54 protein-coding genes (1 of these 54 only partly in view) are annotated in these 57305 nt (G+C 59.9%); 27 read left to right on the top strand and 27 right to left on the bottom strand.

Annotation, left to right across the window (positions count from 1 at the left end):
* Positions 1-618, bottom strand: the 5' portion of a protein-coding gene (gene cysK, locus BK658_RS10360) for a cysteine synthase A (RefSeq protein WP_123582228.1). The gene continues 357 nt to the left of window position 1, outside the view; 618 of the gene's 975 nt are visible here — the first part of the coding sequence; its start codon is at positions 616-618; its stop codon lies beyond the left edge, outside the window.
* A gap of 254 nt (positions 619-872) precedes the next feature.
* On the opposite strand from cysK, the gene BK658_RS10355 reads away from it, so the two are divergent.
* On the top strand, positions 873-1718 hold the full coding sequence (locus tag BK658_RS10355) for an AAA family ATPase (RefSeq protein ID WP_103316235.1): 846 nt from the start codon (positions 873-875) through the stop codon (positions 1716-1718).
* 31 nt (positions 1719-1749) lie between these two features.
* A complete protein-coding gene (locus BK658_RS10350; RefSeq protein WP_054596171.1) occupies positions 1750-2928 on the top strand; it encodes a vWA domain-containing protein in 1179 nt (392 codons plus the stop codon).
* Positions 2929-3052: 124 nt separating this feature from the next.
* On the opposite strand, the gene BK658_RS10345 is transcribed toward BK658_RS10350, so the two are convergent.
* The 4 genes from BK658_RS10345 to BK658_RS10330 all read right to left on the bottom strand — a co-directional run bounded on the left by BK658_RS10345 (position 3053) and on the right by BK658_RS10330 (position 6782).
* Complete coding sequence (locus tag BK658_RS10345; protein ID WP_123582227.1) at positions 3053-3970, bottom strand: 5-oxoprolinase subunit C family protein; 918 nt, start codon at positions 3968-3970, stop codon at positions 3053-3055.
* Positions 3967-4671, bottom strand: a complete 705-nt coding sequence (pxpB, locus tag BK658_RS10340) for a 5-oxoprolinase subunit PxpB (RefSeq protein ID WP_123582226.1) — start codon at positions 4669-4671, stop codon at positions 3967-3969. The genes BK658_RS10345 and pxpB overlap by 4 nt, the downstream gene beginning before the upstream one ends.
* Positions 4668-5420 (bottom strand): 5-oxoprolinase subunit PxpA, encoded by a 753-nt coding sequence (locus BK658_RS10335; protein ID WP_123582225.1) that lies wholly within the window; start codon positions 5418-5420, stop codon positions 4668-4670. The genes pxpB and BK658_RS10335 overlap by 4 nt, the downstream gene beginning before the upstream one ends.
* 69 nt (positions 5421-5489) lie before the next feature.
* Positions 5490-6782, bottom strand: coding sequence for an MFS transporter (locus BK658_RS10330; RefSeq protein ID WP_123582224.1), 1293 nt, complete (start codon positions 6780-6782; stop codon positions 5490-5492).
* On the opposite strand from BK658_RS10330, the gene BK658_RS29955 reads away from it, so the two are divergent.
* From BK658_RS29955 to BK658_RS10310, 5 genes are all read left to right on the top strand, one after another.
* Positions 6781-6927: a hypothetical protein gene (locus tag BK658_RS29955; protein WP_185019810.1), complete on the top strand. Its 147-nt coding sequence runs from the start codon at positions 6781-6783 to the stop codon at positions 6925-6927. The two genes, BK658_RS10330 and BK658_RS29955, sit on opposite strands and share 2 nt — an antisense overlap.
* Complete coding sequence (locus BK658_RS10325) at positions 6924-7841, top strand: LysR family transcriptional regulator (RefSeq protein WP_123582223.1); 918 nt, start codon at positions 6924-6926, stop codon at positions 7839-7841. Before BK658_RS29955 ends, BK658_RS10325 begins: the two co-directional genes overlap by 4 nt.
* A gap of 125 nt (positions 7842-7966) precedes the next feature.
* Positions 7967-9889 (top strand): IucA/IucC family protein, encoded by a 1923-nt coding sequence (locus BK658_RS10320; protein WP_123582222.1) that lies wholly within the window; start codon positions 7967-7969, stop codon positions 9887-9889.
* Positions 9879-11090, top strand: coding sequence for an MFS transporter (locus BK658_RS10315; protein ID WP_123582221.1), 1212 nt, complete (start codon positions 9879-9881; stop codon positions 11088-11090). Before BK658_RS10320 ends, BK658_RS10315 begins: the two co-directional genes overlap by 11 nt.
* Before the next feature lie 14 nt (positions 11091-11104).
* Positions 11105-13216, top strand: a complete 2112-nt coding sequence (locus BK658_RS10310) for a TonB-dependent receptor (protein ID WP_123582220.1) — start codon at positions 11105-11107, stop codon at positions 13214-13216.
* A gap of 44 nt (positions 13217-13260) precedes the next feature.
* Here BK658_RS10310 and BK658_RS10305 read toward each other — a convergent pair whose 3' ends face one another.
* Genes BK658_RS10305 through BK658_RS10295 form a run of 3 tightly spaced genes read right to left on the bottom strand, consistent with a single transcriptional unit; the run spans position 13261 to position 15123 of the window.
* A complete protein-coding gene (locus tag BK658_RS10305; RefSeq protein ID WP_019692484.1) occupies positions 13261-13803 on the bottom strand; it encodes a DUF2937 family protein in 543 nt (180 codons plus the stop codon).
* Between the two features lie 13 nt (positions 13804-13816).
* Positions 13817-14593, bottom strand: coding sequence for a class II glutamine amidotransferase (locus BK658_RS10300; protein WP_123582219.1), 777 nt, complete (start codon positions 14591-14593; stop codon positions 13817-13819).
* Positions 14594-14625: 32 nt separating this feature from the next.
* Complete coding sequence (locus BK658_RS10295; RefSeq protein ID WP_123582251.1) at positions 14626-15123, bottom strand: MFS transporter; 498 nt, start codon at positions 15121-15123, stop codon at positions 14626-14628.
* Between the two features lie 100 nt (positions 15124-15223).
* Here BK658_RS10295 and BK658_RS10290 point away from each other — a divergent pair, with 100 nt between their 5' ends.
* Together BK658_RS10290 and BK658_RS10285 are read left to right on the top strand one after the other, a co-directional pair.
* Positions 15224-17278, top strand: a complete 2055-nt coding sequence (locus tag BK658_RS10290) for a S9 family peptidase (protein ID WP_123582218.1) — start codon at positions 15224-15226, stop codon at positions 17276-17278.
* A gap of 197 nt (positions 17279-17475) precedes the next feature.
* A complete protein-coding gene (locus BK658_RS10285) occupies positions 17476-17949 on the top strand; it encodes a cyclic nucleotide-binding domain-containing protein (RefSeq protein ID WP_123582217.1) in 474 nt (157 codons plus the stop codon).
* Here BK658_RS10285 and BK658_RS10280 read toward each other — a convergent pair.
* Positions 17946-18236, bottom strand: coding sequence for a hypothetical protein (locus BK658_RS10280; protein WP_123582250.1), 291 nt, complete (start codon positions 18234-18236; stop codon positions 17946-17948). The two genes, BK658_RS10285 and BK658_RS10280, sit on opposite strands and share 4 nt — an antisense overlap.
* Before the next feature lie 118 nt (positions 18237-18354).
* On the opposite strand from BK658_RS10280, the gene BK658_RS10275 reads away from it, so the two are divergent.
* The 4 genes from BK658_RS10275 (at position 18355) to BK658_RS10255 (ending at position 21924) form a co-directional block, all read left to right on the top strand.
* Positions 18355-19041 carry a spermidine synthase gene (locus BK658_RS10275; protein WP_123582216.1) on the top strand — a complete coding sequence of 229 codons (687 nt, stop codon included), beginning with the start codon at positions 18355-18357 and terminating at the stop codon, positions 19039-19041.
* 316 nt (positions 19042-19357) lie between these two features.
* Complete coding sequence (locus BK658_RS10265; protein WP_054596159.1) at positions 19358-19732, top strand: YajD family HNH nuclease; 375 nt, start codon at positions 19358-19360, stop codon at positions 19730-19732.
* Positions 19733-19883: 151 nt separating this feature from the next.
* The gene (locus tag BK658_RS10260; RefSeq protein WP_123582215.1) at positions 19884-20567 is read left to right on the top strand and encodes a response regulator transcription factor; all 684 of its coding nucleotides are present in this window, start codon (positions 19884-19886) and stop codon (positions 20565-20567) included.
* Positions 20545-21924 carry a sensor histidine kinase gene (locus BK658_RS10255; RefSeq protein WP_123582214.1) on the top strand — a complete coding sequence of 460 codons (1380 nt, stop codon included), beginning with the start codon at positions 20545-20547 and terminating at the stop codon, positions 21922-21924. Before BK658_RS10260 ends, BK658_RS10255 begins: the two co-directional genes overlap by 23 nt.
* A gap of 73 nt (positions 21925-21997) precedes the next feature.
* On the opposite strand, the gene BK658_RS10250 is transcribed toward BK658_RS10255, so the two are convergent.
* Together BK658_RS10250 and BK658_RS10245 are read right to left on the bottom strand one after the other, a co-directional pair.
* Positions 21998-22408, bottom strand: coding sequence for a PA0061/PA0062 family lipoprotein (locus BK658_RS10250; RefSeq protein WP_123582213.1), 411 nt, complete (start codon positions 22406-22408; stop codon positions 21998-22000).
* A 77-nt stretch (positions 22409-22485) separates the two neighbouring features.
* The gene (locus BK658_RS10245) at positions 22486-22890 is read right to left on the bottom strand and encodes a PA0061/PA0062 family lipoprotein (protein WP_123582212.1); all 405 of its coding nucleotides are present in this window, start codon (positions 22888-22890) and stop codon (positions 22486-22488) included.
* Between the two features lie 225 nt (positions 22891-23115).
* On the opposite strand from BK658_RS10245, the gene BK658_RS10240 reads away from it, so the two are divergent.
* The 5 genes from BK658_RS10240 (at position 23116) to BK658_RS10220 (ending at position 29928) form a co-directional block, all read left to right on the top strand.
* Positions 23116-26349: an efflux RND transporter permease subunit gene (locus tag BK658_RS10240; protein ID WP_123582211.1), complete on the top strand. Its 3234-nt coding sequence runs from the start codon at positions 23116-23118 to the stop codon at positions 26347-26349.
* On the top strand, positions 26339-27505 hold the full coding sequence (locus tag BK658_RS10235; protein WP_123582210.1) for an efflux RND transporter periplasmic adaptor subunit: 1167 nt from the start codon (positions 26339-26341) through the stop codon (positions 27503-27505). The genes BK658_RS10240 and BK658_RS10235 overlap by 11 nt, the downstream gene beginning before the upstream one ends.
* Positions 27489-28913, top strand: coding sequence for an efflux transporter outer membrane subunit (locus BK658_RS10230; protein ID WP_123582209.1), 1425 nt, complete (start codon positions 27489-27491; stop codon positions 28911-28913). Before BK658_RS10235 ends, BK658_RS10230 begins: the two co-directional genes overlap by 17 nt.
* Before the next feature lie 146 nt (positions 28914-29059).
* Complete coding sequence (locus BK658_RS10225; protein ID WP_019692493.1) at positions 29060-29530, top strand: RNA methyltransferase; 471 nt, start codon at positions 29060-29062, stop codon at positions 29528-29530.
* Positions 29531-29607: 77 nt separating this feature from the next.
* Entirely contained in the window at positions 29608-29928 is a 321-nt protein-coding gene (locus tag BK658_RS10220) for a YgaP family membrane protein (protein ID WP_123582208.1), read from the top strand.
* 129 nt (positions 29929-30057) lie between these two features.
* Here the strand turns inward: BK658_RS10220 and BK658_RS10215 are convergent, their stop codons facing one another.
* A complete protein-coding gene (locus tag BK658_RS10215; RefSeq protein ID WP_123582207.1) occupies positions 30058-31287 on the bottom strand; it encodes a hypothetical protein in 1230 nt (409 codons plus the stop codon).
* Positions 31288-31325: 38 nt separating this feature from the next.
* A complete protein-coding gene (locus BK658_RS10210; RefSeq protein WP_054596149.1) occupies positions 31326-31775 on the bottom strand; it encodes a YcgN family cysteine cluster protein in 450 nt (149 codons plus the stop codon).
* A gap of 283 nt (positions 31776-32058) precedes the next feature.
* On the opposite strand from BK658_RS10210, the gene BK658_RS10205 reads away from it, so the two are divergent.
* The gene (locus BK658_RS10205) at positions 32059-32652 is read left to right on the top strand and encodes a nitroreductase family protein (protein ID WP_019692497.1); all 594 of its coding nucleotides are present in this window, start codon (positions 32059-32061) and stop codon (positions 32650-32652) included.
* A 135-nt stretch (positions 32653-32787) separates the two neighbouring features.
* Here the strand turns inward: BK658_RS10205 and BK658_RS10200 are convergent, their stop codons facing one another.
* The 4 genes from BK658_RS10200 to BK658_RS10185 form a co-directional block, all read right to left on the bottom strand.
* The gene (locus tag BK658_RS10200; protein ID WP_123582206.1) at positions 32788-33720 is read right to left on the bottom strand and encodes a D-2-hydroxyacid dehydrogenase; all 933 of its coding nucleotides are present in this window, start codon (positions 33718-33720) and stop codon (positions 32788-32790) included.
* 127 nt (positions 33721-33847) lie between these two features.
* Positions 33848-34141, bottom strand: a complete 294-nt coding sequence (locus BK658_RS10195) for a YcgL domain-containing protein (protein ID WP_019692499.1) — start codon at positions 34139-34141, stop codon at positions 33848-33850.
* Positions 34138-35271, bottom strand: coding sequence for a ribonuclease D (gene rnd / locus BK658_RS10190; protein ID WP_123582205.1), 1134 nt, complete (start codon positions 35269-35271; stop codon positions 34138-34140). The genes BK658_RS10195 and rnd overlap by 4 nt, the downstream gene beginning before the upstream one ends.
* Before the next feature lie 112 nt (positions 35272-35383).
* A complete protein-coding gene (locus BK658_RS10185; RefSeq protein WP_123582249.1) occupies positions 35384-36046 on the bottom strand; it encodes a class I SAM-dependent methyltransferase in 663 nt (220 codons plus the stop codon).
* A 205-nt stretch (positions 36047-36251) separates the two neighbouring features.
* Between BK658_RS10185 and BK658_RS10180 the strand changes: the two genes are divergently transcribed.
* Positions 36252-37037, top strand: a complete 786-nt coding sequence (locus tag BK658_RS10180) for a transporter substrate-binding domain-containing protein (protein WP_123582204.1) — start codon at positions 36252-36254, stop codon at positions 37035-37037.
* Here the strand turns inward: BK658_RS10180 and cynR are convergent.
* Complete coding sequence (gene cynR / locus BK658_RS10175) at positions 37031-37903, bottom strand: transcriptional regulator CynR (RefSeq protein ID WP_123582203.1); 873 nt, start codon at positions 37901-37903, stop codon at positions 37031-37033. The genes BK658_RS10180 and cynR overlap by 7 nt on opposite strands.
* Before the next feature lie 209 nt (positions 37904-38112).
* Between cynR and BK658_RS10170 the strand changes: the two genes are divergently transcribed.
* From BK658_RS10170 to BK658_RS10160, 3 genes are all read left to right on the top strand, one after another.
* Positions 38113-39297 carry a cyanate transporter gene (locus BK658_RS10170; protein WP_123582202.1) on the top strand — a complete coding sequence of 395 codons (1185 nt, stop codon included), beginning with the start codon at positions 38113-38115 and terminating at the stop codon, positions 39295-39297.
* 14 nt (positions 39298-39311) lie between these two features.
* Positions 39312-40223 carry a DMT family transporter gene (locus BK658_RS10165; protein WP_123582201.1) on the top strand — a complete coding sequence of 304 codons (912 nt, stop codon included), beginning with the start codon at positions 39312-39314 and terminating at the stop codon, positions 40221-40223.
* Positions 40224-40426: 203 nt separating this feature from the next.
* Positions 40427-41362 carry a LysR family transcriptional regulator gene (locus tag BK658_RS10160; protein WP_123582200.1) on the top strand — a complete coding sequence of 312 codons (936 nt, stop codon included), beginning with the start codon at positions 40427-40429 and terminating at the stop codon, positions 41360-41362.
* 18 nt (positions 41363-41380) lie between these two features.
* Here the strand turns inward: BK658_RS10160 and BK658_RS10155 are convergent, their stop codons facing one another.
* The 8 genes from BK658_RS10155 to BK658_RS10120 form a co-directional block, all read right to left on the bottom strand.
* Positions 41381-41743: a 5-carboxymethyl-2-hydroxymuconate Delta-isomerase gene (locus BK658_RS10155; protein ID WP_123582199.1), complete on the bottom strand. Its 363-nt coding sequence runs from the start codon at positions 41741-41743 to the stop codon at positions 41381-41383.
* A gap of 75 nt (positions 41744-41818) precedes the next feature.
* Positions 41819-43009 carry a low temperature requirement protein A gene (locus BK658_RS10150; RefSeq protein ID WP_123582198.1) on the bottom strand — a complete coding sequence of 397 codons (1191 nt, stop codon included), beginning with the start codon at positions 43007-43009 and terminating at the stop codon, positions 41819-41821.
* A gap of 78 nt (positions 43010-43087) precedes the next feature.
* Positions 43088-44032, bottom strand: coding sequence for a LysR substrate-binding domain-containing protein (locus BK658_RS10145; protein ID WP_123582197.1), 945 nt, complete (start codon positions 44030-44032; stop codon positions 43088-43090).
* A 120-nt stretch (positions 44033-44152) separates the two neighbouring features.
* Entirely contained in the window at positions 44153-46258 is a 2106-nt protein-coding gene (locus BK658_RS10140; RefSeq protein WP_123582196.1) for a DUF6311 domain-containing protein, read from the bottom strand.
* Positions 46255-46641, bottom strand: a complete 387-nt coding sequence (locus tag BK658_RS10135) for a GtrA family protein (protein WP_123582195.1) — start codon at positions 46639-46641, stop codon at positions 46255-46257. The genes BK658_RS10140 and BK658_RS10135 overlap by 4 nt, the downstream gene beginning before the upstream one ends.
* Positions 46638-47348 (bottom strand): class I SAM-dependent methyltransferase, encoded by a 711-nt coding sequence (locus tag BK658_RS10130; RefSeq protein ID WP_123582194.1) that lies wholly within the window; start codon positions 47346-47348, stop codon positions 46638-46640. Before BK658_RS10130 ends, BK658_RS10135 begins: the two co-directional genes overlap by 4 nt.
* 2 nt (positions 47349-47350) lie before the next feature.
* A complete protein-coding gene (locus tag BK658_RS10125) occupies positions 47351-48319 on the bottom strand; it encodes a glycosyltransferase family 2 protein (protein WP_123582193.1) in 969 nt (322 codons plus the stop codon).
* Positions 48320-48565: 246 nt separating this feature from the next.
* On the bottom strand, positions 48566-48757 hold the full coding sequence (locus BK658_RS10120) for a YegP family protein (protein ID WP_123582192.1): 192 nt from the start codon (positions 48755-48757) through the stop codon (positions 48566-48568).
* Positions 48758-49178: 421 nt separating this feature from the next.
* Here BK658_RS10120 and BK658_RS10110 point away from each other — a divergent pair, with 421 nt between their 5' ends.
* From BK658_RS10110 to BK658_RS10095, 4 genes are all read left to right on the top strand, one after another.
* A complete protein-coding gene (locus BK658_RS10110) occupies positions 49179-49838 on the top strand; it encodes a DsbA family oxidoreductase (RefSeq protein WP_123582190.1) in 660 nt (219 codons plus the stop codon).
* A 1-nt stretch (position 49839) separates the two neighbouring features.
* Complete coding sequence (locus tag BK658_RS10105; protein ID WP_123582189.1) at positions 49840-50955, top strand: efflux RND transporter periplasmic adaptor subunit; 1116 nt, start codon at positions 49840-49842, stop codon at positions 50953-50955.
* Between the two features lie 46 nt (positions 50956-51001).
* On the top strand, positions 51002-54088 hold the full coding sequence (locus tag BK658_RS10100) for a MexW/MexI family multidrug efflux RND transporter permease subunit (RefSeq protein WP_123582188.1): 3087 nt from the start codon (positions 51002-51004) through the stop codon (positions 54086-54088).
* An 89-nt stretch (positions 54089-54177) separates the two neighbouring features.
* A complete protein-coding gene (locus BK658_RS10095) occupies positions 54178-55566 on the top strand; it encodes a TolC family outer membrane protein (protein ID WP_123582187.1) in 1389 nt (462 codons plus the stop codon).
* A gap of 54 nt (positions 55567-55620) precedes the next feature.
* Here the strand turns inward: BK658_RS10095 and BK658_RS10090 are convergent, their stop codons facing one another.
* Positions 55621-56544, bottom strand: a complete 924-nt coding sequence (locus BK658_RS10090) for a LysR family transcriptional regulator (RefSeq protein WP_123582186.1) — start codon at positions 56542-56544, stop codon at positions 55621-55623.
* Positions 56545-57305: the final 761 nt, after the last annotated feature.

Genomic DNA, 57305 nt, shown 5'->3' with positions numbered 1-57305 from the left:
AGGTTCTACCGCCACCGACAGAATCGGCTTGCCCTGGGTGTTCTTGATATACCGCGAAACACCGGTGAGGGTCCCGCCGGTGCCGACACCCGAGACCAGCACGTCGATCGCGCCGTCGGTGTCGTTCCAGATTTCCGGACCGGTGGTTTTTTCGTGGATCGCCGGGTTGGCCGGGTTCTCGAACTGCTGCGGCATGAAGTAGCGGGCCGGATCACTGGCCAGAATCTCGGCAGCCTTTTCGATGGCGCCCTTCATGCCTTTGGCAGGCTCGGTCAGTACCAGTTCGGCGCCCAGGGCCTTGAGCACCTTGCGGCGCTCGATGCTCATCGATGCCGGCATGGTCAGCACCAGCTTGTAGCCGCGAGCCGCCGCGACGAACGCCAGACCGATGCCGGTGTTGCCCGAGGTCGGTTCGATAATGGTCATGCCTGGCTTGAGTTTGCCGCTGCTTTCGGCATCCCAGATCATGTTCGCGCCGATCCGGCATTTGACTGAATAGCCTGGATTACGTCCTTCAATCTTCGCCAGAATGGTCACGCCACGAGGCGCAATACGGTTGATCTGAACCAATGGCGTATTGCCGATGGAATGCGCGTTATCAGCAAAAATGCGGCTCATGGCTGGGTCCTTATGCAGCGTTGGAGAAGCCTTCAAGGGTATGCCTCGCACTCTTGGGCGTCCAGTCGCGGAACGGGCGGTACTCACACGTTGCCGACCGTCAAGCTGACCAAGTCATCATGTGACGCACCATTCAGAGACTGAATAAGCCGTCTGCGTTCACAGTCGACCGGGCACCGCGTTATAGTCGGGCATACTTTTATTTCGCCCGCCCTGCCCGGCGCAGATCGGCGTTACCGTTCGAGGAATTACCGATGAAGTTCGAAGGCACCCGTGCATACGTCGCCACCGATGACCTGAAGCTGGCGGTCAACGCCGCCATCACCCTGGAACGCCCCTTGCTGGTCAAGGGCGAACCTGGCACCGGCAAGACCATGCTGGCCGAGCAACTGGCCGAATCCTTCGGTGCACGCCTGATCACCTGGCACATCAAGTCCACCACCAAGGCTCACCAGGGCCTGTACGAGTACGACGCGGTCAGCCGCCTGCGTGACTCGCAGTTGGGTGTGGACAAGGTCCATGACATCCGCAACTACCTGAAAAAGGGCAAGCTGTGGGAGGCCTTCGAGTCCGAAGAACGGGTGATTCTGCTGATCGATGAAATCGACAAGGCCGACATCGAGTTCCCGAACGACCTGCTGCAAGAACTCGACAAGATGGAGTTCTACGTTTACGAGATCGACGAGACCATCAAGGCCAAGCAGCGTCCGATCATCATCATTACTTCCAACAACGAGAAAGAGCTGCCGGACGCCTTCCTGCGCCGTTGCTTCTTCCACTACATTGCCTTCCCGGACCGCGTCACCCTGCAAAAAATCGTCGACGTGCACTACCCGGACATCAAGAAAGACCTGGTCAGCGAAGCGCTGGACGTGTTCTTCGATGTGCGCAAGGTCCCGGGCCTGAAGAAGAAACCATCAACGTCCGAACTGGTCGACTGGCTCAAATTGCTGATGGCCGACAACATCGGCGAAGCGGTACTGCGCGAACGCGACCCGACCAAGGCCATCCCGCCACTGGCCGGCGCCCTGGTGAAGAACGAACAGGACGTGCAGTTGCTTGAGCGTCTGGCGTTCATGAGCCGTCGCGGCACCCGCTGATACTCTTCTTACAAGATCAAGGGCGAAAGCCATGCTGCTCAACCTGTTCAATGAAATGCGTGCAGCCAAGGTGCCGGTCTCGGTGCGTGAGCTGCTGGACCTGATCAACGCGCTGAAACAGCGCGTGACCTTCGCCGACATGGACGAGTTTTATTACTTGTCGCGGGCGATTCTGGTGAAGGACGAACGGCATTTCGACAAGTTCGACCGGGCGTTCAGTGCCTACTTCAATGGCCTGGAAAAACTCGACGATCATCTTCAGGCACTGATTCCCGAAGACTGGTTGCGCAAGGAATTCGAACGTTCGCTGACCGATGAAGAACGAGCGCAGATCCAGTCCCTCGGTGGCCTCGACAAGCTGATCGAAGAATTCAAGAAGCGTCTCGAAGAACAGAAAGAACGCCATGCCGGCGGCAACAAATGGATCGGCACCGGTGGCACCAGCCCGTTCGGTTCCGGCGGTTTCAACCCGGAAGGCATCCGGGTCGGCGATGCCGGCAAGCGCCAGGGCAAAGCGGTCAAGGTCTGGGACCAGCGCGAGTACAAGAACCTCGACGATCAAGTCGAGTTAGGTACGCGCAACATCAAGGTGGCCCTGCGGCGACTGCGCAAATTCGCCCGCCAGGGTGCGGCGGACGAGCTGGACATCGACGGCACCATCGACCATACCGCTCGCGACGCGGGGCTGCTGAATATTCAGATGCGCCCGGAACGCCGTAACAACATCAAGTTGTTGCTGCTGTTCGACATCGGCGGCTCGATGGACGCCCACGTGAAGATCTGCGAGGAGCTGTTCTCGGCCTGCAAGACCGAGTTCAAGCACCTGGAGTACTTCTACTTCCATAACTTCATTTATGAATCGGTGTGGAAGAACAACATGCGCCGTGGCTCGGAACGCACGGCCACCATGGACCTGCTGCACAAGTACGGCGCCGACTACAAAGTGATTTTCGTCGGCGACGCCGCCATGGCGCCTTATGAAATAACCCAGGCCGGCGGCAGCGTCGAACACTGGAACGAAGAAGCCGGTTACGTGTGGATGCAGCGCTTCATGGAGAAGTACAAGAAGCTCATCTGGATCAATCCGTACCCGAAAGACACCTGGGGCTACACCTCCTCGACCAAGATCGTGCGCGATCTGATCGAAGACCAGATGTTCCCGCTGACCTTGCGCGGGTTGGAAGAAGGGATGCGTTTTCTCTCGAAGTAACCCTTACTCCTGATCGTTCCCACGCTCTGCGTGGGAATGCCGCCATGGGACGCTCTGCGTCCGCTGTTGAGGCTGTGACGCGGAGCGTCACGGGATGCATTCCCACGCGGGAGCGTGGGAACGATCAAGCAAACCTGCGCAAATACTCGACCTGCTGCCGATGTGCCGTTTCCTGCACCATCGGCGCCAATCGGATCTGCTGCCCCGGCAAACACTGCGCCAGTCGTGTCAACGCCAATGGCGTCAACGCGCCTAACCGTGGATAACCGCCAATGGTCTGTCGATCATTGAGCAACACGATCGGCTGACCGTCCGGAGGCACCTGAACTGCGCCCAGCGGGATGCCTTCGGAGATCATCGGTTTGCCTTGATACTGCAACGCCGTCCCCAGCAAACGGATACCCATGCGATCAGCACGACTGTCGAGGGTCCAGACACGGTTGAAGGCATCGAACAGGCTTTGCCCGCTGAACTCGCCGTGTTGCGCACCGAGCACCAGATCCAGCGGCTGATTCAGCGTGAAGTCTGGTCGCTGCATACGCGGTACCTCCCGCAGAGCCTGCGCCGCCCCCGAATAACCCAATTCGGCACCGCGTGCCAGGGGCCGGCCAAAACCGTCCAGACCACCGAGTTCTTCGCGCACTACCGTCGCACAACTGCCCAATACCCGGGGCGCTTTGAAACCGCCGGGTGCTGCCAGATAGGCGCGGGCACCGTGCATGGGTTGGGTAAATTGCAAACGTTGACCTTTTTTCAGCTGAAAACTGCGCCACGGCGCCAGCGGCTGGCCGTCAAGCAGCGCTCCGAGGTCCGCCCCCGCCAGCGCCAGACAGCAATCGTCTTGCGCCTCCAGGGTCAAACCGCCGAGGGTGACTTCAATCACCGCGGCCTCCAGCGAATTGCCCAGCAGCCAGTTGGCCCAGGACATCGACAGCCAATCCGCCGCGCCGCCCTGGGTCACGCCCAGATGCCGCACACCGAACCGGCCGGCATCCTGCAGCAGGCACAGCCGCGTGCTGGCTTCGATCGTCAAACGGCTCATGCCAGCACCTCCAGTGGCGTATCGTCGCCACCCAGATTGACGAACTCGGCATGACTGACCGCTGCAAAACGCACCGTATCGCCCGGTTGCATCAGGCTGTAGCCCTCACGCTCGCGGTCAAATAGCTTGGCCGGGGTGCGACCGATCAGGTTCCAGCCACCCGGCGACACCACCGGATAAGCCGCGGTCTGCCGCTCGGCAATCCCCACGCTGCCGGCCGCCACGCGCTTGCGTGGGGTATTCAAACGGGGCGCGGCCAGCACTTCTTCAACCAGTCCCATAAAGGCAAACCCCGGCGCAAAACCCAGCGCGAACACTTGATACTCGCGCTCGCTGTGGTGGCGAATCACCTCCTCCACGGCCAGCCCGCTGCGCTGCGCAAGCAGGCTCAGCTCAGGCCCGACACTCACGTCATACCAGACCGGCAACACATGACATTGACCACTGGCCCGGGCGTTGGGGGTCAGATCGGTCAAGGCTTCGGCGATCAGCTCCCGCGCCTGGACCGGACTCAAGGCGAGCAAATCGTAATGCACCATCAGGGTTGTATAAGACGGCACCAGATCGATCAAATGCCCGGCGAATCCTGCACGCAGTCGTTCGCTGGCGGCGAGCATCCACGGCATGTTGGCTTCGGCGATTTCATCGAACAACCGCACCATCAGGCAATCGATGGCCACCACTTCAACCCGTGGCTTCATGGCGCGCTCTGCTGATTCAACGCGTCACGGATCCGCTGCACCGCCGCCACCGAACTGGCGTTGTCGCCGTGTACGCACAGAGTGTTGGCCTGCAAATGCAAGGCGCTGCCGTCACTGGCGACGAGGTTGTCGCCGCGAGCGATGGTCAGTGCCTGCTCAATGATTTTTTCTGGATCGTGATGCACCGCACCCGGCAACTGCCGCGAAACCAGATGCCCGGCGCTGTCATAAGCACGATCGGCGAACGCTTCGAACCACAGCGTCACGCCGTACTCGTCGCCCATCAACTGAGCCGCACGGTTGTCGCGGGTCGCCATCAGCATCAATGGCAGTTGGGGGTCATACGCCGCGACAGCCTGAATCACCGCCCGCAGTTGCGCCGGGTTGGCCATCATGTCGTTGTACATCGCGCCGTGAGGTTTGACGTAACTGACGCGAGCGCCCTGCGCCCGGCAAATGCCGTCCAGCGCGCCGATCTGGTAGTGCAGCAGGTCCTGAAGTTCCTGTGCGGTGTAGGCCATGGAACGACGACCAAACCCCACCAGATCCTGATAGGCCGGATGCGCGCCAATCTGCACGCCATGGCTCAGCGCCAGACTGACGGTCTTGCGCATGATGCTCGGGTCACCGGCATGAAATCCGCAGGCAATGTTGGCGCAATCAATGTACGGCATCACTTCAGCATCCAGCCCCATGGTCCAGTGACCAAAGCTTTCGCCGATATCGCAGTTCAATAGCAAGCGGCTCACGGTGGACGCTCCTGTAGGCTGTTGTAGTTTTAGCTGCGGGACATTTCGGTATATTCCGAAGATTATCAGTTACTGCGCATCGAGTTGCTTGCCACGGGTTTCCGGCAGGCTCAATGCCGCCAGGATCACTACACCGTAGGACACCGCCGCAAACGCGCCGATCCCGACGCTCAGCGGTACTTTCTGGCTGAGCAAACCGATCAGCAGCGGAAACAGCGCAGCCAATGCGCGGCCAACGTTGTAGCAAAAACCCTGGCCAGAGCCGCGAATCCGCGTCGGAAACAGCTCGGTCAGAAACGCGCCCATGCCACTGAAAATCCCCGAGGCGAAGAACCCCAGCGGGAAGCCCAGCCAGAGCATCACACCATTGCTGACCGGCAGTTGGGTGTAGAGCAGCACAATGGTGAACGAGCCGACGGCGAACAGAATGAAGTTCTTCTTGCGACCCAAAATGTCGGTCAAGTAGGCGCTGATCACATAGCCGACGTAAGACCCGACAATCACCATCGCCAGATAACCGCCGGTGCCGAGCACGCTCAGTCCGCGCTCGTTTTTCAGGAAGGTCGGCAGCCAGGAAGTGATCGCGTAGTAACCGCCCAGGGCGCCAGTGGTCAGCAACGACGCACGCAACGTGGTGCTGAGCATGCCGGGGGCGAAGATCTCGTAGAACTTCGACGGGTTGCTCGGCTCCTGCCGGGCCTTGGCCTGGCGGTAGATTTCCGGGTCCTTGACCAGTCGGCGGACGAAGATCACGAAAATTGCCGGCACGATGCCGAGGATGAACAGCGCACGCCAGGCATCCTCCGGCGGCAGCACCGAGAACAGCAGCGCATAGAGAATCGCCGTCAGGCCCCAGCCCAGGGCCCAGCCGGATTGCACCATGCCCACCGCTTTGCCGCGGTCCTTGGCGCGGATCACCTCGCCCATCAGAACCGCACCGGCAGTCCATTCACCACCGAAACCGAAGCCCATCAAGGTTCGGGCGACCAACAGTTGCTCGTAGCTTTGCGCAAACCCGCAGAGGAAGGTGAAACCGGCAAACCACAGCACCGTCAGTTGCAGGGTGCGCACGCGACCGATGCGGTCAGAGAGAATTCCGGCGACCCAACCGCCAATCGCCGAAGCGATCAGCGTGCTGGTGTGGATCAGCCCGGCCTGACCGGTGGTGATGCCCCACATGGCAATCAGTGTCGGCACCACAAAACTCAGCATTTGGGTGTCCATGCCGTCCAGGCCATAACCGATCTTGCAGCTCCAGAAGGTTCGGCGTTCCTGCTGATTGATGTTGCGATACCAGTCGAAGGGGCCGGGGCGGCTCTCGATCCTGGGTTTGGCGACATCGAGCGTGTCGGGCGCACTCATGGCAATTCTCCAGCTGAATTTTATTGGTATTGTTCAGAACACCGACGACGCCTATCGTGGGTTTGGCGCATTTTTCGACGACGGCGCCCTGCCCGTCCAACTAATAAAAACCCTGCCAAGGCATAAGAAAAAGTTGATCGCATGAACCTCAAATTTCTTGAAACCTTCGTTTGGGTCGCCCGGCTGAAAAGCTTTCGCCTGACTGCCGACAAGCTCTTCACCACCCAGGCCTCGATTTCCAGCCGCATCGCGGTGCTTGAAAGCGAGCTTGGGGTGAAGCTGTTCCTGCGCGATTCACGCGGCGTGAAGCTGACACCCGAAGGCGTGAAGGTGCTCGATTACGCCGAGCAAATGATCGACACCATGCAAGCGCTCAAGCAGTCGCTGGAAACCCGCTCAAGCAAGGTCGGACGGGTTCGCATCGGCGTGATGGACACGGTCATTCACACCTGGCTCAGCCCGTTGGTGGCGCAGATGACCGATCACTATCCGCTGGTAGAAATCGAGTTGGTCGCCGATACCTCGCTGAATCTCTGCGATCAGCTGCAAAAAGGCTTTCTCGACCTGATTCTGCAAACTGACCTGCTGCGCCAGGAAAGCGTGCGCAGCCTGGAACTGGCCAGCCACCCGATAGGCTGGATCGTCGCCAGCAATTCGATCTACAACCGCAACTATGCGAGCGTCGCCGAGCTGGCTCGTGAACGGATCATCACCTACTCGAAAAACTCCCACCCGCATCAGGACGTGCTCAGCCTGATGCAGGCCCATGGCGTGCTCGCGCCAAAGCTCAATTGCGTGAATTCGGTGTCGGCGATTACCCGATTGCTGCGTGACGGTTTCGGTATTGGTGCCTTGCCGCCGGTGCTGGTCAGTGAAGAACTGGCCCGGGGCGAATTGACCTTGCTGGCCATCGACCAACGCCCGCCCAACCTGCAAGTGGTGGTGTCATGGCGGGTCGGCGCGGAATGGGTCGAGGAGATCGTGGCGTTGTGTCAGCACGTGGTGGAGGGCTATGCGCAGAAGGTCGGTGAGCACTACATCGTCCTGAGCAAAGACTAGGCCGACCTCTGAATAGGAGCTTTCCCACACCACAAGTAGGAATTGCTATCATTTGCATTATTATTTTAAGACGGTATTCTCAGCGCGCATTCAGCTAAACAACTGTCCAGAAGGAGTCGGACTTGATGCGCGCCTACACGCAAAAACAGCAGCAACTGCTCTCACACTGGAGCGAAGCCCTTGGCACCCAGGCTTTCCAGTCCCACCGCATCACCCTCGATCATTTGAGCAATGCGCTGGAACCCGCCGCCCAGCGCTGCTTTCAACGCCTGATCCAGGCGCTGTTCCGCGAAGGTCTGATCAACCCCGACGCCTGCGAATACGACGACAACCGCCGCTGCTGGCTGCCACTGGGCAACGGTGCACACCTGTGTTTCGATCACCTGTCCGGTGGCAGGATGAACAGTTGGGACCTACGCGGCAGCATCGTCCTGCACACCCCCGATGCACTGCCTCACAAGATCCAGTTGCCCAGCGAATTGCTTGCGCATCTCGGCACTCAGTTGAACCCGCCCGCCTCCCCGCAGGTACTGGAACGTCTGGCCCGCGAGCTGGATGACAGCTACAGCAACGACACCCTCTGCCTGGCGTTCCACCATGGATGGACCGAACGCCTGAGAGAACAGATCGGCACCGAACACGACGACAACCTGCTCGCCTGGCTCAAAGCCAGCCCCGATCACCAGAACCCGACCTCGTTGCTCGAACAGTGGGGCACGCTCGGCCATCCATGGCACCCCAACTACAAGACCAAACTGGGCTTGAGCGCCGCTCAGGTCATCGCTTTCTCGCCGGAGTTCGAAGCGAGTTTTCCGATCGTGTTGTGTGCCCTGCACCGTCAGTACGCCCACGTCGAAATGCTCGCCGGCAGCGCCGATTACTGGGATTGGTGGCAAGGTCACTTCCCGCAGGCCGCCGAACAATTGCAGCGCCATTTGCAGCAGTTGGGCCTGGAAGTAACGGACTACCTCCCGCTCCCGTCGCACCCATGGCAAGCCGATGAAGAGCTGCCAAAATCGTTCGCCAACGAGATTGCCGACAACCTGCTGATCGTCACCGACATCGTGGCCTTCACTGGCCACCCGACCATGTCCTTTCGCACGGTCGTACCGGAGGCCAGTCACGTTGCGCCGATGGTCAAACTGCCGGTGGCCTTGCGCCTGACCAGCGTGCAGCGCACGGTGTCGCCGCGCTCGGCCCGGATGGGGCCGCGCATCAGTCAGCTGTTGCTGGATATTCTCGATCAGGAGCCGCAGATTCAGCGTCTGCTGAACATCGTGCCAGAGCGCATCGGCGTGCATTACGCGCCACAACCGGCCAATGACGAACTTTCCCGGCATGCCGCCGTGCTCTACCGCGACAACCCGCTGACCCTGCTGCAAGCAGGCGAGTTGGCGATACCGGTCGGCAGCCTGTTCGCCGTCAATGAATTCGAACAGCCGTTGCTGCGCGATTGGGTACGCCTGGCCCAGGGCCGTGACGACAGCGAGGCCATGCTGGCGTTCTTCGATGACTACCTGTCGATTGCCGTACCGAGCCTGTTGGGCATTTACCTGATGTATGGCGTGGCGTTCGAAGCGCACCAGCAAAACAGCTTCATGGTGATGGGCGCTGACGGGCAGTTGAATCGACTGTTACTGCGTGACTTCGGCGACATTCGCATCGATCGCAAAACCCTGCACGCCAAGGGCCTGGATATCCAGTTGCACGATCCGAAAATGACCCTGTACGACGAGTCCGGTTTTGTCCGCGACAAACTCCTGCACACCACGTTCATGTGCCACCTCGGCGAGCTGACGTTGCTCTGTGCCCGTCACTGGAACGTATCGGAAAACATCCTGTGGGAGCGATTGGCAGCGCACGTAGCACAGTGCTTCGACACCTTGCGCGAAAATGTCGAACCGGCACGCTGGGAAATCGAACGCGAGGCCTTGCTGGAACAGGATTGGCCAGCCAAATCGTTCATGCGCATGCGCTTGCACGACAGCCACGCCGACATCGTCGGACGCCTGAGCAACCCACTGCGATCCAGCGCCCATGCTCGCTGACAGTCGCGCATTGCGACTGCTGATCGTCATCCAGTTGGTCTCCATGGGTGCCATGGAAATGAGCGGCCCGTTCTGGCCCTTGCAGATCCGGCATCTGCTCGGGCCAGAGGGCGCCGGCTACACCGCGCTGTTATCGGCGCTGGTCTATGCCGGTCCCATGCTCGCCGCCATGCTCCTGACTCCCGTGTGGGGCCGGTTGGGTGATCGCACCGGACACAAGCCGATGATCGTTCGGGCGTTGCTGGCATTGGCGTTGTGCCAAGGGTTGGCGGCTATCACCGTCGACCCGTGGCTGCTGGTGGGCATTCGCGTGATGCAAGGCGCATTGGCCGGGTTTCTCGCCGCCGCGCAAGCCTATGCCCTCGCCTGCTGCGACAGTTCCAGGCGCGGTCACACCCTCGCCCGCCTGCAATCGGCGACCGCCGTCGGCTCGTTAATCGGTCCGGTGCTGGGCGGTTGGCTGATGGATATCTCGGGATTCGCCCTGCTCTGTTATGGCGCGACGGCGATTTGCCTGCTGTGTGCACTGGGGAGTTTTTTCCTGCCGGCCGACAAGGCCCGGGCCTCGACAAAAAAACCGCTTGCGCCGGTGGCCCTGCCCAAAGGCTGGCTCGGTGGAATCCTGCTGGTGATCGTATTGATTCAGGCCGCGAAGATGATGCCGCAGCCGTTCTACGCACTGTACGTCGCCGAGATTCTGCACGCACCAAGCTGGCTGATCGGCGCCACTTATGCGGCGAGCGCCGCGACCCTGGCCATTTCCGCCCCGCTGTGGGGACGCCTGTTCGACCGCTGGCAACCGGCCTACACCTTGCGCGTCATCGAAGGCGTCGCCTGGCTATGCGCCCTGACGCTGGCGGCCACCGCACTCGCCAACGAATGGCTGGGATTTCTTGTCAGCCGGCTGGTCTGGGGCATCTGGCAAGGCGCCCTGCTGCCCGTTGCCTATGCGCTGATCGCCAACACCGTTTCTTCAAGCCAACAGGGTTTTGCCCTCGGCCTCGGCAACAGCGCGGCCAAGGCTGGCGCCTTGCTGGGTGCCGTGCTCGGCGGGATCGGCATGGGGCTGGTCGGGCTGGCCCACAGCTTCTGGCTGGTGGCGCTGACTTACGCGCTGGCCGCCATCGGGATTCGCTGGGTGCGCTCATTCACCTCCACACCCGGCCCCACACCCTTATCTACCCACACTTATCAAAACTAAAAAAAGACCACGTCATGACCCGAACCAGACTTTCTCTGTTGATTCCGCTGCTTGGCTCCTTCAGCGCCCAAACCTGGGCCGAGGAGACCGAGCAGCAACCCGGCACCTTGAACATGCAAGCCACCGTTGTTTCCGCGACTCGCAGCGAAGCGAGCATTGCCTCGATTCCAGGCTCGGTCCAGGTCATCGACGAACAGCAGGTCCGCGAGCAGAGCGGCGCGGGTCGTCGGGTCTCCGACATTCTTGGGCAATTGGTTCCGGGCCTTGCGCCGTCCAGCGGCGGGATGAGCAACTTCGGCCAGACCCTGCGCGGGCGCAACATGCTGGTGTTGATCGACGGCGTGTCGCAGAACGCTACGCGCGACAACTTCCGCCAGCTCAACAGCATCGCGCCGGCCAGCATCGAGCGCATCGAAGTGATTTCCGGCGCCAGCAGCATCTACGGTGCCGGCGCTTCGGGCGGCATCATCAACATCATCACCAAGCGCAATCAGGGCCAGGACATTGCCTACAGCAGCAAACTGGGCCTGACCAGCGGCAACAATCTCAACAGCAAAGGTTTCGCCTACGAAGCCTTCCAGAGTGCGACCGGGCGCAAGGACGCGCTGGACTGGTACGTGTCCGCCGACCTGACCCAGCGTAACGATCAGTTCGATGGCAACGGCAAGCGCATCCCCCAGGACACCTCTCAGGGCAGCAACATGGACACCGAAACCTATGACCTGCAAGGTCGTTTCGGTTACGAACTGGATGCCGACAAAAAACTCAGCCTGTCGCTGCAGGACTACAAGGACCAGCAGGACACTGACTTCACCAAAGACCCGAAAAACCTGCAGCAAGCCGTAGCGGTCAAAGGGCTGAAACTCGACGACCAGCCCTACACCCATAACCAGGCGGTCAACCTCAACTACACCGACAAGGACTTCTACGGTCAGGGCTTGCAGCTGGAAAGCTACTGGCGCCGAGCCGACGCGCTGTTCTTCCCGGACCTGTCGCGGGGCAAGGCCGGGATTGCCGACAACAACAGCGTGCAGGATGTCTACGGCTTGCGCGCGGCCATCGACACGCCGTTGCCGGCCATCGGCAGCGCTACGGGCAACCTGGTCTGGGGCGCCGACTACGATCACGAGCGCTCTCGCCAGCGTGGCGACCAGTACACCCTCAATGGGCTGACCTACACCAAGACAGGCACCACCTACGAGATGGGCCCGGATCTCGAAACCACCACCAAGGCGCTGTTCGGGCAGATGTCCTGGGACGTTGGCGACTGGACCTTGCGTGGCGGTGTGCGTCGCGAGTGGATCGAAAGTGAGGTCGCCGACAGCATCGCCTACGGTCAGATCGTCCAGACCGGTGTCCGCGCCACCCTGCCCGGCGACACCCTCAAATATGACGCCACGCTGTACAACCTGGGCGCGGTCTATCACCTGAGTGAAAATCAGGACCTCTTCGCCAATTACAGCCAGGGTTTTTCGCTGCCGGATATCCAGCGCTTCTTGCGTGACGTGAACAGTACCTTCGACATCCAGAGCCTCAACGCCCAGGCCATCAAGGTCGACAGCTACGAGTTGGGCTGGCGCGGCAACTGGGACCAGTGGCAGGCTGACGTCACTGTGTATGAAAACACCTCGGACGTGACCCAGTTCTACGATGCCAATGATCGCGTCCTGCGCCTGATCAACCAGAAGGAACGGGTGCGCGGCATCGAAAACAGCCTGACCTACCGCGCGACCGATCACTGGTCGGTGGGGGGCACTTATGCGTGGGCCAAGGGCGAGACCGAGCAGAACGGCAAATGGATCGACCTGCCGGCGACACGCATCTCGCCAGCCAAGACCACGCTGTTCGTCGGCTACACCGAAGATGACTACACCCTGCGTTTGCAAGGCATGCGCCTGGCCAGTTACGACGCTGCCGCCAAGGACGACAACGGGCGCGACATCAAGGGCTATACGCTGGTGGACTTGCTGGGTTCCGTGCGATTGCCGGTCGGGCGTCTCGAAGGCGGGGTGTATAACCTGACCGACCGCACGTACGTCAACCTGTTCGCCCAGGCCAACGCCAAAGCGCCGTACGCCAATGCCGAAGGCCGTACGTTGAGTATGAGCTACTCGATTGATTGGTAAATAAAGCAGGAGCCGGCTTGCCGGCTCCTGCACTTTCGACGGAGTTACAAACCGCGCAAATCGCGCTCTTCGATCGGCCTGCTCTGGCGCAGGCGCTTGCCGCCCAACACCACCCAGTCGATCAGGCGGAACAGACATTCCAGACCGAACGACAGCAGCATCGCCCCGCTCAGCCCCCAGCCCATGGCTTCAGGCGTCAGCAACAGCTGGTAGCTGTAGCCATTCCAGGTTTCCTTGCGAATATCCGGGTCAGCCGCCAACACCACCTGCAAGACACGGATGTACCACGGGCCTTGCATGGCCTGGAATTGCTTGTCCAGCGCCAATTGGCGAGTGAGCAAGGTGCTCAGGCTGTCAGCATCACTGCGAAACACCGGATCGTCACTGGCACGGTAATGAGCGACCAGAGCTTGCAGGTCGCCCTTGAAGAACTGCTCGGCAGTGCCTTGAAAACCCCGCAAGCCGGTCTGCGCTTCGATCAGATGCGCCTCGACCCGCTTGGCGTAATCGTTGATGAAACCCGGCACCTGCACACCCACCAACAGGCCGATTGCAAACAACACCAGCCGCAAATAACTGAGCAACATAGAAAGGTGTTCCTTATTCGGTCTTGCCCTGACTGACGCATTCACCGCGTCGCCACAGGCTCCATTGGCCCGGTTCGTAACGGGTCCAGGTTTCGTTTTCGGTCAAGGGTTCGGTGGCAATGACCGTCACCACATCGTTGGGTGTGGTTTCGGCCTGGAAGTCGACGATAACGTCCACATCCTTCAAGCGTGCCGGACCAAACGGTGCGCGTCGGGTGATCTGCGCCAATTTGGTCGAGCAATAACAGAACAGCCAGTCGCCATCGCTCAACAGGCAGTTGAACACACCTTTGCTACGGTATTCGGCGCACGCCGCCACCAGGCTCGGTAGCAACTGCTCGACTTCAACCGGCTCCGGGAAGGCTTCACGTACGCGGTTGAGCACATCGCAGAACGCCGCTTCGCTGTCGGTGTCGCCAATGGGTCGGTAAAAACTGGCAGTCGCCTGGAAGTCGGTCAGTTGGCCGTTATGCGCAAAACACCAGTTGCGTCCCCACAATTCACGCACGAACGGGTGAGTGTTGGACAGGCAGACCTTGCCGACATTGGCCTGGCGGATATGCCCGATCACCACTTCGCTCTTGATTGGATAGCGCTGCACCAGCAGCGCGACTTCGGAATCGCAACTCGCCGCCGGGTCCTGAAACAAGCGCAGGCCGCGGCCTTCATAGAACGCGATGCCCCAACCGTCCCGGTGCGGGCCGGTTCGACCGCCACGCTGCATCAGCCCGGTGAAGCTGAACACGATATCGGTCGGTACATTGGCGCTCATGCCCAATAATTCACACATGCCTGGACTCTCGCTTCAATGCCGGGGCAACGTCAAAGACGGGGTTCTACTCGCGAACGCTGGGGGTTACTCGGAACCGGCGGACGGCCATAACGATCATCGCCGGCACCGCCGAAGGGCTGGTCATCATCTGGATCGGCAGCCTTGGCAGCGGCTTTCGCGGCGGCTTCCCGCTCCTTGCGAGCATTGGAGGCGCGCTCGATGGGAAAGCGGATCAACGCGAAGATCAGGTAAATGCCGAAGGCGATCATGCTGTACATGACCAGGTCGGAAATCGCGCGCCAGATGTTGTTACCGACCTTGAACAGCAGGTCCAGGGCAGTAATGGCGATGGCCGGGGCGAATTTTTCCTTCACCGGGTCGATAATGGTCGGGCTGAACAACAGCACGACCATGAGCAGACGCAGTGGCTCGCGCAACCAGCGCCACATCCAGCGGGTCAGGCGCATCCACACCAACAGGCAGCCTAAAGCGGCAAAGGCGTAAAGGCCCCAAGCGATCAGATAGTCGTTCTCGGTCATGGTGTCCATGGCAAGGCAGGCAAAGAGGCGCTTATGATAACGGCTTTTCACCGATCAGGCTGCCCCGCTGTCTGTGAAGCCATTTTTACATTACGCCCGAGAGTCCTTCATGCCCCTATCCGCCCACGTTTGCAGCGCCCCGATTGCCCACAAGGCCGACGGCGATGACCCGTACGCCTGGCTGCAGGAGCGCGACAGCGCACAGGTGCTCGACTACCTCAAGGCTGAAAACAGCTATCAGGAAGCACAACTAGCCGACCAGGCCGAGCTGCGAGAAACCCTGTTCAACGAAATAAAAAGCCGGATTCTCGAAACCGACCTGTCGCTGCCGTCCCCATGGGGGCCCTACCTTTATTACACCCGTACCGTCGCCGGTGACGAATATGCCCGGCATTACCGCTGCCCGCGCCCGACCGACGACAGCCTGCAGGTCGACGAAAGCCAGGAACAACTGCTGCTCGACCCCAATGTGTTGGCCAATGGTGGTTTTTTCTCGCTGGGCGCCTTCAGCATCAGTCCGGACCACCAGCGCCTGGCCTACAGCCTCGATACCAGCGGTGAAGAGATTTACACGCTGTTCGTCAAGGAGCTGTCCAACGGCAAGGTCAGCGAACTGGCGTTCGAGAATTGCGACGGCAGCATGACCTGGGCCAACGACAGCCTGACGCTGTTTTTCGGCGAGCTGGATGACACCCATCGCCCGCACAAGCTGTTTCGTTATCGTCTCGACGGGACCGCCGCCGAAGAAGTTTTCTTTGAACCGGACGGGCGGTTTTTCCTGCACTGCTACCGCGCAAGCTCCGAACGCCAGCTGCTGCTGTCGCTGGGCAGCAAAACCACCAGCGAAGTCTGGGTGCTCGATGCGTCGCAGCCACAACAGGCCTTCACCTGCCTGGCGCCACGGGTTGAAGATCACGAGTACGACGTCGACCACGGCAAGCTCGACGACCAATGGACCTGGCTGATTCGCAGCAACCGCGACGGCATCAACTTTGCGCTGTATCAGGCTGCCGACACCGGGGTTGCGCCAACCGAAAGCGACTGGCAAAACCTGACCCCTCACAGCGACACGGTGATGCTTGACGGCATGAGCCTGAATGCTTCGGCCATGACCCTGAGCCTGCGCGAAGGCGGTTTGCCGATCATCGAAGTTCACCCGCAAGGCCTGCCCGCTTATCGCGTGCAACTGCCGGATGCGGCCTACAGCCTGCATGTGCAAAACAGCCTGGAGTTTGCCAGCGACAAGATCCGTCTGCGCTACGAGGCGTTGAATCGCCCGGCGCAGATTCGTCAGCTCGACCTTGCCAGCGGCGAGCAGAAGGTGCTCAAGGAAACCCAGGTGCTTGGCCCCTTCGACGCCGATGCCTACGTCAGTCAGCGCCTGTGGGCGACCGCGCCCGATGGCACACAGGTGCCGATCAGCCTGGTGGTCAAACGCGAAATGCTCGGCAAACCGACGCCGCTTTACCTCTACGGCTATGGTGCCTACGGTGAAAGCCTCGACCCGTGGTTCTCCCATGCGCGCCTGAGCCTGCTCGATCGCGGTATTGCCTTCGCCATCGCCCACGTGCGCGGCGGCGGTGAGCTGGGCGAAGCCTGGTATCGCGCCGGCAAGCAGGAGCACAAGCAGAACACCTTCAACGACTTCATCGCCTGCGCTGAACACTTGATCGCCAACGGCTTCACCACCGCCAAACAACTGGCCATCAGTGGCGGCAGTGCCGGCGGATTGCTGATCGGCGCGGTGCTCAACCAGCGCCCGGAACTGTTTGCGGCGGCAATTGCCGAGGTGCCGTTCGTCGACGTGCTGAACACCATGCTCGACCCGGACCTGCCGCTGACCGTCACTGAATACGACGAGTGGGGCAATCCTGAAGAGCCAGCAGTTTATGATCGGATCAAGGCGTACGCGCCGTACGAGAACGTCAGCGCTCACGCCTATCCGGCAACCCTGGTGATCGCCGGCTACAACGACAGCCGTGTGCAGTATTGGGAAGCGGCCAAGTGGGTGGCCAAGTTGCGAGCGACCAAATCCGACAATAATCTGTTGCTGCTCAAGACCGAACTGGGCGCCGGGCATGGCGGGATGAGCGGGCGTTATCAGGGATTACGTGACGTAGCCCTCGAATACGCATTTGTTTTCAAGGTATTGGGGATCGCCTGAGGAACTCTGTAAGGCGTACAGGTCTTAAATGTGGGGGCGAGCTTGCTCCGGGCGGCGATCCGACGATGGTGGCATTACATTCAACATCGATGTTGGCTGAACCACCGCTATCGCGAGCAGGCTCGCTCCCACAAGGGATTGGCAATTACCGACAAAACCCGAACCCGCAACAGACACAAGAAAAAGACCGTGATGACATGTCAGAACCGACCCTGTTGAACAAAGAAATTCGCGACTGGCTGATGGACTGTGGCCTGTTCGATCAACTGCAACTGGCCGATTTCACGGCGGCTGCCGGCTACTTCAGCATCAGCACCATCGCCGAGGGCGAAGAGATCTTCCACGAGGGTGATGCCGGCAGCTTCATGTGCATCATTCACTCGGGTCAGGTGGCGGTGCAGAAAACCAATAGCGACGGCAAGCCGGTGACGATCGCAACGCTGCGCAGCGGCCGGGCATTCGGCGAAATGGCCGTCCTCGACGGCGAGCGGCGTTCGGCCAGTTGCGTGGCAGCGAGCAATTGCCAACTGCTCAACCTGGGCAAGGACTCGCTGGAAAAGATGCTCAACGATGCACCGAAAATCGCCGCGAAGATCATCCGCGCCATTGCCGTGTCGCTGTCCAAACGCCTGCGCATGGCCGACGGCCAATTGCTCTCGCAACAGATTTAACCGCCGGGGGATTTGTTTTTTTGCTGAATCTGCTCAAGCCCCGGCAAGGTCTGGTCCTTGGGCGGGTTGGGCATTTCGATCGGTGGCAACAACGGTTCACCGCCGCTACTGCTGCCGACCTTGGGCACAGTGGTCGGGGTAATCTGCGGGTATGGCGTAGGGGTTGCGGTGCCGGGTGAACCGGGGGCCGCTGACGGTGTAACAGGGACCGTTTGCAACTCTTGCGCCTGCGCTGCACTTATCGAGAGCGCGGCCAACACAATGACCGTTAGAATGGTGCGCTTCATCAATGGCTCCGTTGCCCTTGCTTGTGACCTTAAGGCTACTCCCAACCGCGCAAGATTGCCCTTCTCAATGCCGGTTTCTCCTCCCTGATGCCAGTTTCCCTCCTTTAAAGAGAGCCCCATGAAACGTTTCGTTCTGCTCGACACCACCCCGATCCCCGAAAACGGCGGTGCCCTGTGCCTGTTCGAGGACGGCGAAGATTTCGTCATCAAGATCCAGGGCGGTGACGGCGGACAATTGATGAACACCCGCATGCACGGTTCCGAAGACGCCCTGGCCGAGATTCCTTGTCGCAAGGTCGCCGGCCGTCCGAATTCACGGGTGCTGATCGGTGGTCTCGGCATGGGATTCACCCTCGCTTCGGCGCTCAAGCACCTGGGCAAGACCGCTGAAGTGGTGGTCGCCGAACTGGTACCTGGGGTAGTCGAGTGGAACCACGGGCCGCTGGGCGAAAAGTCCGGGCGACCGCTGCTCGACCCGCGCACGGTGATCCGCATGGAAGACGTGGCCAAGGTCCTGCAGGCCGAGCCGCAAGGTTTCGACGCCATCATGCTCGACGTCGATAACGGCCCCGAAGGCCTGACCCAGAAAGCCAACAGCTGGCTGTACTCGGCCGGCGGCCTGAGCGCCTGCGCCAAGGCCCTGCGCCCCAAAGGCGTGCTCGCGGTATGGTCGGCCAGCGCTGACCGGCAGTTTTCCGAGAAATTGAAAAAAGCCGGCTTCAAGTCCGAAGAAGTGCAAGTCTTCGCCCACGGCAACAAAGGCACCCGACACACGATCTGGATTGCCGAGAAGCTCAAGAGCTGAGCGTGGGCCTGTCATCACTTATTTCCTAGGCCGCGTTGCGCCTGAAAACGAGCCAGGCAAGGCGCAGTCCGCTGGCAATGGTTCTTCCCTTGCCAAGGACTGCAACGCAGCCTGGCACGTTTTCAGGCACAACCCGAAGGGCCGGGCCTGCTGTGGCGCAGGGCGGCGTTGCTCGGAGCTTGTTTGGAATGACCAAACCACGCTCCTCGCGTCTTGCCCTGCACCACAGCAGACCCGGCGCGGCCTAGGAAATAAGTGATGATAGGCCCTACACTCTCGTTATTACCGTCATTAGTCTTTTTACAAAGGTGAACCCATGAGTTCGTCAACGCCTCCCTCCAACACGGCCAAACTGGACCGCATCCTCGCCGACGCCCAGCGCGACCGTGAAATGGGTTACCGCGACAAGGCCCTGAAGATGTACCCGCACGTCTGCGGACGCTGTGCCCGTGAGTTCTCCGGCAAGCGTCTGAGCGAGCTGACCGTGCACCACCGCGACCACAACCACGACAATAACCCGCAGGACGGCTCCAACTGGGAGCTGCTGTGCCTGTACTGCCACGACAACGAACACTCGCGCTACACCGACCAGCAGTACTTCGGCGACGGCTCGCTGAGCACACCGAAAATCGCCAAGGCAACGCATAACCCGTTCGCCGCGTTGGCCGGGTTGATGAAAAAAGACGACTGACGTGCAAAGTCCCGAACGTCATCGGGACTTTTCAAACTCGGTACCTGCCGCAAGCAGCTTGTATCCAACATGAAACTTTCATCAGAAAGTCTGGCAACTTTTATTGGCAAAATTGGACACCCGGTAATGATCTTTTCATTAGGTAACCGAAATGTCCCGTATTTTGACCATAGAAGACGATGCCGTGACGGCCAGGGAAATTGCAACCGAGTTGCAAAGCCACGGATTTGAAGTGGATTGGGTGGACAATGGCCGTGAAGGTCTGGTGAGTGCCGTCAGTGGCAATTATGACCTGATCACGCTCGACCGCATGCTCCCCGAGCTTGATGGCCTGGCCATTGTCACCACGCTGCGTGCCATCGGCGTGGCGACTCCGATTCTGATGATCAGTGCCCTCTCCGATATTGACGAACGCGTACGCGGCCTGCGCGCAGGTGGCGACGATTACCTGTCCAAGCCGTTCGCCACCGATGAGATGGCAGCACGTGTCGAAGTGCTGCTACGGCGTAAAAGCCCGGTCGGAAAGTTCGAAACCACCCTCAAAGTCGCCGACCTGGAGCTCAACCTGATCAGCCACGAAGCCAATCGTGCCGGTCAGCCGCTGAGTCTGCTGCCTACCGAGTACAAACTGCTGGAATTCATGATGCGCAATCCAGGACAAGTTCTCTCGCGGATGATGATTTTCGAAGAAGTATGGGGTTATCACTTCGACCCGGGAACCAACCTGATCGACGTGCATATCGGGCGCCTGCGCAAGAAGATCGATCCTCCCGGCCTGACTCCCTTGATCCGGACGATGCGAGGCTCGGGCTATGTCATTGCTGACCCCCTCTAAAGGCTGGAGCTCTTCGACCAGTCGCTTGCTGGCGCTCTACAGTACGTTGTTCGTGATCTGGAGCGGTGTCCTGATGGGCGGACTCTATTACGAAGTTTCCGGCTACATGAACCGTCTGGCCAAACACTCGTTGATGCAGCGCCAGCACCTGCTCTCGCGTTTTCAAGGCGATCAACTGATCGAAGCGCTGACCACCAGCATGCAGTTCGATATGCCGAACGTGGATGCCTTTGGGGTATTCGACAGCCAAAAAAAACCGCTGAACGGAGCGATCCGGAAAATCCCTGCACAACTGCCTCTGGACGGCCAGATTCACGAATTGAACAGCTGCGTAGATTCCGACGATCCCGCGCTGCCGCAGTCCAGTTGTTATGCCATCGCGACCCACATCCAGAATGACCGCTGGCTGGTACTGGTTCGGGATAACGGTTCATTACTCGCAGTCACCCTGATCATTTGGCATGCACTGCTCTGGGGTATTTCCTTGACCATCATTCCCGGTATCGCGGCCTGGCAACTGTTGCGCCGCCGCCCACTGCACCGGATTCGAGCAATTCAGGCCAGTGCGCAATCCATTGTCGCCGGCAAACTGACCCATCGTCTGCCGCTGTCGGACCGACGCGACGAACTGGATATGCTCGCGGCTATCGCCAATGCCATGCTTGAACGCATCGAGCGGTTGCTGAATGAAGTCAAAGGCACCTGCGACAACATTGCGCATGACTTGCGCACCCCCCTCACCCATATACGGACGCAGCTCGAGCGCATTCAACAACAGGCCAGTGAAGGTTCGCCGCAAGCCTTGCAAATGAACAAGGTCATTGCCGAAGCCGATACGTTGATGGCGCGCTTTCGCGGCCTGCTGCGCATCTCTGAACTGGAAGATCATCAGCGTCGCTCCGAGTTCATCCAGTTCGATCCAATGATGTTGTTGAAGGAGCTTCATGACTTCTATTTGCCGCTTGCCGAGGAGCGCCAACTCACCCTGCTGTTGCAGCTACCGCAATCGCTGCCGTCCCTGGACGGCGACCGGGCATTGCTGTTCGAAGCGCTGGCCAACCTGCTGAGCAACTCGATCAAGTTCACACCGCACGGCGGTGAGGTCATCCTCAAGGCCGTCAGTAATGAAGGCAGCACACGGATCGAAGTGTTGGACTCCGGCCCGGGAATTCCTCCCGCTGAACGAGAGGCGGTATTCCAGCGGTTCTATCGCTGCGACAGCACTCACCAGCAGAGCGGCTTCGGACTGGGGCTATCGATTGTTGCAGCGATCATCGATCTGCACGGGTTCAGACTGGAGGTCGGAACCCGTGAGCATGGAGGCGCTCGGCTGATTCTGGATTGTCGACCTGATTAGATCCGGTTCGGGCAAAGCCTTAGTGCGCTGATCTGGCCAGTTGCAGTAGCGCACGACGGCCCCCTGGAAGGGGTTACCCCGGCATGCATCTAAAGTCGCCAGTCTGCGCGACTTGTTGACCGTGGGAGTCCTCCAGACGCGCACTGACTTCCTGCCCCAGACTCGACTCCACCAGTGTGTAGTGTTCGCCCGCCTTGAATTGGTTGTAGTGGACCTCACCTTCGCAGTCCTGCTGGTTCGAGTCACCACTCGGGATCTCGAACAGCGTCACGGCCAGATCATGAGCACCGGGGGTCACTTCGAAAAAGCGTCCGTCATCGATACGTTTGCCATCCACCCGTTCTGCCAGCATGTCATTGGGTGCCTCATCCCGAAGCCCGATCCAGGCCATGCCCGGATCAGGTGTTGGCATCGGGCCGGCACAGGCAGACAACAGACAGGCCACGCTCAGGCCAGGAATCAGCAGCAGTTGTTTAAGTGTCATCGAATGACTCTCTCTCATGTAAAAAACACAGACCTCGGCATGCCTGAAGGTCAATCACCAATCGTTGGAAAGCCGGCCTACAAACACTTGAAGCGGTCGCTTTGCGCGACTTGCTTGCCGTGGGAGTCCATCAGGCGGGCGCTGGCGGACAGACCCTCGCTCGACGTATTTATCTGGTAATGCTCACCAGCCTGAAAGTCGCTGTATTGAAGATGCCCCATGCAAGTTGGCTCAACCGAGCTGCCATCTGCCCCGGTCAGCAGCGTCATCTGCAGACGATGAGCACCAGGCTTTACCTCGAAATAGCGACCATCGTTGACTCGCCGGCCATCAACCCGATCCGCCAGCAAACTGCTGCTCGAGGGTTGTTGCAGGCCAATCCAGGCTTCGCTCGGATCGGACTTGGGGACCGGCCCCGCACAGGCGGACAACAGGCAGACCAGGCCAAGATTTGAAATCAGTAACAGGGGTTTGAGTGTCATTGAAGAAAACCTCGCAAGTGACAGCCGATGTCGACGGCAGGGTTGAAAGCAGCCCATCGGCTTGAGCGTCAGAGTGGCGAGATAGGCAGGTGCAGACAAATGAATCCAGGTGAAAGGATTTTCAGGAATTCGGTAAAAGTTTCTTCATCCCGATGAAGGCAAATTGTTAGTTTGCAAGCGCAAGACTGCCGAGGATTGCAACTCAACTCCTCGGAGGTTTACGGCATGCTCGGGCTGGTAAAGACTGCACTGCTAAAGCCCTACACGTTTATCGTGCTGGCAATTTTCATCTGCATCATCGGGCCCATGGCTGCGCTGCGCACACCTACCGATGTCTTCCCTGACATCGGTATTCCGGTGATTGCAGTGGTCTGGCAATACAACGGACTGGCCCCGCAGGATATGGCCGGACGAGTGATCTATACCTATGAACGCTCCCTGAGCACCACGGTCAACGACATCGAACATATCGAGTCGCAATCGCTGCCGGGCATGGGCATCGTCAAGATTTTCTTCCAGCCAGGCGTCGATATCCGTACCGCCAATGCCCAGGTTACGGCGGTGTCACAGACAGTCCTGAAACAGATGCCCCCGGGGATTACCCCGCCGCTGATCCTGAACTACAGCGCCTCCACGGTGCCAATCCTGCAGATGGCGTTCTCCAGCCCGACCCTATCGGAAGCGAAAATTCGCGACCTGGTGCAGAACAATATCCGCCTGCCACTGACTTCGGTCCCGGGCTTGGCGATCCCCACCCCCATGGGCGGCAAACAGCGCCAGATCACCCTCGACCTCGACCCTCAGGCGCTGGCCGCCAAGGGGCTCTCGGCCCAGGACGTGGGTAACGCGTTGGCGGCTCAAAACCAGATCATCCCGGTGGGCACCGCCAAGCTCGGCCCCAACGAATACACAGTGCTGCTCAACAACAGTCCGCAAGCCATCGACGAACTCAACGACCTGCCGATCAAGACCGTCGACGGCGCGCTGATCACCATCGGCCAGGTGGCCCACGTGCGTGACGGCTCACCGCCACAGACCAATATCGTGCGAGTCGACGGCCGACGCGCCGTGCTGATGCCAGCCTTGAAGAACGGCAACATCTCCACCTTGTCGATCATCGATGGCATTCGCCAGATGCTGCCTCGCATCAATGAAACCCTACCGCCATCACTCAAGACTTCACTGCTGGGCGATGCTTCGGTGTTCGTCAAACAGTCGGTGGGCAGCGTAGCCCGGGAAGGCATCATCGCCGCCCTGCTGACCAGCGCGATGATCCTGCTGTTTCTCGGCAGCTGGCGTTCGACCCTGATCATCGCCGCCTCGATTCCGCTGGCGGTACTGTCGGCCATCGCCCTGCTGGCCGCCGCCGGCCAGACCCTGAACGTCATGACCCTTGGAGGGCTGGCGCTGGCGGTGGGGATTCTGGTGGACGATGCCACGGTGACCATCGAGAACATCAACTGGCATCTGGAACAAGGCAAGGCCGTGAAAACTGCGATCCTCGACGGTGCGAAACAGATTGTCGGTCCGGCCTTCGTGTCGCTGCTGTGTATCTGCATCGTGTTCGTGCCGATGTTCCTGCTGCAGGGCATCGCCGGATACCTGTTCCGGCCGATGGCCCTGGCGGTGATCTTCGCCATGGCCAGTTCGTTCATCCTCTCGCGGACGCTGGTGCCGACCCTGGCGATGTTCCTGCTCAAACCCCATGTGCCCGAGCAAGGTCCAGGGCATCACCCGGAAGATGAATTCATCAATCATCATGAGGGCGAACATCACCACACACCTCGGCATCCGTTGCTGCAAGCGCTGCTGAATTTCCAGCAGGGATTCGAACACCGATTCTCCAACCTGCGAGACACCTACTACGGACTGCTGGAACTGGCTCTGGAATACCGCAAGCGATTCCTGCTGGGATTTCTGGCCTGTGTCCTGGCTTCCTTTGCGCTGCTACCGAGCCTGGGCCAGGACTTTTTCCCGGCCACCGACGCCGGCGCGCTGTCTTTGCATGTGCGCTTGCCGCTGGGCACGCGGGTCGAGGAAAGCGCTGCGGCCTTCGACCGGATCGAAGCACGCATTCGCGAGATCATTCCGGCCGAGCAACTGGACACGATCGTCGACAATATCGGTATCCCGCTGAGCGGCATCGACATGGCCTACAGCAACAGCGGCACCATCGGTCCGCAGGATGGTGACATTCAAGTGACCCTCAAAACGGAACACAGCCCCACCGCCGACTATGTGAAGAAGCTGCGCGAGGCCTTGCCCGAAAGCTTCCCCGGCAGCCATTTCGCCTTTCTACCGGCGGACATCAGCAGTCAGATCCTCAACTTCGGCGCACCGGCGCCGCTGGACGTGAAAATCTCCGGCCCCAATAGCGATGCCAACCGTGCCTATGCAGTGGAACTGGAACGACGCCTGCAACATGTAGCCGGAATTGCCGACCTGCGAATCCAGCAGTCCACCGGTTATCCATCGCTGCAAGTCAAGGTCGACCGACTGCGGGCCAATGGCCTGGGTATCACCGAACGTGACGTGACCAACAGCATGGTCGCGTCCTTGGCCGGCAGCTCCCAGGTCGCGCCGACCTTCTGGCTCAACCCGGCCAACGGCGTGTCGTATGGAGTGGTCGCGGCGACGCCACAATATCGCCTGGACAGCCTGCCATCGCTGGAAGCGTTGCCGGTTACCGGCAGTGACGGCCGTTCGCAGATCCTCGGCGGCCTGGCGAGCATTTCCCGGGTGCAGAGCGAGGCGGTCGTCAGCCACTACAACGTCATGCCGACCCTGGATCTGTACGCCAACGTGCAGGGCCGTGACCTCGGCGGCGTGGCCAAGGACATCCAGAAAGTTTTGGACGACACCGCTTCCTTGCGCCCCAAGGGCTCGGTGATCAGCCTGCACGGGCAGATCGACGCGCTGCATGAAGCCTTCAGCGGTTTGAGCTTCGGCCTATTGGGCGCGGTGGTGCTGATTTACCTGCTGATCGTGGTCAACTTCCAATCCTGGGTCGATCCGTTCGTGATCATCACCGCCCTGCCCGCGGCGCTCGCCGGGATTGTCTGGATGCTCTTTCTCAGTGGCACCTCGTTATCGGTGCCGGCACTGACCGGGGCAATCCTCTGCATGGGGGTGGCTACCGCTAACTCGATTCTGGTGGTGAGTTTCTGTCGCGAACGCCTGGCGGAACATGGCGATGCCCTCAAGGCGGCGCTGGAAGGCGGCTACACGCGCTTTCGCCCGGTGTGCATGACGGCCCTGGCGATGATCATCGGCATGCTGCCGCTGGCCCTGTCCGAAGAACAGAACGCGCCACTGGGCCGTGCCGTCATCGGCGGCCTGATCCTCGCGACCACTGCCACTCTACTGTTCGTTCCGGTGGTGTTCAGCCTGGTCCACGGACGTCAATCTCGCGCTATTGCTGAAGAAAACCTTGCTGGAGAAAGCTCTCATGTCGCCTGATCAAAAACCTTCGCGCAAACGCCTGATGCTGGTGGGTATCGGCGGCCTGACCCTGGCGGCTCTGCTGGTCGCCAACGGCCTGGCTGCCCGCACCCGCCATGAAAAAGCCGTTGCCGCCTGGACCGAAACTGCGGCCATGCCCTTAGTCAGCGTGTTCCAGCCGCAACAGAACGTGCATGGCGACAGCCTGCGTCTGCCGGCGCATCTGGAAGCCTGGAGCAAGGCACCGATTCATGCCCGGGTCAGCGGCTACCTCAAGGACTGGAAAACCGACATTGGCACTCCGGTCAAAGCCGGGCAGATCCTCGGAGAAATCGACAGCCCGGACCTCGATCAGCAGGTCGCGCAGACCCATGCGCGGCTGATCCAGGAGCAGGCCAACGCACGCCTCGCCGAAACCACTGCGACCCGCTGGCAAAACCTGCTGGCAACGCATTCGGTGTCGCGTCAGGAAGCCGATGAAAAAAGCTCCAACGCCGCAGCGGCCAAGGCCAACGCCCAGGCCGCCGCCGCCGATTACGCCCGGGTCTCGGCGCTGGAAGACTACAAAACCATCCGCGCGCCGTTCGCCGGGACCATCACTGCTCGCAACACTGACATCGGCCAGTTGATCAAGGCTGACAGCGACAGCGATCCGGAGCTATTCGACATCGCCGACACCCATCAGCTGCGCCTCTATGTGCCGGTGCCGCAGAACTACGCCAGCGTAATCCGCCCCGGCATGCAAGCCGAATTGATTGTGCCGGAACACCCCGGCCAGCACTTCAGCGCCAGGCTGATCGGTGACTCCACCGCCGTCGACCGCCGCTCCGGGACCTTGCTCGCACAGTTTGTCGCTGACAACCCGGATGGGGCGTTGCTGCCCGGCGATTATGCCGAAGCCACTCTGCAGATTCCGGCCGACACCCATGGCGTGAGCATTCCCGCCAGCGCGCTGATCTTCCGCGCCCAGGGCACTCAAGTGGCAGTGCTCGACCCGGACAACCATGTGCACCTGCGCGATATTCATATCGGCCTGGACCTGGGCGAGCGCCTGGTCATCGACCAGGGCTTGAAGCCTGCCGACCGCGTCGTCGACAACCCGCCGGATGCGTTGCGTGAAGGCGATTCCGTACAACTGGCCGACGCTGGAGGTTCTCATGCGCCCAAGGCTTGAGCCTCTCGCCGCAGTGCTGGCAATGGCGCTGACGCTGCAAGGCTGTTCACTGGCGCCGACCTACAAGGCGCCGCCGATCGACTTGCCCGCGCAATACCGCGAACAGACCAGCGACGGTCCCTGGCACATGGCCAAACCCGCCGAACAGCTGTCTTCGCAATGGTGGCAGTTGTACCAGGACCCGCGTCTGGACAACCTGCAACAGCAACTGCTCAAGACCAACCCGGACCTGGCGGCAGCCCTCGCGCACTTTGATGCGGCGCAGGCTTATGCCGGCCAACTGCATGCCGGGCTGTTCCCACAGGTCACCGCCAGTGCGCAGCCGCTGCGCCAGCGCCAGTCGGACAACCGACCATTACGCGGGGACACCCAACCGTCGGTGTACAACAGCAATACCGCAGGCTTTGCGCTGAACTTCGACCTCGACCTGTGGGGGCGAATTCGCAATCAGGTGGCCGCAGGCTTTGCTCAGGCCCAGGCATCCGCCGACGACCTCGCCGCCGCCCGCTTGAGCCTGCAGCATCAACTGGCAACGCTGTATGTCCAGCTCAATGGCCTCGATGCCCAGAGCAAGATCCTCGCCAGTTCCCTCGATGATTACGGCCAGGCATTGCAACTGACCCACGACCGCTATCAGGGAGAAATCGCCTCGGAACTCGATCTGACCCGAGCCCAGAGCCAACTGGCCGAGGCCAAGGCACAACTGGACGATGTCCGTGCGCAACGCAATCTGACCGAACATGCGATCGGTGAGCTGGTTGGCCAACCGGCCAGTGATTTCCATCTGGACGCAATCAGCCAGGCCCTGAATCTGCCATCGATACCCGGCGCGCTTCCGAGCACCTTGTTGCAACGACGCCCGGACGTCGCAGCAGCCGAGCGAAGAGTCTTTGCCGCCAACGCCAGCATTGGTGTCGCCCGAGCGGCCTGGTACCCGGACTTCAGCCTGACGGGGCTGCTCGGAGGGCAAACCGCTGGCAGCGGCAATCTGCTGGCTGCCGGCAACCGCTATTGGGCGCTTGGGCCGTTGGTCAATCTGCCGATTTTCGACGGCGGTCGCCTTGATGCCAACGAACGTCAAGCCAAGGCCGAATTTGAAGAAGCGGCCGCCCATTACCGCAGTCAGGTGTTGCGAGCGGTACGCGAAGTCGAAGACAACCTCGCGCAAATGCGTGACCTGCAGCGCGAGGCGGAGGATGAGCAGGCAGCCGTCAATGCCGCGCAAACGACTCAAACGTTGGCCATGAACAGCTATGAAGCCGGAGCCGTGAACTATCTGGACGTAGTGACCGCACAAACCTCTGCCCTGCAGGCACAACGACGTTTGCAGGATCTGCAGACCCGGCAGTTACAGGCGAGCGTTGGATTGGTCGTGGCTTTGGGTGGCGGTTGGAGCAACGGCAGCTGACCGACAGTCGAGATTGATGCTGGATGTACCGGCCCTATCGCGAGCAAGCTCGCGAGAGGCATTGCCCACGCACCGCCAATCTCGAAACTGACCGTTCCCACCCAATCCCCGTATAATCGCGGTTTTTCTCGAAGGGCACCCCGCTCGTGGCAAACAAACGGTACAGCTGCATTGGTTTGTATAACCCCAAATCACCGGAGAACGTCGGTTCGGTGATGCGCGCCGCCGGCTGTTACGGCGTGGCGTCGGTGTTCTACACCGGCAAGCGTTATGAACGCGCCCGTGACTTTGTCACCGACACCAAGAAAATCCACCACGACATTCCGCTGATCGGCATCGACGACCTGAAGAAAATCCTCCCGCTGGGCTGCGTCCCGGTGGCGGTCGAGCTGGTCGATGGCGCCCGCTCGCTGCCTGAATACACCCATCCGGACCGTGCGCTGTATATCTTCGGCCCGGAAGACGGCTCGCTCGATAAAGAGATTCGCGAGTGGTGCGAAGACGTGGTCTACATCCCGACCACCGGTTGCATGAATCTGGCCGCCACCGTCAACGTGGTGCTTTACGACCGCATGGCCAAGGGCAATAACACCCGTTCCGGTCCAAAATTTCGCTGATACGCTGAGCGCGGGATGGAACAAGACGGCCGACCGCACAGTCAGCTGTATAGCCATTGCCCCTGAGGAGACAGATCATGAGCGACATCAAACGCGTAGAACCCACGCCGCTCCAGACGCCACCGACGCAAAACGTCCAGGGCTGGGAACGCATCGCGAGCACGGCCGGCGGTGTGGTGATGGTCGGCAAAGGCCTGCGCCGTGGTGGCGTGTTCGGGCTGATCGAGGTGGCGCTCGGCGGTGTAGCCCTGGCTCGCGGCATCACCGGCCACAGTTCGGCAAAAAGCTTCTTCGAAAAAAGTCGTCAGGACATGAACAACGCCCGTTCGAAAATCGAACGGGCCGGCGCAGAGCTCAAAACCCTTAAAGCCAATGCAGATGCGGCAACCCGTAGATGATCGTTCCCACGCTCCCGCGTGGGAATGCAGCCCGTGACGCTCTGCGTCACATCCAAAAGCGGACGCAGAGCGTCCAATGAGGCATTCCCACGCAGAGCGTGGGAACGATCTACAGAGTTGATCAGGTCGTTAGCGAAGCAACTCGGTATCCAGCACTTTCGACGGCTCACCGATAATGCTCTCGGCCAGCACCACAAACTCTTTGGTGCTCACCCGCCCGAGGTCCATGGCGCCGCGCAACATGTCATCCAACGAACGCTTGTTGCGGGTTTTCAGGCGAATTTCGCGGTCCAGTTCCTGTAGCAGCAACACCGCCTTGGCGAGCTGCGCCGCACTGAGCTGATCGCCACGCAGGGTGCTGACTTTATGGCTGGCCTTGGCCATTTTGTCTTCCAGCACCTGATAACGCTCATCGCTCATGCCACCGGCACGGCGCAGCAATTCAATCGCGTAGTACTCGGCAAAGCCTTGGTTGATCCAGTCACTGCGATCACTGTCCTTGATTCGCCCGAATACCTGGGCCAACTCACGGATCAACGGGCTGCTGCCGCTTTCGCTGACCAACGGCAAATGACTGTGCAGATAAATCGATTCGTGCCCGGCCAGGCTGCCGCGCCACATCGGGTCGGCGGCCCCCACAATCAGCAGTTTGCCGGGATGATGCGGATACAGCGCCTGCACTTGCGGCCAGACGAACGTCAGCAGCGTCAACACGTCCATTCGGTGCATGCCCTGCCCTAGCGGCGATGCGACCGTGACTTCGGTTTCGCCCAGGCGTGTACGACGACTGCCCAGGTTGCCGGCGAGCATCCAGCCCGTAGGCCGGTCGAGCCGCCGAGCCACGTTGTCGATGCGAAAGCGGTTCTTGCCAACCCGCGGCCAGGAAGTCTCGACGCTTTTCCAGCCTTCCGGTAATTCGAACTCCAGGCGCGACACCAGCTCGACACCGTCCTGCTGATCCAGGCGCGCTGCCGGGACCAGGTCGTCGCCACGCATCAACGCCCAATTCGGCGTTATGCGGGTATCGAAACTGGCGTTCTTGAGGGTGTGACTGATGCGTACCCGGTAGGTCAGGCTGGCCTTGTCAGCGGCCGGACGCCAGACGCCACGCGCCGCATTGCCCGGCGTGAGTTGCCACTGACCATCGGCGTTGAAGTCGCTGTACTGGCTGCCATCGCCCAGATCAAAATCCAGGCTGCGCACCGCCGAGCCACGTGCCAGGGTCAAGCGCACTTCGGCCTGATCGCTTTGCGGCAATAGCCGTACGTGGTAATCGAGATCGACTTTTTTTGCCGCCCACACCGCTGAACTCAGCACCAGCAACGACAACGTCAACGGCAGCTTCAACCCAACAGCCATACACACTCCTTCGTGATTTTTTTCTGTAACGCCGAGCGTCAGCCCGCCCGAAAAATCAGATGATCTTCCCAGTCATCCTCAGCCACGCTGCCCTCGGCGAGCATGCGCCCGGACTGGGAAATGCGCTCGTGGTGCACGGCATCCCGATCGCCGCAGACCAGGTGGTGCCAGAGCGGCAAGTCCTTGCCTTCACTGACCAAGCGGTAACCGCAGGTTGGCGGCAGCCACTTGAACTGATCGGCCTTGCCCGGCGTGAGCTGGATGCAGTCTGGCACCGAGTCGCGACGGTTCGCGTAGTCGGTGCACTGACAGGTTTTCAGGTCCAGCAGTTTGCAGGCGATGCGCGTGTAGTAGACGCTGTTGTCTTCTTCGTCCTCGAGTTTTTGCAGGCAGCACAGGCCACACCCATCGCACAACGACTCCCACTCCTCTTGATCGAGTTGTTCGAGGGTTTTGCGTATCCAGAAAGGTTCGACTTTGGCGGCCATGGCTCAAGCATCAACATCAGGTGGTGAAAAGGCCGCCAGTCTAGTGCCCCAGCCCCTGCGGGCCAAGTGCTGGCGACTGTCGGTATAACAGGACTTGTCAGTTCTCACGCCGCGAAGTAGCTTTGCGAGTCGCAACGGCCCATGTCCAAGTGCCATTAACGCTCAACCGCGTTGCATTCAGGACAATTGCCCCAGGGTCTGAAAAACCTCACTGCCCAGCTCAACTGCGCGCGTCGGTTTTTACTCAACTTTTCCTTCATAAACGTAGTCAGGAAACTCGTCCATGAGCGCTAATCCCCGCGTTGCCGAATATGCCATTCACCCACAGTTCACTGATCGCTGGTCGCCGCGCGCCTTCACCGGTGAAAGTATCCCTGAAGAAACCCTGCTGAGCTTTTTCGAAGCGGCTCGCTGGGCACCGTCGGCCTACAACTCGCAGCCATGGCGTTTTCTCTACGCGCGCCGCGACACGCCGAACTGGGAGCGCTACCTGGGTCTGCTGAACGAGTTCAACCGCAGCTGGGCGCAACACGCCTCGGCCCTGGTGATCGTGATCTCGAAAACCACCTTCACCGCGCCAGGCGCCACCGAAGAAACCGCCGCCCTGTGGCACACCTTCGACACCGGCTCCGCCTGGGGTCATTTGGCCCTGCAAGCCTCTATCAGCGGCTGGCACACCCACGGCATGGCCGGTTTCGATCAGGAGCTGACCCGCAAGGAGTTGAACATTCCGGAAGGCTACGCGCTGCACGCTGCGGTCGCGATCGGCAAGCTGGGTGACAAGGCGACCCTCGCGGATTACCTGCAAGCCCGGGAAGTCCCAAGCCCGCGTCGCCCATTGAGCGAGCTGGCAGCTGAAGGCGACTTCACCCTGTAACAGCTAAAGATGATCGTTCCCACGCTCTGCGTGGGAATGCATCCCGTGACGCTCCGCGTCACCTCCAGAGCAGGACGCGGAGCGTCCGTGGCGGCATTCCCACGCAGAGCGTGGGAACGATCTTATTACTGGGGGTTAGTACCCGCGTTTGAAATCCACTTCGCCGCGCAACGCTTCGCCCGCCTGAAACGCCCGCAGATTCTCGACAAACAGCTGCACCATCATTGGCGGTGAGGTGGGTGCCGAGCTGTGGCCGGTCAGCAGCAAGCCCCAGGCGGTCCAGAATGGGTGGCGCTGCGGCAACGGTTCCTGACGGCAGACGTCGATCACCGCACCCGCCAGATGCCCTTCCTTCAGGGCTTCTACCAGATCCGCATCGACTACCGCCACGCCACGCCCGACGTTGATGAACAAACCGGTCGACTTGAACTGCTTGAACAACGCGGCGTTGTACAGATCGTGAGTGTTCGGTGTATTCGGCAGCAAGTTGATCACGTAATCGACTTCACCAACCAGGCGCCCCAGATCCTCCAGCCCCGCGACTTCAATGAACGGCGCCTGCTCGCGCGGCGTACTGGCGATCCCATACAGCTTGACGCCGAAAGGAACCAGGAACTGCGCCACGCTCTGACCGATGTCGCCGGTACCGACGATCAGCACCTTGCGCCCCGCCAGGCTCTGGCCCAGACGGTTGTCCCACTTGCGCTCGACCTGGCTGACCAGTCGCGCCAGTACTTCGCGCTCATGGCCCAGCATGTAGGTCAGCACATATTCAGCCATCATCTGACCGAAAATCCCGACCGCACGGGTCAGCCGGTAGTGGCGTGGCAAGCCGTCGGCAAGCAACGGGGTAATACCGGCCCAGGTCGACTGCAGCCACTGAGGCTCATGACCTTGACGCAACAGCGTCGCCAACAGGTCCGGCTGGCCGAGCCAGACCGGGCAGTCGGCGGCCAGGCTGGCCAATTCGGCGGAGTCGCCGCTGGTCAGTACTTGCAGTTCAGGCGCGGCCTGACGCAACAGTTGGGCATATACAGCGTGGTCGTGTTCGGCAATCAGAACGCGCATGGTTCAAACCTTCAAAAACAGTGCACAAGACCGCCGAAGGAGTGTTTCTCCGTCGCTCGCGGCCCTCGCCAAAATAATCAATTCCATTGTTTCCAGAGGCTCTGGACAGAGCCTCTACAGATATCCGTCAAACCGGATCATTGCGTCGTAGCAGCTCTTCCGGCAAGTGCTCGATGTACTCGTCTTCGGCCGGCGGCATTTGCAGGTGATAGCCCTGCTTGTCGAGGTTTTCCAGGACCACCGTGATGTCTTCGCGCGAGAGCTTGCGCTCGGGGGTCAACACCAGGTCGAAGGCGTGATGCGGTTTGCCGAACGCCAGCAGCAGGTTTTCCGGGACGCGCTCCAGTGCATCGCTTTTGAGCACATAGAGGTACATCTCGTTTTTCTTCAGGCTTCGGTAGATAGAGCAAATACGTTTCAAGGCTGTTCTCCGGCAGTGGCCAGGCAGTCGAGCAGGGCCTGGCCCATCAATTCGCGGCGCCAGCCACGCAACGAATCAGGCAATTGGTAAGGGCCCTCGGGGAAGCCGCTCTTGAGCAAGGCTTCGAGGGTTTTCTTGCGCAGCATCAGTTCCGGGGCAATGTTCAAGCGTTCAGCTTCGACCTGACCGAGCGCCCGCAGACGCTTGACCAGTGCCGCGGCTTCCACCGGCAAGGGCTCCGGCACCGCTGGCGGCCACTGGTCTGGCGGGACACTGCCCGCCTGCTTGATCAAGCCCAGCAGAAACTCACCGTCCTGACGCACGGTGCGCGGGTGCATGTCTTCGATTTTCGCCAATGCCCCGAGATTATCCGGCTGGGTGCGTGCCAGCGGCCACAACGAATGCTCACGCACGATGCGGTTGCGCGGCAGATCGCGGGCGCGGGCCTCGTGCTCGCGCCAGGCGCAGAGTTCTCGCAGTACGGCGAGTTGGGCGCGGGAGAGTTTCCAGGCCAGCTTGGCTTCGCGATACACCTCGTAAGGGTCGACCTCGCGGCGCAGGTTGGCGACCAGTTCGGCGCCATCTTCCAGGACCCAGGCGTACTTTTCGTCCGACAGCTTCGGTCGCAGATGTACGAAAACCTCCGCCAGATGCACGGCGTCTTCGGCGGCATAGCTGATCTGGGTTTCCGAGAGCGGACGTTGCAGCCAGTCGGAACGGGTCTCACCCTTGGGCAGGTCGATGCCGAGCACCTCCGACACCAGCCGCGAGTAGCCCATGGAAAAGCCCAGGTTCAGGTAGGCAGCCGCCAGTTGCGTATCGAACAATGGCGCAGGCAGGCTGCCGGTCAAGCGCAACAGGACTTCGAGGTCTTCGCTGCAGGCGTGCAGCACTTTGACCACTGCCGGGTTTTCCAGCAATTGGGCCAGCGGTTGCCAGTTGTCGATCGTCAACGGATCAATCAGGAAAGCCCGCTCGCCATCGCCAATCTGCAACAGGCCGGCGATCGGATAAAAGGTGTCGACCCGCATGAATTCGGTGTCGAGGGCGACGAACGGCAACTGCTGCCATTGGGCGCAAAACTGACCGAGGCTATCGTTGTCGCGAATCCAGTGAATATCGATGGCCACACGGCTCTCCCTTGAAGAATGGCGCGCAGTATATATCGGCCCCGGCGATTTCCGCGCACTGACTGAGCAAGCGCTTGAGCAAAACTCCCGCGGCTCGAGAAGAATAGGACAACTAGTCGGCTTTATGCAGCACGTAGACTCGCGGCAGGTCGCTGCCAGGCAGGGTGTCCAGGTATTTGAGCGTCTTGAAACCCGCTTGCCGGAACTCTGCCTCAAGATCGACTTTAGTCGCCAACTGACGCAGTTGTGCATCCTCGCCGAACCGCGCACGCAGCTTGAAGTACCCATCCCGCTGTACTGACACGATCAACGCGTCGCGACTGACCCGGTGAAATTCACGCAGTATCGCCAGGCGGTGCTCACTGTTTTCGATGTGCTGAAACAACTGTGTGCAAAAAATGCAATCCACGGAGTTTTCCGGCAAACCGATGGTGAATGCCGAGCCCTGAAAGGTTTTGACCCGCTTGAGCAGCTCGGCCGGATGATGAGTCTGGGCGTGGTTGAGCATTTCCTGGGACGGGTCGGTGGCGAGAATCACCCGATTGGTGTGCTCGGCCAGCACCGGCCAGTTGCCCCCTGCCCCGCAGGCCACATCGAGAATCAGCCCCGGCTCGCCAGCCACCTTGAGTGCGCGCCGCACCAGTCGCTTGCCACGCCACTGCAAAAACCGCTGCACCAGCCCACGGGGATGCGGCTGGAGGCAGACTCGAGCGTGCTCCTGATCGTAGCGTCGAGCAAATTCGTGCTCGACAGAGGAAGGGGGTTGCGCAGACATAACTGGCGACTCTTGATAAAGGAAACGACTGACTGGCGACAGGTTATCAAGCTGCGCGTGAAAAAAAGGTTTAATGACGATGCCGGCTCTAGCCTGCAGCTTTTGCTGCGCCACACGCTGGCCCCACGCTTGCACCAGCCCATCCAGCCAACAAATACCGACGTCGACCTCCCCTCTTCCTCTGGCAACACTCAAGGACGACCCGATGAAAGCTCGTTTACTGCTCTGCTCCTTGCTCACGTTCAGCGTCCAGGCATTTGCCCAGAATGCGCCCTCGCACCTGGACCAGGTGATTGAACGGGGTCATCTGAAGGTCTGTACCACCGGCGATTACAAGCCTTACACCTATCTGCGCGCAGAGGGTGGATACGAGGGGATCGATATCGCCATGGCCCAATCCCTGGCGAAAAGTCTGAACGTTGACGTGCAATGGGTCCCCACCACCTGGAAGAACCTGATGACGGATTTTCTGGCTGACCGTTGCGATATCGGCATGGGTGGTATTTCGGTTTCACTGGAGCGGCAGAAAAAGGCGGCTTTCAGCGACACGCTGGGCGTCGACGGAAAAATCCCGCTGGTCCGCTGCGAAGATAAACAACGCTATCAAACCATCGAACAGCTCAACCAGTCGTCCGTGCGGTTGATCGAGCCGGCAGGCGGTACCAACGAAGTGTTTGCCCGCACTCACCTGCCCAACGCCACGCTGACCCTCTTCCCGGACAATGTGACGATTTTCGAGCAATTGCTGGAAAACAAGGCCGACGTGATGATCACCGACGCTTGCGAAGCGCGCTATCAGCAGAAGCTCAAACCCGGTTTGTGCGCGGTCAACCCCGAGCAGTACTTGCAGTACAGCGAGAAAGCCTACTTGCTCCCTCGTGATGACGTGGCCTGGAAGGCCTATGTGGATCAGTGGCTACACCTGAGCAAAGCCACCGGCGCCTATGATGCGGTGCTCGCCCAGTGGCTGGCGACCGCTCCCGGTCACTGAACACTGACCAGCGCCCGGAATGCCTCACTCGCCGCGCTGCGATAAGCCCCTTTGCGACTGAGCAAGGCCACCGTGCGTTGTGGCAACGCCGGTTGCAGTGCCAACGGGCGCAACCCCGGCAGCGCATGGGTGATGGCCTCGGGGAGAATGGTCGCCAGATATCCGCGACGAACAATCTCGACAATCGCGCTGATGGAGTTGGCTTCGATGGCGATGCGTGGCGCGATGCCTTGTTGTCGGCAATACAGGTCGATGTGCTGACGGGTTGCAAAGTCGCCGCTGAGCAACACCAGCGACTGCTGGCCCAGCGCCTGCACATCGAGTGATTGTTGCCGGACAAACCCTGGATGCGCCTCACTGACGACCAGGCTCAAGGTTTCGGCAAACAGCGTCTGGCTGTCGATGTCCGCCAGGTGACTGCCGGTGAAGGCGATGCCGAGGTCCAGTCGGTCTTCGGCCAGCGCAGCCTCGATCTGGTCCTGGGTCATCTCCTCGACGCTCAGGTTGAGGCCCGGGTACAGGCTGTTGAAACGCGCCAGCAACGGGCCGATCAGGTAAGCCGTGAAGGTCGGCGTCATCGCCAGCCGCAACGAACCGCGTGTCAGGTCCTGTACGTCGTGCATTGCGCGTTTGGCCGCCTCCAGGTCTTGCAAGGCCAACCGCGCATAACGCACATACGCCTCGCCGGCATCGGTCAAACGCACCGTGCGCCCGGAACGATCGAACAACGGCGCACCGAGGACATCCTCAAGTTGCTTGATCTGCTGCGACAGCGTTGGCTGCGAGACATGCAATGCCTCGGCAGCCCGAGTGAAGTTGCGATGCTCGGCGACCGCGAGCAAATAACGGATATGGCGTAACAGCATGCCGACTCAACTATAGACATGGATTATGGAAGGCATCATAAGCCCGTCAGCGACGCTATAGCTGGAAACATTATCCGTGCGCCATCCCTTACGACTTTTTCCCGGCAAACCGAGCAGTATTTAATTTTTAAATACAGCACATGACTTTCTGACTTGCCGACTCCCGCCGCGCACCGCCTAATCCAGACCTTGTCTTTAAAGGTATCGTTATGGAAAACGTTCGCGCCACCTCCCGCCCCGCTGTCTGGCTAATGATCGCCGTGATCCTCGTCGCCCTTAACCTGCGTCCGTCGATGGCCGCCATCGGCCCGCTGCTGTCAGCCATTCGCGGCGATATTGCGTTGAGTTTCAGCCTAGCATCGCTGCTGACCATGCTGCCGGTGATGGCAATGGGCTTGGCGATGTTCTTCGGCATGAGCGTCAGCCGGCGCCTGGGAGAACATCGAACGGTGGTGCTGTCGCTGCTGATCATTGGCTTGGCCACTGTGTCTCGGCTGTTCCTCGACTCGGCTGCCGAACTGATCCTCAGCGCAGTCCTCGCCGGCATCGGCATTGCGCTGATCCAGGCCTTGATGCCAGCCCTGATCAAATCCCGCTTCAGCGACAACGTTTCGCTGTTCATGGGGCTTTACGTCACCTCGATCATGGGCGGCGCGGCCATCGCGGCATCGTTCGCGCCCTTGGTGATGACTCGTACCGGCAGCTGGCGTGTGGGGTTGGCGATCTGGGCGCTGTTGGCACTGCTCGCCCTGCTGCTCTGGTACGGCCAACGTCACGCCGTCCCCGCGACGCCTGCCACCGTGCAACGCAAAGAAGCGTTTTTCAGCAATTCGCGCGCCTGGCTGCTGGCGATTTTCTTCGGGTTGGGCACCGCGTCCTACACCTGCGTGCTGGCTTGGCTGGCCCCGTACTACGTCGAAAAAGGCTGGAGCGAGCAGAACGCCGGCCTGCTGCTAGGCTTTTTGACGGCCATGGAGGTGATCTCCGGCTTGCTGACGCCGGCTATCGCCAACCGCAGCCGCGATAAACGGTTGGTTCTGGTGGTGTTGCTGGGATTGATCATGGCCGGTTTCTGCGGGCTGATCCTCAGCCCGGAACACCTGAGCCTGCTCTGGCCGTGTTTGCTGGGCCTGGGTATTGGCGGCTTGTTTCCCATGAGCCTGATCGTCTCGCTGGATCACCTGGACAATCCTCAGCGCGCCGGTGGGCTCACGGCATTCGTGCAAGGAATCGGCTATTTGATCGCAGGCTTGTCGCCACTGATCGCCGGGATGATTCGCGATCAACTGGGCAGTTTCGAATGGGCCTGGTGGTCACTGACAGCAGTGATGCTGTTGATGGTTCTGATGGTGTTGCGCTTTGACCCACGGCATTACGCCAAACACATTGATTGATCAGGGACACACCAATGAAACACACCAGTTTCGCCTCCGCCAACGCGGGCATGTTGCTTTGGGCCATGTTGGTTGCCGCCTCGTTTTTCGCCGCTGCCGAGGTCAGCCAATCCATCGACCCGATCCTGCTGACCGGCCTGCGGCTGCTGTTTTCGGCTTTGGCGTTTCTGCCGATGCTGCTGCTCAACGGCGGCACCGCAATCACCGCCAAGGGCCTTGTCAGTCATGCCTGGCTCGGGCTGTTGCTGGCCGTGTATTTCGGCTCGTTGTTTGAAGCGCTGCGTTACACCTCGGCGGTCAACACCGGAACCCTGTTTACCCTGGTGCCGTTGATGACGCTGTGCTTCGAGGCCTTCCTGATACCTGGCAACAGTTCGAAAAGCCGCCTGCTGCCGATGCTGATTGCAGCGGCCGGTGCGCTACTGCTGATCCTCAAGGGCACGGGCCCCGGCGAAGTCCCTTCGCTCTATGCGGTGTCAGTGTTCGGGGTTGGCTGCCTGGCGATGGCCCTCTATTCACCGTTGAGTCAGCGCTTCAAGGCCCACAGCCTCAAGGGTCGTGGGCCTGTGGTGATGACGTTCTGGAACATGCTCTTCGGCTCGCTGTTTCTGTTCGCGTTCAGCCTGGTCAATGGCGGCTGGCGATCCGGCGCCCTGTTGTCCGCCCACGACCTGTTCTGGCTGGTCTACCTGGCGCTGTTCGCGACCCTGGCAACCTTCTGGTTGCTGCACCGGGCGATCGGGGTGATAGCACCGTCCACGGTCATTTCCTACGTCTACCTCAGCACGTTGTTCATCACCTTGTTCCATTGGGTCTGGCTGGCGCAGCAACCGCTGAAGCTGGAAGTCGTGGGTGCCTTGCTGGTGGCCATCGGGATGCTCGCGCTGGTAATGTCCAGCCGTCGCGCACTTCCGGTAACCGCGTAAATACTGCGGCTGAAGGCTGAAGGCTGAAGGTGCTCACCCGCCTTCGGCCCGGATTGCGACAGACGTCGCATTTGCTACAACTTCTGTCCCACACTTGTCCGTGAATAATCCTACGAGCCATTCTCCTAGGACGATCGTTCCGTTAGCATCACTCGCACACGTTTGCGCACAACTTGCGCAACGAGCGGAGTGAGATAGTACGGATGCTGAACAGTAACTTGCTTAGAAAGCTCGACATGCAGGACCTCATGGTGTTCATCGCCGTGTATGAGCAAAGCAGCGTCACCGGTGTGTCTGAAGCGCTGTTTGTCAGCCAGTCCACGGTGAGTTACTGCCTGAAGAAACTGCGCACCAGTTTCGAGGACGAGTTGTTCATCAATACCCGCACCGGTATGCGTCCGACCTACAAGGCCGGCACCATGTACACACACGTGCAGAAGATTCTCGAAAGCATCAACCTGTGCCATGCCGGGGTTCAGGCGTTCGACCCGACGCAGCAAGCCGTGACCTTCAATATCTGTGCGCCGGAATACTTCGAGCAACTGATCCTGCCGCGGCTATTGAAGAACTTCGATTTCGCCGACCTGCCGGTGATCATCAATGTGCACAAACTCGAAACCGACATCCCCGCCGAAGAGCTGCGCGATGGCAGCCTCGACCTGGTGATCGGCTTCGGCCCGAACTTTCATCGCAGCCACACTGATTTCAGATCCCAGGTGTTGCTTGAGGACGATCTGGTGTGCGTTTTCGATAAACGGGCGACGCCGCTGGAGCCTCGCATCAGCCTCAAAGCCTACGTCGAACGCCGACACGTGTTCCCCACGCCGTGGACGTCCACCACCAACATGGTCGACGGCTGGCTCGCCCAACAGGCGCACAAACGCCAGATCGTTGCGCGCGCCAACAGCTACAGCGCTGCACTGAAGCTGATCACCGGGACTGACTTCATTCTGACCATGCCCCGGCGCATCCAGCACCTGCTGGCCAAAGACTCGGTCTTCAGCCATTGCGAGGCGCCGAACGGCGTACCAGGGTTCACCCTTGAGATGCAGTGGAGTCAAACCCGCGAGCTGGACAGCGCCAACACCTGGCTTCGCGAGCAAGTGGTCAAGGCCTGCACAGAACAGGGTTTTATCTGAGGGTCAGCGCGCAGGATATCAGTGACTGATGGCAGTCTTGGCGTAGGAATCGCGATCGATATCCAGAATCTCGACGCATAGCTGCACATCAACACTGGCGGGCCATTCGCAGAGATCCTGCAACACCGCCAACAGGTTTTCGGACAATTGCTTCTTGATCGCGGGCGAGCGCCCGCTCAGCAAGGCCAGCTTCACATGCACAAAAGCACGCTCACCCAACTCGGTTCCGACTCGGAATGCGCCGACCTGCACCGCACGGCTCTTGATATCGAACTCCTCGAACTGCCCAGACGCCACCAATGCGTTGTTCAAGCGCAACAACGCCACATCGGCATTGAGGTTCGGCAGGTTGGCGGTGTATTCCATGTGCAGGTGAGGCATTGCGATGCTCCTTGAGGATTGAACGAAGGGGCGTATATACCATAGAGCGCTCCTGCCCTTCCAACACCTGGCGCGTCAATGCTCCTGCGCCGGTAGCGATTCACGCAGTACCCGCGTTTCCCACGCTGCTACCAGAATCATCACCGCGGTGGTCAGCCCTCCCAGTACCAACGCTGAAAACAGCTGATTCAGCGCCGCAGGCAATAGCACGAGCAGCAGCGCCAGGCCCGCCAGATGAGACAGAGGCGGCAAAATCCGATCGGCCATGACCCACTTGAACAACGCACACCCCAGCAAGAACAGCCAGGGCCCGGCGACAATCACGATGATCCCGGCATCGCTCGCATGCTCCGGATGCACCAGCACCAGCTCATCGGCCACCGCGCTGACGATGATCCCGGCAACGATCAACACATGCAGATAGGTGTAGGCAATCCGCGCCTGCCGCCCAGGGTCGCTGGAATGTGCGATCCGGTGGTGAGCGCGCTCGGCGCCGCTGTCGAAATACACCCACCACATGGCCACGCTGCCCAGCACGGCAATCAGAAACCCCGCCAGCGCCTGCCAGTTCAGCACCAAATCGGCGAAAGTTGCGCCGGTCACCAGCAACGACTCGCCCAGGGCAATGATCACGAACAGACCACAGCGTTCGGCCATGTGATTACCCTCGACGTTCCAGTCGGCCAGCGTTGAACGGCCGAGCCCCGGCACCCAGAAGTACAGCGACGGCGAGATCAGCTCGATCAGTAATGCCAGCGCCCAGCAGGCCAGGCGCTGATCGCCTTCAAGCAGCGCGCCGCTGATCCAGAACACCCCGGACAGCACCATCCACGCCAGAATTCGCTGGAAGTTGCGGGTCATGTTCAACGGCTCGCCACGCACCGCCCAGATCGCGAACAGCGTGCGGCCGACCTGCATGAAGACAAAGGCGGCGGCGAACATCACTCCACGCTCGGTAAAGGCCTTGGGGATCGACGACGACAGCAACAGGCCAGCAACCATCAAACCGAACAGACCGAGGCGGATCGGCAACTTTTCGGGGTCGAGCCAGTTGGTGACCCAAGAAGTGAAGATCCACACCCACCACACCGCCACCATCATCAAGGCGACCTGCACCGCGCCACCTATCGTCAGGTGCGCGAGCAGGGAGTGGGAAAGCTGGGTGACGGCGAACACGAACACCAGATCGAAAAACAGCTCGACCATGCCGACCTTGCCACTGTCGTAACTGCCGCGCCCACGCAACAGAGAACGGGAACTGCTCATGGGATGGATCTCCGGTCAGTCATCGGGAAAACACGGGCAGCAAAACAACACTATGTCGGGCAAGCAAGCCGCCGCCGGTTACCGTCCGAGCAACTTGTCGCTCTGTATCCCGGACACACCGCGCTCGCTCATGAAGGCTTCGAGCCGGGCACGCAGCCAGCGTTCGGCGGGGTCGCTATCGACGTGACTCAGCCAGACCATGGACAGGTCCAGGGTTGGCGTCTTGAACGGGAACGGTTCGCTGAACAGCTGACCTGAAGCCGCCATCGCCGCCGCCGTGTAGTCCGGCAGGCTGGCAATCAGGTCGGTCCCCGCGAGTAGCGCCGGCAAGGCACTGTATTGCGGCACCGAGAGCACCACCTGGCGTTTGCGACCGATCTCGGCCAGCCACTCATCGGCATAGCCACTGACATTGGCCGTGTGCGAAACCAGCACATGCGGCCGCGAACAGTACTCGTCGAGGGTCAGCGGCGTATCGGAGGCATCGGCGCGCAGTATGCAGGGCTGAATGTGCCGCAACAGTTTGCGCTTGGCATTGGCCGGCAGGCCGCGGGTCTGGCTGATGCCAACCGTGATGTCACCGGACGCGAGCAAGTCCGGGATCCGCCAGTAATCGACATGCTGAACCACGAACACCACTTGCGGCGCTTCCTGGCGCAATGCGCGCAACAGCGGTGGCAGCAAACCGAACTCGACGTCATCGGACAAACCGATGCGAAAGGTCATGGTACTGCTGGCAGGATCGAAGTGGTGGGTCAGGCTCAACGCCGAGGACAACGCGTCCAGCGCCGGCGAGAGGTGTTGAATCAGTTCCTCGGCCCGCGCCGTCGGCTCCATGCGGTGGCCCACCCGGATAAACAGCGGATCGTTGAACATCGCCCGCAAACGGTTGAGTGCCGAGCTAATGGTCGGTTGCCCGAGAAACAGCTTCTCTGCCACTCGCGTCACGTTGCGTTCGAGCATCAGCGTCTCGAATACCACCATCAAATTGATGTCGGCCTTACGCAGTTCATTGCGGTTCATCAGTTGCCCCCAGTCCCAAAGACTGGGAGCAGTGTAGAAAGGCCTGGGGGCTGGCGTCTACGCACCTGTGCAGTTGAACGACATTGTCGACCGACCGCAGTGCTGAGCCGGCAGCCCGGCTCAATGCACAGTCAATGCTTGTAACCCGATTGCCAACTTGCGCGAATCCTCACCCATGCCGAGTTCACCAGGACTGATTGCATTGGCAAAGTGAAACTGGATCCGCAACACACCTTGCTGTGCGATGAGCTTTTTCACCTCGGCTGGCAGGGCGATTTCAATCCTGTTCGCTTCTGGCTTGATCAGGCTGGTGTCGAGGACCGGAATGTTATTGACGCGGACTTCCAACGACTGACGCATGTGCGTCGGGGCCAACAAGGCATTGGTTTCGAGCAGCAGTGAATGCACGTCAGCCATCGGCCGCAGGATGATTTCCGCATCGGAGCCTTCTGACCAGGTCCCCCACGGTTCGTTGGCAGACCAGCCTTTTGCCAGATAGGCCGTCGCCAAGCTCCCTTCCTTGAACAGCATCCTTTCACCCTGCTTGAGTAATGGAATCAACTCCAGCGGATTGACGGCATTTACTGCGGGACAATCGGCACATTGTTTCCATCCTGGAGCCAGTACATTCAAACCATCGATTCTGGCCAGAACATCGGTGTTGCTGTCGAGGGAGACTGCCACCTGGAGCAGCGCCCTCTCGTCCAGTACATACAGGGAGTCGGTGTCATACTTTCTGGAATCGACGGTCAGATCCGCCTTGCGTTGTGCCGCCTCTACGGCCGAGGTACTCACCCTGCCCAGATAGACCGCATCCGTCGCCAGACGGTAAGTGCCGGCGTAATCTGCCAGCGTCAGCCACTTGACCGAAAGGTTTTGCGGACGAACCCAGCGCACCTTCTGATAATGCGACGCCGCACTCCGCCAAAACGAGTCGACCAGCGGGGTCTTCCATTGCGGTGCCGGCGCGACCATCAGGGTTTTCCGCGCGCCCGCCCAGCCGGCCCGGGTATCCGCCACCTGAATCACCAGCGCAATGGCTAACAGCACCAACGCTGTACGCGGCGTGTGCCCCCGGACAACCACGTAGATGACGGCGAATATCGCCACATACATGACAGGCCAGATCATCCGCCCCGATGCCCGAAAAATACCCGCGGCGGAAAGGAAGAATTCAGGCAACGGATAGTCAAACTCAAATGCACCGATGCCGACTTTGTTGGAGACAGCGAACAATGCGAGCCCCAAGAGAGCAATCAGTAACACCGGTCGCCTGCAAACTGCTGCGACAACGTTGCTGTTACCCTGCAGCATCACCAGAAAAGCGCAAATGGCCAGAAAAATGCCCCCCAACCCAGGGAACGCAAAACCTTCACCATCGCCCGGAACGCCAGGTATATCGTTCAGTACGTAGGACCAGTTGCCGGCATCGAAGAACGTCAGCACGTTCGCGCGAAACAACCCAAAACCGAGCGTGCCTACGTCACTGCCTCCGACACTGAAATAGCCGGCCTGCCAGCAGCACAAACTGACCAGAAGAAACAAGCTGACCAGCTCGATCAACGCCTTGGGCAGTGTCAGGTGACGTTGTAAGGTTTTAGCCACGAGATCGGCAATCCAGATCAGCGCGACAATTGCCAACAGGTAGGCATGCACCAGTGCAGTTGCAGCCAACAGCGCACCCCAGGCCAGACGGCGCTTGTCGGCTTGAGGGCGCAAGGCCAGGTACAAGGCAGCCAGAATCAAAAAATGGCCAGCCAGAGACAGATGCACACCCAATCGCGCAATCATCGCCGGGGTGAAGAGAAACAGCCCAGCACCCAGCAAGCGCTGGGTCACATTGGCGGTGGCCAGCCCCATCAGCTTCCAGGCAAACCAGCTCTGGAGAATGAAACACGTCAGGAACCAGAGACCGAAATACTGGAAAGGCTCGGGGAGCAGCGCGGCAAAGGGTTTGAAGATCAATGCAAACAGTGGATTTGAATCCGAGAATATGACGGCGTTACCCAGCTCCAGCCCATAGGACGGATTGAGCCCCAGCGGAAACGACCAGGGTGAGTACCGGAAAAAAACCCAACCAAGGTAATGGGTCGCCGGGTCCCCACTATCCAGCCAGGCAATGTTCATCGGGTTCAATGCCCGAGGGCCGACAACGATAAAAAACGCCAGAATCCCCATGAGAACAGGCAACATCGAGATCGTCAGGCGCTTTCCAGAAAGCTTCATCGATACGTCCAGAAGTTATGCAGCACAAACGTGAAGGCCGGAATGGTCAGCGCCACAGCCCCGATCCCCAGCAAATAATGAAGCCCGGCTATTTGCGCGGCCCAGGCGACCACCATCGCCAGCAATAATCCAGCGCCCGAGACCGCCATGAAGCGCATCAGTGTTCGGCCGTGCAGTCGGCTGGAAAAGCTCCAGGTAGTGTTGATCACGTAAGAAACAACAGTCGCCACAGCGAATGCCACGCCATTAGCCAAGGGCGGCATCGGCAGCACATAGTTGATGAACAGCACGGCAATAACTGCGTGAAGCGCCGTGACAAACAGGCCAGTCACAGCAAAACGCAGGCCACGCTTGATCAGGGCTGTTTTTTCGACTGAAGTCACGGCTTTTGAGCCAGGACAAACACCGTCAGACCCGCCAGACGGTTAACACTCATGAAGGGAAGCTCGATGCTGCACAAAGTCTTGAGCAGTGTATTGACCAGTGGATGATGCTGCTTGAGTTGCGAGCGTGGCGGCGAAGGTTGTGCGCCTTTGGGCGACAGCCGCAGCATCGCCGCAATCGGGAACACCAGACCGAAGTAGTAAGCGCCCTGCTTGACCGTCAAACCGGCGTCCCTGGCCACCGTCTCCAGTTGCGGCAAGGTGTAGCGACGTTTGTGCTCGAGAAAGTCATCGTGCCCGCTCCAGAGAAACTGGAACGCCGGCACCGTCATCAGGAAACGGCTACCGGATGGGACTTTATCGACGTAGTCCTTGAGCAACCCGACGTCGTCATCGACATGCTCCAGCACGTCCATCAGCAGCACCAGATCGGCGTCCACCAAATCGATCGAACGACGGTAGTACAGCGGTTTACCGGCAATTGTGGCGTCCGAGTCCGCGTCGTAACTGATGTCCACGCACCAGGCCTCGGTGGCGGTTGTCCGGGTCAGCAGATGATGGGTGAAAAAGCCGGAGCCGGCGCCAATGTCGAGAATCCTTTTGACGGGGGTATTACCCAGCAGGCGAGTCGTCGCCGCCGCTTTTGAACAGTAATACCAGTGCTGATCGATGCTTGAACCGAGGATGTCGGTTTCCTTGAGATCCATGGTCAGTCCTCGGCGTTATGGACGCGACGCACCAGATAAACCGGGCGGCGTTTTGATTCAATGTACGTTCTGCCCAGGTACTCACCCAGCACCCCGATGCCGATCAATTGCAGCCCCCCCAGAAAGGTGACGGCAACCATCAGCGAGGCGTAGCCCGGGACATCGACCCCGGTCAGCAACGTCCGCAACACAATGAAGGTGGCGAACGAAAAAGAAACCACGGACACCAGCAGCCCCAGATAGGTCCAGACCTTGAGTGGGTCGGTGCTGAAACTGGTGATGCCTTCCAGCGCGAAATTCCACAAGCGCCAGCCATTGAATTTGCTTTCCCCCGCCACCCTCTCCGGACGCTCGTAATCGACATGGGTCGTCCGAAACCCGACCCAGGCGAACAAGCCCTTCATGAAACGCCGTGACTCCGGCAAGGTCTGCAAGGCATCGATCACGCAGCGGTCCATGAGCCGAAAATCACCGACATTTTTCGGCAGCGGCTGATCAGAGATTTTGTTGTGCAGGTGATAAAACCAGTTGGCGGAGGTTTGCTTGGCCCAAGAGTCGTTGTGACGACTCACGCGATGGCCCAACACCACTTCATAGCCTTCACGCCAGCGGGCGATCATCTGGAGGACGACTTCGGGCGGATCCTGGAGATCGACATCGATGGGCACTACCACCTGGCCAGTGGCAGTCTGCAAGCCTGCTGTCAAAGCTGCTTCCTTGCCGAAATTGCGGCTCAGATCGACGATTCGCACACGGGGGTCGGTCTTCTGACGCTCGAGAAGCAGGTCCAGCGTTGTGTCAGTACTGCCGTCATTGACAAACACCATCTCCAGACCGACCAACGCCTCATCCTTGAAGACCTCGGTGATCCGCGCCATGAACAAATCGATGGTGGCCACTTCATTGAAGACGGGAATGACGAGCGATAGCGCCACGTGCCCGACCGAATGCGTTCCATGCTGATGGGTCAATTGATTGCTCTTTTTTATAGTGATTTTTCTATAATCCGAGGTCGCCAGTTAATCTCCAGCGCCATGAGCCATGGTGGCATTAAGCAGGAGCGTGGAAGGTGATGCAAGGGCGAAACTGCGGCGATTTTGGCCATTCATTTACCCCCTTTCGCCATCAGGTGGATGACCTGATTCACCAGACGCCGAAGCCGCGAAGCTGCCCGATGTATCTGAGCAGCTTCGTTTCCACACACCAGCAGGTACTGCCTAGATTTCCTTCACCGACGTTTCGTTGTGGACGCTTTTGATCAACCCGATCACGTGTAGGCAATCCGCCTTGTTGACGTACGACTCGCCGCTGGCAACCGTCTCATGATTGGCCGCCCTTAAACGCCAGCGCCATTGGCCCTTCCCGGTAAGCAGGGTGCCTCGCGACTGCCTGTAGATCTCAAAGTACATGGTTCGCTCCTTGCGACTGCTGATTACGACAGACTCCTGGTCTGTGCACGCAGAGTAGACGAGTGATTCAAGATTTAACGGCGATCAAAAGTAAGCAGACATTACCCAAAAAAACCTCCACCCCGACGAAAGCCAACAGACACTGAGGCCAGTAAAAAGGCTGACTGAACACCGTCAGTTTTCAGGAAATCGTACTTATTTTTCATACAGCGCCTAGGCCGCATTCATCCCGATCGGCTCAAAAAAAGCACGGAACAAACAAGATCGTTCCGTCTTTGCACCGCCCCCATACCTGTCTGCTGCGACAGCTATCCGCCCGATGATGAGCACCATGGGTGGATATACCTCAAAAAAGTCGCTTTTTTGTTCATCACCCGCCAAGGGATAGTCCTGCCATCTCATCGATTTCAGGAAATACCCCATGCCGTCTCTAAAAGTTGAATATTTTCATGATGTTGTGTGTGGCTGGTGCTTTGTACTGGGCCCGCGTTTGAAAGCTTTGAGCGAAGAGCTCGATCTGGATATCCAGCACCGCAGCTTCGTCCTGCAATCGAACAACGCACAGATGATCCAGCGTTTCGGTTCAATGCCCAAGGCCAAGGAAGTGATCCTCCAGCACTGGGAGCAGTGCGCCAAAGCCGAAGAAGTCAAGCGCATCAATATCGAAGGCATGCGCCAACAGGATTTTGAATACCCCTCGGGCCTGCTGGCCGCCAAAGCCTGTCAGACCGCCCAGTCCCTGGCCGGTCCCAAGGCCCACGAGCTGATGTTTGACCGCCTGCAACACGCCCATCTGGTAGAGAGCCGCAACATCGGCAGCCTGCAGACCATCCTCGAAGTGGCCGAGGAGCAAGGCTTCAGCGCGGATTACTTCGCCGAGTACCTGGAACGGCACGCGCTGAGTGATCTGGAAAACGACCTCGCCCGAGGTCGTGCCCTGAACATCAGCTCGGTGCCGAGCCTGGTGGTCGAGGGTCTGTGGGTGATACCGGGGGCGCTGTCGCTGGACATGCTGCGCGGCAACTTCAAACAAATCCTGCAAGCCACTGCCGACAACCTGCCGATCGTCGAGGACAACTGAGATGAAAATGACTTATTGGCTCAGCGGCGGCACGGCGCTGGCAGCGGCGATCGGGATTGCCGCCTTCACCCCGCTGCTCGCCAGCGGCAAGACCGACAAGCCCGCCGCATCAGTGGCCGCGCTGACTCCGGTGGCTGTGGCCAGCGTGATCTCCGGCCCGATTCCGGTGGAGCTGTCCGGCGTCGGCACCCTCGAAGCGGTGAATCAGGTCCAGGTCTCGCCGGAAGTCGGCGGGCGGATCGTGCAACTGAACTTCGCCTCCGGCAAAAGCGTCAGCGCCGGCCAGGTGCTGATCAAGCTCAATGACGAACGCGAACAAGGTGACATGAGCAAGCTCCAGGCCCAGGCCAAGAACGCCCGGCTGGCCCTGGAACGCACCCGCAAAGTCTTGCTGCTGGCCTCCACGCCATCGCAACTGGACCAGGCTCAGGCCAACTATGACCAGGCGCGCGGGGATATTGCCAGCGTCCAGGCGGTGATCAACCAGAAGACCATCCGCGCACCGTTCGCCGGCGTCCTGGGGATTCGCCGGGTCAACCTGGGGCAGTACCTCAACCCCGGCGACCCGGTAGTGACCCTGACCGACCTCTCGCGCCTGTTCGTCAATTTCCCGATGCCGGAACAGACCGCGGCCCAGTTGCAACCGGGCCAAGTGGTCCACCTGCGCGTCGACGCCTACCCGGACCGGTTGTTCAAGGCCACCGTCAGCACCCTCGAACAGCAGATCGATCCGGGCGCTCGCTCCATGCAAGTCCAGGCCACTCTGGAAAACCCTGAGCTGTTGCTCAAACCGGGGATGTTCGCCGACGTCACGATTTCACTGCCCAATCCGGCTACCGCCCTGACCGTGCCGGAAACCGCGATCAACTACACCGCCTACGGCAACTCGCTGTTTGTGGTGCGCGACAACGACGGCCAACTGAAAGTCGAGCAGGTGTTCGTCAAGGTCGGCCCGCGCCATCGCGATCGCATCGTCGTACTTGATGCGATCAAACCCGGTGATCGCGTGGTGATTTCCGGCCAGATCAAGCTGAGCAACGGCATGCCGGTGCGCATCACCGAGGATGCCATGGCCCAGAACAACGGCCCGCTCCTGGATATGGCGCAAAAGCAATGAAGCGTTCCCTTCGCCAACGAGCAACTGAAGAAGGCTCTGTTCCGGTATGAAATTCACCGACCTGTTTATTCGTCGCCCCGTGCTGACGCTGGTGGTCAGCGCGCTGATCGTGATGCTCGGCGTGCTGGCCCTGCTCAAGCTGCCGATACGCCAGTACCCGGCGCTGGAAAGCGCGACCATCACCGTCACCACCAGCTATCCCGGCGCCCGATCGTCGCTGATGCAGGGGTTCGTCACCCAACCGATTTCCCAGGCCGTGGCCTCGGTGGACGGAGTCGACTACCTGACGTCCAGCTCGACCCAGGGCAAGAGCCTGATCAGCATCCGCCTGAAACTCAACGCCGACTCCAACAAGGCGTTGACGGAAATCATGGCCGCGGTCAATCAGGTGAAATACCGCCTGCCCGAAGGCGCCTATGACTCGGTGATCGCCAAGTCGTCCGGTGAAGGTACGGCGGTGATTTATGTCGGTTTCTCCAGCAAGGATATCGGTCTGCCGGCCATTACCGATTACCTGTCGCGGGTGATCCAGCCGTTGTATTCGTCGATCGACGGCGTCGCCAATGCCGAAGTGCTCGGCGGCCAGACCCTGGCCATGCGCCTGTGGCTGGACCCGGTGCGCATGGCGGCGCGCAATATCTCTGCCAGCGACGTGGCCGAGGCGATCCGCAAGAACAACTTCCAGGCAGCCCCCGGCCAGACCAAGGGCGCATACGTTTCGGCCAACATCAATATCAACACCGACCTGACCAGTGTCGAGCAGTTTCGCCAACTGGTGATCAAGAGCAAGGGCGACACGCTGATCCGCCTGAGTGACATCGGCACGGCCGAACTCGGCGCCACCGCCTATGAAACCAGCGGCATCATGGACGGTGAAAAAAGCGTCTTCATCGGCCTGCACCCGACGCCCAGCGGCAACCCGCTGACCATCGTCAAAGCGGTCGAAAACATGATGCCCCAAGTGCAGAAAACCCTGCCGCCGGGCATGACCATGAACATCGTTTTCGAGGTCGCGCGCTTTATTAAGGCCTCCATCGACGAAGTGATGCGCACCTTGCTGGAAGCGGTGGTGATCGTTGCCGTGGTGATTTTCCTGTTCCTCGGTTCGATGCGCACGGTACTGATTCCGCTGGTGACGATTCCGCTGTCGCTGATCGGCGCCGCGGCGATGATGAGCCTGTTCGGCTTCAGCATTAACCTGCTGACATTGCTGTCGATGGTGCTGGCAATCGGGCTGGTGGTCGACGACGCGATTGTGGTGGTGGAGAACGTCCATCGGCATATCGAGTCAGGCAAGTCACCGCTGCATGCGGCGATGGTCGGCGCACGGGAAATCAGTGGCCCGGTGATTGCCATGACCATCACCCTGGCAGCAGTTTATGCGCCGATCGGCCTGATGGGCGGCCTCACGGGCGCACTGTTCAAAGAGTTCGCCTTCACTCTCGCGGGGGCGGTGATCGTCTCCGGGATCGTCGCCTTGACGCTGTCGCCGCTGATGAGTTCGTTGCTGCTCACCAGCAAATCCAACGAAGGCATGATGGCCCGTGGCGCGGAACGGTTCTTCCACTGGCTGGGCGACAAGTACGGCCGGGTGCTGGACTTCTCGTTGCACCACTCGTGGATCACCGCCGTGATTGCTCTGCTGGTGTTCGCCAGCCTGCCGTTCCTCTACCTCAACGCCCAGCGTGAACTTGCCCCCGGCGAAGACCAGGCGCAGGTATTGGCAGTGGCCAAGGCCCCGCAATACGCCAACATCGACTACACCGAAACCTACTCGCGCAAACTCGACACCTTGCTGGGCACCTACCCGGAAACCGACATGACCTGGGTTGTGGTCGGCAACGACGGACCCCGCAGTGCATTCGGCGGCGCCAACCTCAGTGAGTGGGACAAACGCACCCGCAGCGCCGATACCATTCAGGCCCAGGTGCAGCAGGAAGCGAACGAGATCGAAGGCATGAGCATCTTCGCCTTCCAGTTGCCGTCGTTGCCGGGTTCCACCGGTGGCTTGCCGGTGCAGATGGTGATTCAGAGCTCCCAGGATCACCGCGTGGTGTTCGAGGAACTGGAACGCATCAAACAAGCGGCGCGCGCCAGCGGACTGTTCGCGGTAGTCGACAGCGACCTGGACTTCAACAGCCCGCTGGTCAACATCAAGATCGACCGCACCAAGGCCAACGATCTCGGGATCAGCATGCAGGCGATCGGCGATTCGCTGGCAGTGCTGGTCGGCGAAAACTACATCAACCGTTTTGCCCTCAATGGCCGGGCCTACGATGTGATCCCGCAGGTGCCGCGCAATCAGCGCATGTCTGGCGAACTGCTGGTAGGCCAATACGTCGAGGCGGCCAACGGTGCGCACATTCCGCTGTCGACCCTGGTCAGTTTCGAGATGGCGGTGGAAGCGAACAAGCTGACCCAGTTCAACCAACTCAACTCGGCCACCCTGCAAGCGGTTCCGGCACCCGGTGTGAGCATCGGCGATGCGGTGAAGTTCCTGACCGCACAAGCCCAGACATTGCCTGCCGGCTTTACCCATGACTGGCTGTCGGATGCCCGCCAGTTCGTTCAGGAAGGCAGTGCATTGATGATCACCTTCGCTTTCGCGATCCTGGTGATCTACCTGGTGCTGGCAGCGCAATTCGAAAGCCTGCGCGACCCGTTGGTGATTCTGATCAGTGTCCCGTTGTCGATCTGCGGCGCCTTGACTCCGTTGTACCTGGGCTACGCCACCGTCAACATCTATACGCAGATCGGGCTGGTGACGCTGATCGGCCTGATCAGCAAGCACGGGATCCTGATGGTCGAGTTCGCCAACGAACTGCAACAGAGCCAGCAACTCGACCGGCGCACAGCCATCGAGCAGGCGGCGCTGATCCGTTTGCGACCGATTCTGATGACCACCGCCGCCATGGTGGTGGGGCTGATCCCGCTGCTGCTGGCCAGCGGCGCGGGTGCCCACAGCCGCTTCAGCCTGGGTCTGGTGATTGTGGTCGGGATGCTGGTGGGCACGCTGTTCACGCTGTTCATTCTGCCCACCGTTTACACCTACCTGGCCAAGGATCACCGAGCCGCCCAGCACTCGGCCCGCAATCAGGAACTCAGCCAGGTCAACAACGCCCTGACCAACTGATTCCGCCCCCAACCGTTTTCATCTTGCCACCTGCCCCAGAACCCGCACCGGGTTCTGCGGGACAGGCTGGCCGAAAAAGAGTACCTGTCATGTTCAGATTGTCCTTGATCACCCTGCTGATCTTCACCAGCCAGGCCAACGCCGTTGAAACGTCCTCGCGCAGCACACTGATGTCGGTGTACAGCCAGGTCGTGGAGCACAACAGCGAAATAGCCGCCGCCCAGGAAGATTACTTCGCCCGCCGCGAAGCCGTGCCCCAGGCACGCGCCGACCTGTTGCCACAGATTGACCTGCAAGCCCTGAATGGCAGCACCCGGACCAACCTGCACGATGTCGACACCCGCAACGGCAGCCTCTACCGCGTGACCTTGAACCAGCCGCTGTTCGATGCCGCGCACTGGTTCAACCTCAAGTCCGCGAACGCCCTGAGCGAACAGGCCAAACTGGATTTCTCCACCGTCCAGCAAGAGCTGGTGCTGAAGACCGCCCAGGCCTATTTCGACACACTGCTGGCCGAAGACACCCTGGCCGCCACCAAAGCCGAACTGCGCGCCTTTGAGCGTCAGTTGAACCAGACCCGGCAACGCTACGACGCCGGCCTCTCGGACCAGAACGATGTGCTTTCGGCGCAGGCCAGCTACGACCGTTCCCATGCCAGCGTGATCAACGCCCAACGCCTGACCGACGACGCTTACCAGGCGCTGAATCGCCTGACCGGCCAGCCTCAGGCGCCCTTGATCGGCATCCGCCATACCCTCCCCGTCGAGCCACCGATACCCAACGAAGCCCAGTCCTGGGTTGACCAGGCGCTGACGCAAAACCTGCGCCTGCGTGCCAGCCAGGCAAGAACCCAGGCGGCACAGGAAAACCTGCGTAGCCAAAAGGCCGCGCACTTGCCCACCTTGGGGCTGCAATTGGGGTATGCCGAGGGCGACGCCGATGTGATGGATAACCCGCCAGGGTTCGGCCAACGCGGCGGTAACGAGAAACAGAGTTCGGTGCAGCTGAACTTCAAGCTGCCGCTGTACAGCGGTGGGCGCACCAGTTCTCGGGTTCGCGAGGCTTATCACCGTTTCGACGAAAGCGAATACGACCAGACCAGCCTGCAACGGGAGGTGGTCGAGACCTCACGCAATGCCTTTCGCTCGGTCAACAGCGAGCGCGAGCAGGTACGCGCCTTACGCCAGACCATCATTTCCAGCCAGGGTGCGTTGCACGCGACAGAAGTCGGCTATGAAGTGGGTAACCGCAACATCGTTGATATCCTGTCCGCCCAACGCGATCTGTACAACGCGGTGCGCGACTACAACCTGGCCCGCTACAGCTACATCCTCAGCGGCCTGCGCCTGAAGCTTGCGGCCGGAACCTTGAGCCCTGCCGACCTGCAAAGTCTGGCGCAGTACCTCAAACCCGATTACGACCCCGACAAGGACTTCCTGCCGGCAGACCTGGCGCAACAAGGCGTGAAAACACTCTGAGCCATGGCCCTGTGGCGAATGGGCAAGCCCGCTCGCCACAGGTGGGTCACGGTTTCAGAGCGCCAGGGCCAGGGCCTCGGACTTGTCACTCCTGATGCCCTGGCACAGCTCGCGAATGATGTCGGTCATCAACCGGACTTCCGGGTTGAGCTTGTACTCTTCCGGGAAGCCCATATACATCGGCACTTCGCGTTCACGCTGATGACACAGCGGCACCGTTTGCAACTGACCGCTCGCCAGCTTCTCGCTGACCATATGCTCCGGCAGCCAGGCAAAGCCCAGGCCTCGTTCAACAAAGGTCAGCGCGGTGCTCAGGTTGCTTACAGTCCAGCGCTGCGAGGTACCGAGCCAGCCGCTATTCTGCGAGGTGCGCATGCCCGAATCGCGAATCACGATTTGCCGGTAATCTTTCATGTCGGTAAGGCTCAACTCGCCGTTGAAATGGGCCAGTGAGTGATCGGACGCCACGACGCACTGCAACGAGACGTTGAGCAGGAATTCCTGCATATAACCTGCCGGCAGACTGCTGGCGATGCCCAGCTCGACCTTGCCGTCTTCCAGCAGTTCGCGTGCGCCGGACAACGCCGTTTCGTACAGCCGGATACGGTGCCCTTGCAAGACTGAGGAGAAACGGAACAGCGCCTGCTCCAGCAAATCGGTGGGAAACAGCATGTCGACCGCCAGCGCATGCTCGGTAAACAGCCCTGGCTGGTATTGATTGGCCAGCCGCTCAAGCTTTTGCGCCGAACCCAGCAAGTGCTTGGCCTGAGGCAGCAGAGCCTGGCCCAGAGGCGTTAATACGGCCTTGCGCCCCTCGATCAGGAACAGTTCCTGACCCAGCAGGGCTTCCATGCGGTTGACCGAATGACTGATGGCCGACTGCGACTTGAACATGTGCTCGCCAGCCTGCTGGAAACCGCCACACTCAACCGTAGAAACAAAAGCCTGCCACTGGTCGAGACTGATCTTGGAAAACATTCGAACCTCCTTGTCCGTATCGGGTAAACATCAGAGCTACTACGACGTGGCGTTTTACCACAAAAAACCCTCTCACCCTACTCCATCGGCCCCCTCGATTCGTGCGTGCCCACTGTCGATCCTTGTCGCGTGGGAATACATGAAAACAATGATTGGGTTGACTCAACTTAATTCACTTTTCCAAACCCGTTTTTTACCTTTATCACTATTACCCGTCGCAAACACTAGTACTCGCGTTCCAAGTAGCGCTATCGCGCAACGCTCCAGGAACCTGATGTAGAAAAATCAAATCATCGCCATAGGACATTTTAAAAAATACAGTCTCTTTAAACTTTCCGATGACTAACGGGTCGCTCCCGCGGGTGTGCAGTCTATTGCCTTGTTATTTAATACGCTCCAACTCCTGAATCACTCACTTCTTTAGTGTCCTCCCCCACAAGGCCCTTGCCAGAGCCTAAACCCTTGTTTTTTTTCAGGGGCAAACCGGCCAACACCTTAAGCATAACTTTATAACTTTTCTGTCACATCCAGCCTCTACCATTGTTCATAAAACTGCCACATCGCTGCCGTGCGCAGCAGAATCACCGATTTTTCATATAAATAAAGCCTGCGTCACAACTGCGCATGACGGCCGATTGCCGCCTAAAAATAATCACATGCATAAGCGTAATGAAAAACATGAAGGGAGTTAATGGATCCAATCTGAATATTTCGCTTTTCCCGTTCGAGAGGGTTACGGCAATAATTTGCGGTCATTTGAT

This window comes from Pseudomonas brassicacearum, from assembly GCF_003732175.1.
In the GTDB taxonomy this organism is placed as follows: domain Bacteria; phylum Pseudomonadota; class Gammaproteobacteria; order Pseudomonadales; family Pseudomonadaceae; genus Aquipseudomonas; species Aquipseudomonas brassicacearum_G.
Note: the sequence above shows the minus strand (reverse complement) of the source record. Positions and strands in the feature narration are given on the sequence as shown.

Bases quoted from the DNA above. Each gene is read 5' to 3' on its own strand.
- BK658_RS10355 (WP_103316235.1), top strand. From the start codon at position 873: ATGAAGTTCGAAGGCACCCGTGCATACGTCGCCACCGATGACCTGAAG.
- BK658_RS10350 (WP_054596171.1), top strand. From the start codon at position 1,750: ATGCTGCTCAACCTGTTCAATGAAATGCGTGCAGCCAAGGTGCCGGTC.
- BK658_RS10345 (WP_123582227.1), bottom strand. From the start codon at position 3,970: ATGAGCCGTTTGACGATCGAAGCCAGCACGCGGCTGTGCCTGCTGCAG.
- pxpB (WP_123582226.1), bottom strand. From the start codon at position 4,671: ATGAAGCCACGGGTTGAAGTGGTGGCCATCGATTGCCTGATGGTGCGG.
- BK658_RS29955 (WP_185019810.1), top strand. From the start codon at position 6,781: ATGGCAATTCTCCAGCTGAATTTTATTGGTATTGTTCAGAACACCGAC.
- BK658_RS10330 (WP_123582224.1), bottom strand. From the start codon at position 6,782: ATGAGTGCGCCCGACACGCTCGATGTCGCCAAACCCAGGATCGAGAGC.
- BK658_RS10325 (WP_123582223.1), top strand. From the start codon at position 6,924: ATGAACCTCAAATTTCTTGAAACCTTCGTTTGGGTCGCCCGGCTGAAA.
- BK658_RS10320 (WP_123582222.1), top strand. From the start codon at position 7,967: ATGCGCGCCTACACGCAAAAACAGCAGCAACTGCTCTCACACTGGAGC.
- BK658_RS10315 (WP_123582221.1), top strand. From the start codon at position 9,879: ATGCTCGCTGACAGTCGCGCATTGCGACTGCTGATCGTCATCCAGTTG.
- BK658_RS10310 (WP_123582220.1), top strand. From the start codon at position 11,105: ATGACCCGAACCAGACTTTCTCTGTTGATTCCGCTGCTTGGCTCCTTC.
- BK658_RS10305 (WP_019692484.1), bottom strand. From the start codon at position 13,803: ATGTTGCTCAGTTATTTGCGGCTGGTGTTGTTTGCAATCGGCCTGTTG.
- BK658_RS10300 (WP_123582219.1), bottom strand. From the start codon at position 14,593: ATGTGTGAATTATTGGGCATGAGCGCCAATGTACCGACCGATATCGTG.
- BK658_RS10295 (WP_123582251.1), bottom strand. From the start codon at position 15,123: ATGGACACCATGACCGAGAACGACTATCTGATCGCTTGGGGCCTTTAC.
- BK658_RS10290 (WP_123582218.1), top strand. From the start codon at position 15,224: ATGCCCCTATCCGCCCACGTTTGCAGCGCCCCGATTGCCCACAAGGCC.
- BK658_RS10285 (WP_123582217.1), top strand. From the start codon at position 17,476: ATGTCAGAACCGACCCTGTTGAACAAAGAAATTCGCGACTGGCTGATG.
- BK658_RS10280 (WP_123582250.1), bottom strand. From the start codon at position 18,236: ATGAAGCGCACCATTCTAACGGTCATTGTGTTGGCCGCGCTCTCGATA.
- BK658_RS10275 (WP_123582216.1), top strand. From the start codon at position 18,355: ATGAAACGTTTCGTTCTGCTCGACACCACCCCGATCCCCGAAAACGGC.
- BK658_RS10265 (WP_054596159.1), top strand. From the start codon at position 19,358: ATGAGTTCGTCAACGCCTCCCTCCAACACGGCCAAACTGGACCGCATC.
- BK658_RS10260 (WP_123582215.1), top strand. From the start codon at position 19,884: ATGTCCCGTATTTTGACCATAGAAGACGATGCCGTGACGGCCAGGGAA.
- BK658_RS10255 (WP_123582214.1), top strand. From the start codon at position 20,545: ATGTCATTGCTGACCCCCTCTAAAGGCTGGAGCTCTTCGACCAGTCGC.
- BK658_RS10250 (WP_123582213.1), bottom strand. From the start codon at position 22,408: ATGACACTTAAACAACTGCTGCTGATTCCTGGCCTGAGCGTGGCCTGT.
- BK658_RS10245 (WP_123582212.1), bottom strand. From the start codon at position 22,890: ATGACACTCAAACCCCTGTTACTGATTTCAAATCTTGGCCTGGTCTGC.
- BK658_RS10240 (WP_123582211.1), top strand. From the start codon at position 23,116: ATGCTCGGGCTGGTAAAGACTGCACTGCTAAAGCCCTACACGTTTATC.
- BK658_RS10235 (WP_123582210.1), top strand. From the start codon at position 26,339: ATGTCGCCTGATCAAAAACCTTCGCGCAAACGCCTGATGCTGGTGGGT.
- BK658_RS10230 (WP_123582209.1), top strand. From the start codon at position 27,489: ATGCGCCCAAGGCTTGAGCCTCTCGCCGCAGTGCTGGCAATGGCGCTG.
- BK658_RS10220 (WP_123582208.1), top strand. From the start codon at position 29,608: ATGAGCGACATCAAACGCGTAGAACCCACGCCGCTCCAGACGCCACCG.
- BK658_RS10215 (WP_123582207.1), bottom strand. From the start codon at position 31,287: ATGGCTGTTGGGTTGAAGCTGCCGTTGACGTTGTCGTTGCTGGTGCTG.
- BK658_RS10210 (WP_054596149.1), bottom strand. From the start codon at position 31,775: ATGGCCGCCAAAGTCGAACCTTTCTGGATACGCAAAACCCTCGAACAA.
- BK658_RS10205 (WP_019692497.1), top strand. From the start codon at position 32,059: ATGAGCGCTAATCCCCGCGTTGCCGAATATGCCATTCACCCACAGTTC.
- BK658_RS10200 (WP_123582206.1), bottom strand. From the start codon at position 33,720: ATGCGCGTTCTGATTGCCGAACACGACCACGCTGTATATGCCCAACTG.
- BK658_RS10185 (WP_123582249.1), bottom strand. From the start codon at position 36,046: ATGTCTGCGCAACCCCCTTCCTCTGTCGAGCACGAATTTGCTCGACGC.
- BK658_RS10180 (WP_123582204.1), top strand. From the start codon at position 36,252: ATGAAAGCTCGTTTACTGCTCTGCTCCTTGCTCACGTTCAGCGTCCAG.
- cynR (WP_123582203.1), bottom strand. From the start codon at position 37,903: ATGCTGTTACGCCATATCCGTTATTTGCTCGCGGTCGCCGAGCATCGC.
- BK658_RS10170 (WP_123582202.1), top strand. From the start codon at position 38,113: ATGGAAAACGTTCGCGCCACCTCCCGCCCCGCTGTCTGGCTAATGATC.
- BK658_RS10165 (WP_123582201.1), top strand. From the start codon at position 39,312: ATGAAACACACCAGTTTCGCCTCCGCCAACGCGGGCATGTTGCTTTGG.
- BK658_RS10160 (WP_123582200.1), top strand. From the start codon at position 40,427: ATGCTGAACAGTAACTTGCTTAGAAAGCTCGACATGCAGGACCTCATG.
- BK658_RS10155 (WP_123582199.1), bottom strand. From the start codon at position 41,743: ATGCCTCACCTGCACATGGAATACACCGCCAACCTGCCGAACCTCAAT.
- BK658_RS10150 (WP_123582198.1), bottom strand. From the start codon at position 43,009: ATGAGCAGTTCCCGTTCTCTGTTGCGTGGGCGCGGCAGTTACGACAGT.
- BK658_RS10145 (WP_123582197.1), bottom strand. From the start codon at position 44,032: ATGAACCGCAATGAACTGCGTAAGGCCGACATCAATTTGATGGTGGTA.
- BK658_RS10140 (WP_123582196.1), bottom strand. From the start codon at position 46,258: ATGAAGCTTTCTGGAAAGCGCCTGACGATCTCGATGTTGCCTGTTCTC.
- BK658_RS10130 (WP_123582194.1), bottom strand. From the start codon at position 47,348: ATGGATCTCAAGGAAACCGACATCCTCGGTTCAAGCATCGATCAGCAC.
- BK658_RS10120 (WP_123582192.1), bottom strand. From the start codon at position 48,757: ATGTACTTTGAGATCTACAGGCAGTCGCGAGGCACCCTGCTTACCGGG.
- BK658_RS10110 (WP_123582190.1), top strand. From the start codon at position 49,179: ATGCCGTCTCTAAAAGTTGAATATTTTCATGATGTTGTGTGTGGCTGG.
- BK658_RS10105 (WP_123582189.1), top strand. From the start codon at position 49,840: ATGAAAATGACTTATTGGCTCAGCGGCGGCACGGCGCTGGCAGCGGCG.
- BK658_RS10100 (WP_123582188.1), top strand. From the start codon at position 51,002: ATGAAATTCACCGACCTGTTTATTCGTCGCCCCGTGCTGACGCTGGTG.
- BK658_RS10095 (WP_123582187.1), top strand. From the start codon at position 54,178: ATGTTCAGATTGTCCTTGATCACCCTGCTGATCTTCACCAGCCAGGCC.
- BK658_RS10090 (WP_123582186.1), bottom strand. From the start codon at position 56,544: ATGTTTTCCAAGATCAGTCTCGACCAGTGGCAGGCTTTTGTTTCTACG.